Raw genomic sequence first — 57,515 nt, 5'->3', positions numbered from 1 at the left:
CCGTACCGTCCGGGCCGAGAACCGACTTGAAGATCTTGGCGACTCCGCGCGCCTCTTCGGCCGGCATGGCCTGCTTGCACGCGTTCGGCGCGAGCTTGACCGGGCGACCGTTCGCCTGCTTGATCGAGACGACCGGGCGCGGTGCGCAGTACTTGCCGTCGGCCGCGACAGTGGCGAAGGCGTTCGCCATCATGACCGGGCTCGACGAACCGGAGCCGAGCACGATCGACGAGGGGTCGGGGTTGATCTCGGACCAGCCGCCGCTCTTGAAGTCGGACGCATAGACGCCGAGACGCTTGTAGGCGTCGCGGACATTGCACGGGCCGAGCTGAGCGACGAGCACACCGAACGCCGTGTTCACCGACTCAGCCGTGGCCTTGGACAAGGACATCGGACCGGCGGGCACCTGGTGGTCGTTGCCGACCGACCACACGCCGCGGCCCTGACCGCACTTGCCCGGGAAGTTCTGCGAGGTGAAGTTGTAGACCGGACGCCCTTCCTTGCTGCTGTTCATGCGAGGAACGTTGACCGTCGAGTCGACCGCGCGGCCCTGGTGCATGGCCTCGACGATGGCGAAGATCTTCGCCGTCGATCCGATCGGGAACCCGGAGCGCGGATAGTTGACCGAGGTGTTGAACGAATCCGTACCCGCGACGGAGTACTTCGTGTTCTGCGCCATGGCCTCGACGTAGCCCGTGCCGGGTTCGATGATGACGCCGGCGGCCTGGACGTCGGCGCCGTTCTCGACGGGCACGCGCTTCTTGAGGTTCGCATCGAGCGCGGCCATCTTCTTCGGGTCGAGCGACGTCTGAATGACGAGGCCGCCGGTACGAAGCTTGCCGAGGCGCTCCTTGCGCGTCTTGCCGAGGGCAGGCTGCTGCGCAATCCACTGCGTCACGTAGTCGCAGTAGTAGGGGTACTTGCTCGTGGCGCAACCACCCGAGGAGTTCTCCTCGAGCTTGAGGTTGAGCGGCGAGTTGATCGCCTTGCGGCCCTGTGCCTCCGTGATGAAGCCCTGGTCGATCATCTTCTGGATACCGATGTTGCGACGCTTGACGGCCGCCTCGGGGTTCTTCACGGGGTTGGTGGCGTCCGGCAGGTTGACGACACCGGCGAGCGTGGCCGCTTCGGCGATCGTCAGGTCCTTGGCCGGGTGCCCGAAGTAGTGGCGCGATGCCGCTTCGACGCCGTACTGGAGCTGACCGAAGTAGACGAGGTTGAGGTAGCTCGTGAGGATCTGGTCCTTGGTGTGCGTCTTCTCGAGGTCGACGGCGTACTTGAGCTGCTTGAGCTTGCGGATGTAAGCCTTCGCACCGCTCTGGGCGACCGCCTCCTTGGCGGCCTCCTTGTCACCACTTTCCAGCGCCTGACGCTGGGCCGCCACCTTGACGTACTGCTGCGTCAGGGTCGAGGCGCCCTGGGTGCTCGAGGAGAACAGGTTCGACGCGATGGCTCGCGCGATACCTCTCTTGTCGAGGGCCCCGTGCTGGTAGAAGCGTTCGTCCTCGATGGCCACCTGGGCGTCTTTCATGACCTTCGGGATGGCACTGCTTGCGACGACGATGCGGTTCTCGTCGTACGGGGTCGCGATGACGCTGCCGTCCTTCGCCAGGATCTTGGACTGCTGGCTCAAAGCGTTCTCGGCGAACTCGGACGGGATGTTGTTGAACATCTTGACGCCGCTCTTGACGCCCGCGCCACCCATGCCGGTGACCGGCAGGAGAACGCCTGCCAGGAGCAGACCGAGGGCCACAGAGGTCGCGACGAAGGCGCCGAGCAGACTGAGGACGTTGCTCGTCGTCGAATTGCTCCGGCGCTTCTTCTTCGCAGCCGGACGGACCGCTGCGGCAGAGGGCTTTCCACGCATACCGGCCAGAGTATCGGGGTCACCTGAGAATCTCGGCGAGGCAGGTGCGGCGTGCCCGACCCGATCCTAGGGGGCCCGTCACGGATGTACTACTTCGATTTAGCACACCGAGAATATGGAAACTCGTCAGTAACTTTGCCTAGTCTGCGTATAGCTCAACAACGACGTGGTCTACGCCACAGCGTCATCCGCACCAACAGGGGAGGCACAGATGACGATCATGACCGAGGAAACCCAGACGCCCGTCTGGGACGAGAACTGGGCGGCTCGCGCCCAATGCGCGGCCACCGCGCCGGACGATCTCTTTGCCAAGGGGGCTGCTCAGCAGACGGCGAAGGTCATCTGCCAGCGTTGCCCGGTCGTCGCGGAATGCCTCGCGGACGCGCTCGACAACCGCACCGAGTACGGCGTCTGGGGCGGCATGACGGAACGTGAGCGTCGCGCGTTGCTGCGCCGTCGCCCTGACGTGAAGTCGTGGACCACGCTCTTCAAGATGGCTCGCGCCGACGAGGTCGCTGCCGGCATCAACCGCAGCGCCTGACCGGCCTAAACGACGAGGGCCCCGCACCGATCGGTGCGGGGCCCTCGCGCGTATCCAGGAGCGTGCGTCAGGCAAGAGCCTTCTTGACGGCGGCAGCGACGCGACCACCCTCGGCCTGGTCGCCGATCTTGGGCTTCACGACGCCCATGACCTTGCCCATGTCCTTCATACCGGACGCTCCGGTGGCGGCGACGGCCTCGGCCACGACGGCGTCGATCTCCTCGTCGGACAGCTGCTTGGGCAGGTAGCCCTCGAGGCAGGCGAGCTCGGCCTGCTCCTTCTCGGCGAGCTCGGTGCGCCCGGCGCCGATGAACGCGTCGGCGGCCTCGCGGCGCTTCTTCGCCTCCTTGACGACGACGGCCATGACCTCGTCGTCGGTGAGGTCGCGGTGCTCCTTGCCGGCCACCTCAGCGTTCGAGACGGCCGTGAGGACCATCCGCAGGGTGGAGCTGCGCACGCCGTCCCGCTCACGGATCGCGTCGGTGAGGTCGCTCTGCAGTCGGGCCTTGAAGGATTCGCTCATGGGGCCATTCTTTCACCCCGGTGAGAGAATCCCGGCATGAGTTTTCACTGCCCCTCGACCTCGAACGCCGCCCTCCGCACCGCCGCAGGCGCGGTGGCCGCAGGCGTCGGGGCACTCGCGTGGGGCACGCTCGTCGAGCGCAACTGGTACGCGTTGCGCCGGTTCGAGGTGCCGGTGCTCGCGCCCGGCAGTGCTCCGCTACGGGTGCTGCACGTGAGCGACCTTCACATCGTGCCGCGTCAGGAGCGACGTATTCAGTGGGTGCGCGAACTGGCCCGTCTGGAGCCCGACTTCGTCATCAACACCGGTGACAACCTCAGTGACGAGGACGCCATCCCATCGGCGCTGCGCGCGATGGAACCGCTCATGGCGTTCCCCGGCGCCTTCGTCTTCGGCTCGAACGACTACTTCTACCCGAAGCTGAAGAACCCGCTGCGCTACTTCGACGACTCGCATGCCAAGGGCGCGGCGATGCAGACGGGTGAGTTCGGCATCGCCCAGTTGCGTGACGGTTTCACCGCGGGCGGCTGGCTCGACCTCACGCATCGACGCGAACGGGTGCAGGTGGGGGCTGACGGCGTCGCGCTGGAGCTCGTCGGCGTCGACGACCCGCACCTCGAGTACGACGACTACGCGCAGGTCGCCGACGAGGCCGCGTCGCGCCGAGGTGAGGTGGCCGCGACGATCGGCGTCGTCCACGCGCCGTACACGCGCGTGCTCGACGCGATGACGGCCGACGGCGCGGACGCCGTCATCGCCGGTCACACGCACGGCGGGCAGCTGTGCGTGCCGTTCCACGGCGCGCTCGTGACGAACTGCGACCTCGACACCTCGCGCGTCAAGGGCGTCTCGCGCTGGTGGCCCGGCGCGTCCGGCGTCGACTCGACGCGGGCCGTGCCGATCGGGCCGGGTGCGCTCGCACCGGGCGGCTCGCCCCTCGACTCCGCCGCCGAGATCGGCGAGCGCTTCGACGTCCTCGACGCCCACCGCGTGCACAACGACTCGGTCTCGCGCTCGGAGGCTACGGCGCGCGAACGGCGCCGCACCGCGCTGCCGTCGTCCGCCGCGCCCGACGACGCGGCGTGGCTGCACGTCTCCGCCGGGCTCGGACACAACAAGTACACGCCCGTGCGCTTCGCCTGCCGTCCCGAGGCGACACTCATCACGCTGACGGCGAAGGCGCACTGACGAGCCCTGCGCGGCGCGTCAGCGCAGCACATAGCCGATGCCGGGTTCGGTGACGATCCAGCGCGGGCGGGACGGTTCGGGTTCGAGCTTGCGACGCAGCTGCCCGCAGTAGACGCGCAGGTAGTTCGACTCGCGCCCGTACTGCGGCCCCCACACGGCGCGCAGCAGTTGCTCGTGCGGCACGACGCGCCCGCGGTGGCGCGCGAGTTCGGCGAGCAGGCGCCATTCCGTCGGCGTGAGGTGGACGGCCCCCGTCGGCCCGCTCGCCTCGTACGTCGTGAAGTCGAGCGAGAAGTCCGCGGTGACGACGGGCGCCGGGCCGGACGGTTCGGCGCCGCCTCGCCGCAGCGCGGCCCGCACGCGCGCCATGAGCTCCTCGATGCCGAACGGTTTCGTCACGTAGTCGTCGGCACCCTCGTCGAGCGCCTCGACCTTGTCATCGGCTTCCTGACGAGCCGACAGCACGATGACAGGCACGCTCGAGCTCTGACGCAGTCGGCGCAGCACCTCGACGCCGTCGAGGTCGGGCAGGCCGAGGTCGAGGACGACGAGGTCGGGCATCGCGTCTGCGCACGTGCTGAGCGCATCGAGGCCGCACCCGACGGTCTCGACGTCCAAGCCGCGCGCCTTGAGGTTGATGCGCAGCGTCCGCGCGATCGTCGGGTCGTCGTCGACGACGAGCACTCGTTCATTCATGAGTCACCGCGCGTGGTTGCGTCTGCGAACCGGGTATCGACCGGCTGGTCGGCCTCAGCGTCCTGGGGCCGGGCCTCGGGCGCCGACTCGGGTTCCGATTCAGCGCCGGGCTCGGCCTCGCTCGTCGCACCCGCTGCGTTCGCCACGGCCGGCAGGACGATGACCATCGTGACACCTCCACCGGGAGTGGTCTCCGCCTCCAGCATGCCGCCCATTGCCTCCGTCAGGCCGCGCGCGACGGCGAGACCGAGCCCGATGCCGTCACCCGCGGGTGCGTCGCCGTAGCGCTGGAAAGGCCGGAATATCTCTTCGCGCGCCTCGTCGGGGATGCCGGGGCCGTGGTCGGCGACGCGTAGTTCGACGCGCGGGCCGAGCGCACTCGTCGTCACGACGACGCCGTCGCTGCCGCCGTGACGCAGGGCGTTCTCGAGGACGTTCGCGAGGACGCGGTCGAGCAGGCCGGGGTCGGCGACGACGTGGCGCGCGGCGTCGTCGAGGTGCCAGGTGACGCGATCGGGTGTCTCGAGGGCGCGCACCGCGGGTGTGACGACCTCGGCGAGGTCGATCTCGCGCGGGTTCGCGACGAGCGCGCCGGTCTGCAGCCGTGAGGCGTCGAGCAGGTTGCCGATGAGCGCATCGAGGCGATCGGCCGACGTCTCGACGGCTTCGAGCAGTTCCGCCTGGTCCTCCGGCGAGAACGTCACCTCGCCGCTGCGCAGGCTGCCGACGGCGGCCTTGATGCCGGCCAGGGGCGTGCGCAAATCGTGGGAGACGGCGGACAGCAGCGCGGTGCGCGCCTTGTTGTCGCGCGCGAGGGTGTCGGCCGACTCGGCGAGGTCGAGCAGCGCTCGACGGTGCAGCACGGCCGCCGCGTGCATCGCGTACGCCCCCAGCAGCCGCTGCCGCTCGGCGGGGACGGGGCGCCCCACGAGGACGAGGTCGTGCTCGTCGTCGATGCGCTCGACCGTCGTCTTCTCGCGCGGTAGCGCCTGCGCGGCGACGTCGCTGTAGCCGTCCGTCGAGGCGATGACGCTGCGACCCGGCCCGCGGGTGCGCACTACGGCCGCCGCGTCCTGGTCGAACATCTCGAGCGAGCGCGTGAGCAGCAGCGCGAACTGGTCGGCGGAGGACAGCATCGTGTGGCTGAGTTCGGCGAGCGCCGTCGCCTCCTGGTGCGAGGCGCTGACGTCGGCGGCCCGGCGGGCGCTCGCGTGGACGACGAGCGAGACGGCGGCGCCGATGACGACGAAGAGCACGAGCGCGACGACGTTCTGCGGGTCGGAGATCGTCAGCGTGCCGATGGGTGGGGTGAAGAACCAGTTGATGAGCAGGGACGACAGCACGCCGGCCGTGATCGCGGGCGCCATCCCGCCGATGAGCGCGACGACAACGGTGAGCAGCAGGTACAGCTGCACGATGAGCGGCAACCCGACGCCGGAGCGCAGCGGCACGAGCAGGGCGCTCAACAGCGCAGGGGCGGTCACCGAGGTGAGGAAGCCGAGCCGGACGCGGCGCGTCGACAACCCCTCACGTTCGGTCGGCGACGAGCCCACGTGCGCGAGCTCGTGCGTGACGACGTGGACGTCGATGTCCTCGCCCGAGCCGGCGATGATGCGCTCACCCGTGCCGGGTCGCAGCATCGCCTGGGCCCGCGAGCGCCGGCTGAGGCCGACGACGATCTGGTCGGCGTTGACGCCGCGCGCGTAGTGCAGGACGGCCTCGGCCGCGTCCGGCCCGCTGACGGTGTGGAACGTCCCGCCGAGTTCCTCGGTGAGGCGTCGCAGACCGCTGACGACGTCGGCCTCGGCGGTGCGCAGGCCGTCGTCGCGCACGACGAAGACGGCGTGCATCTCGCCGCCGCTGCCGCGCGCGGCCATGCGGGCGGCGCGGCGCAGCAGCGTCGCGCCCTCGCGCCCACCGGAGAGGGCGACGACGACGCGGTGACGTGTCGGCCACGTACCGACGATGTCGTGGTCGCTGCGGTAGGCCGTCAGGCTCTCCTCGACGCGGTCGGCGAGCCACAGCAGGGCCAGTTCACGCAGCGCCGTCAGGTTGCCCTGGCGGAAGTAGTTGGCGAGCGCCGCGTCGACCTTCTCCGGCTTGTAGACGTTGCCGTGCGCCATCCGTCGTCGCAGCGCCTCGGGCGCCATGTCGATGAGTTCGACCTGCTCGGCGCGCCGGACGACGACGTCCGGCACCGTCTCGCGCTGCAGCACGCCGGTGATGGCGAACGCCGCGTCGTTGAGCGATTCGAGGTGCTGGATGTTGACGGTGGAGACGACGTCGATGCCCGCCGCGAGCAGGTCCTCGACGTCCTGCCACCGCTTCTCGTGGCGCCCGCCCGGCACGTTGGTGTGCGCGAGTTCGTCGACGAGCGCGACCTGCGGCGCGCGCCGGAGCACGGCGTCGAGGTCCATCTCCTCGAGCATCGCGCCCCGGTATTCGCGCCGCAGTCGCGGCATGACCTCGAGGCCCTCGAGCGCGGCGGCCGTCGCGGTGCGCCCGTGGTTCTCGCAGAAACCGACGACGACGTCCGTCCCCCGCTCGGCCCGGCGTCGGCCCTCGGCGAGCATCGCCATGGTCTTGCCGACGCCGGGGGCCGCGCCGAGGTAGATGCGCAGCGTGCCTCGTGTCATGCGTCCATCTTCTTCTGCCGTCGCGGTTTCCGCCCGCTCAGCGAGCGGCGCGTTGCGCGAGTCCGACGTTCAGGTCGAGCACGTTCACCCGTTTGCCGCCGAGGTAGCCCAGGGCCGGCTTCTCGATGTGGGCGTCGATGATCTTCTCGACGTCGGCGACGCTCATCCCGCGGGCCTCGGCGATCCGTGGTGCCTGCCAGCGGGCGTAGACGACGCTGATGTCCGGGTCGACGCCGCTGCCGCTCGCGGTCAGCGCGTCGTCCGGGATCGGACCCTTCGCGTTCGGGTTGGCCTTCGTCAGCGCCGTGCGACGCTCGGCGATCGCCTTCTTCTGCTCGTCGGCGTTCTGGCCGAGGTTCGAGCCGCCGCTCTCGGCGCCGGGGGCGTCGACGGCGGACGGGCGCGCCGCGAACCACTTCGCGTCGCTCGTGGGCTGGCCGATGAGGCTGGAACCCACCTCGCGGCCCTCGGTGCGGACGATCGAGCCGTCCGCCCGGGCCGGCATCGCCCGCGCCGCGCCCGTGACGAGCAGCGGGTAGGCGATGCCGAGGACGACGGTGAGGACGAGGAGCGCACGCAGCGCGGCCCAACTCTGACGGAGAACGAACATGTCACTTCACTCCCGGGATGACGGACAGGACGAGGTCGATGAGCTTGATGCCGACGAAGGGCGCGATGACGCCGCCGACGCCGTAGACGAGCAGGTTGCGGCGCAGCATCGCGGCGGCACCGAGCGATCGGTACGCCACGCCCTTGAGCGAGAGCGGGATGAGCGCGACGATGACGAGGGCGTTGAAGATGACCGCCGACAGCATCGCCGACTCGGGGCTGTGCAGGTGCATGATGTTGAGCTTGCTGAGGCCCGGGAAGATGACGACGAACATCGCGGGGATGATCGCGAAGTACTTCGCGACGTCGTTGGCGATCGAGAACGTCGTCAGCGCTCCGCGGGTGATGAGCAGTTGCTTGCCGATGGCGACGACGTCGATGAGCTTCGTCGGGTCGGAGTCGAGGTCGACCATGTTGCCGGCCTCCTTCGCCGCCGATGTGCCCGTGTTCATCGCGACGCCGACGTCGGCCTGCGCGAGGGCGGGCGCGTCGTTCGTGCCGTCGCCGGTCATCGCGACGAGACGCCCGCCTTCCTGCTCGGCCTTGATGAGGCGCATCTTGTCCTCGGGCGTCGCCTCGGCGAGGAAGTCGTCGACCCCCGCCTCCTTCGCGATCGCGGCGGCCGTCAGCGGGTTGTCGCCCGTGATCATGACGGTGCGGATGCCCATCTCGCGCATCTGCGCGAAACGCTCGGCCATGCCGGGCTTGACGACGTCCTTGAGGTGGATGACGCCGAGCATGCGGGCGGTGCCGTCGGCGTCACGCTCGGCGACGACGAGCGGCGTGCCGCCGGCCTGGCTGATCGCCTCCACGCGTGCGTCGATGTCGTGCGCCATGTGGCCGCCCAGCTCGTGCACCCACGCGGCGACGGCCGAGCCGGCGCCCTTGCGGATGGCGCTGCCGTCGGGCAGGTCGATACCGGACATGCGGGTCTGCGCGGTGAACGGAACGGTGACGACGTCGGGGATCTCGGTCGCCGTGAACCCTTCTGCCGCAGCGTATTCGACGATCGAGCGACCCTCGGGCGTCTCGTCGGCGAGCGACGACAGGCACGCGGCGCGCACGAGGTCCTCGCGCGAGACACCCTCGACGGGGACGACGTCACCGGCGCGGCGGTTGCCGTAGGTGATCGTGCCGGTCTTGTCGAGCAGCAGCGTCGAGACGTCACCGGCGGCCTCGACGGCGCGTCCCGACATCGCGAGCACGTTGTGCTGCACGAGACGGTCCATGCCGGCGATGCCGATGGCGGACAGCAGGGCCCCGATCGTCGTCGGGATGAGGCAGACGAGCAGCGCGACGAGGACGACGAGCGACATGTCGTGGCCCGAGTAGCTCGCCATCGGCCAGATCGCCATGACGGCGAGGACGAAGATGATCGTCAGCGTCGTCAGCAGGATGCCGAGGGCGATCTCGTTCGGCGTCTTCTGCCGCTCGGCGCCCTCGACGAGCGCGATCATCCGGTCGATGAACGTCTCACCGGGCTTGCTCGTGATCTCGACGACAATGCGGTCCGACAGCACCGTCGTGCCACCGGTGACGGCGCAGCGATCGCCACCCGATTCGCGGATGACGGGCGCCGACTCACCGGTGATGGCCGACTCGTCGACCGTCGCGACGCCGTCGACGACGTCGCCGTCACCGGGGATGACCTCGCCGGCCTCGACGACGACACGGTCACCGACGCGCAGTTCGGTGCCGGGTACGCGCTCCTCGCCGCCGTGCGGCATGAGGCGGCGGGCGATCGAGTCGACGCGGGTCTGACGCAGCGTGTCGGCCTGTGCCTTGCCGCGCCCTTCGGCGATGGCCTCGGCGAGGTTGGCGAACAGGATCGTCAGCCACAGCCAGATCGTGACGGAGATCGAGAACACCGACGGGTGCATGATCGACAGCACCGTCGTGAGCACCGAGCCCACCCAGACGACGAAGATGACGGGGGTGCGCACGAGGTGGCGCGGGTCGAGCTTGCGCAGGGCGTCCGGCGCCGATTCGAGAGCCGTACGGGCGAGTGATGCGTTCACGAGAGGGCCTCCGCGATCGGGCCGAGAGCGAGTGAGGGGAAGAAGGTCAGCCCGGCGACGATGACGATGATGCCGACGAGCAGACTGGTGAAGACGGGCCCGTGGGTCGGCATCGTGCCGGCCGTGGCGGGGCGTCGCTGCTGCGAGACGAGCGCGCCGGCGACGGCGAGCACGAGCACGATCGGCAGGAAGCGTCCGAGGAACATGCACGCCGCGAGCGTGAGGTTGAGGTAAGGCTGGTCGGCCGACAGGCCCGCGAAGGCGGAACCGTTGTTGTTCGACGCCGACGTGTAGGCGTACATCATCTCGCTGAGGCCGTGCGGGCCGTGGTTGAGCAGGGCGTCCTTCGCGACGGGCAACACGACGCCGGCGGCGGTGAACACCAGCACGAGCGCGGGCATGACGACGACGGCGAGCGCCGCGTACGTGATCTCGCGGCGGCCGATGGCCTTGCCGAGCAGTTCGGGCGTGCGCCCGACCATGAGGCCGGCGATGAAGACGGTGAGCAGCGCGAAGATGATGATGTTGTACAGGCCGGTGCCGACGCCGCCGGGCGAGACCTCGCCGAGCATCATGTTGAGCATCATGAGGCCGCCGCCGAGGGGGCTCATCGAGTCGTGCATCATGTTGACGGCGCCGGTCGAGGTGCCCGTCGTCGCGGTGCCGAACAGTACCGATCCGACGATGCCGAAGCGTTGCTCCTTGCCTTCCATCGAGCCGAGCGCACCGCTCGTCTCGGCCCAGATGCCGAGGCCGGCGCTCAGGGTGAACAGGGCGCCCATGGCCGTCGTGAACACGGCGCCCTGACGCCGGTCGCCGACCATGAGGCCGTACATCCACGGCAGGGAGAAGGGGATCGCGAGCACGAGGAGGATCTCGAACAGGTTCGTCCACCCGTTCGGGTTCTCGAGCGGGTGCGCCGAGTTCGCGTTGAAGAATCCGCCGCCGTTCGTGCCGAGCAGCTTGATGACCTCCTGGGAGGCGACGGGGCCGCCCTGGATCGTCTGGCTGCCGCCGACGAGCGTCGTCACGTCGTGCGGGCTGCTGAGGTTCTGGATGACGCCGCCCGCGACGAGCACGAGCGCGCCGACGAACGCGATGGGCAGCAGGATGCGGGTGCAGCTGCGCACGAGGTCGACCCAGAAGTTGCCGATCGTCGCGGCGTTGCTGCGCGCGATCGCGCGGCACAGGGCGACGGCGACGGCGATGCCCGTCGCGGCGGAGACGAAGTTCTGCACGGTCAGGCCGGCCATCTGGACGGTGTACCCGGCGCCCGACTCACCGCCGTAGCTCTGCCAGTTCGTGTTCGTCGTGAACGACACGGCCGTGTTGAAGGCCGTGTGCCAGTCCTGGCTGCGCCCCAGGCCCCAGGGCAGGACGCCCTGCGCCATGATGAGCGCGAACAGCAGCACGACGGACGCGACGCCGAACATGACGCTGGCGATCGCGTACGTGCGCCAGCCCTGCTCGACGCGCGGGTCGACGCCGACGGCGCGGTAGATGAGGCGCTCCGGCGCCCAGTCACGCTCGTCCGTGAAGCAGCGGTACATCCAGGTGCCGAGCGGCACGTGGATGAACGCCAGCAGCAGCGCGATGGTGGCGATCATGCAGATCGCCTGAAGAGTGACGTTCATGTGCGCGGCCCTCAGAACTTCTCGGGCCGGATGAGGGCGTACAGCAGGTACCCCAGCAGTGCGAGGGCGATGATGCCCGCGATGACGATTTCGATCATGGATCGAGCGTGCAACCGCCCAGGCGGCGCACCGCTCGTCTTGAGGTCGCCTTGTCGCGTCTTGACGCGTTCTTTACGCGGGTTCTTTCCGCAGGTTGTCTCCGCAGGCGCGCTCGCGAGGGCGTGCTCAGCGCCGCCGGCCGTCCGGAGGCGTTCCGGGCGCCTGGCCCGGGTGAGCGGGCGTCCTCAGCTCGAGCCGTCGACGAGGCGGCTCTTGCCCTGTGGGTGGAACGTCGAGCTCGGCGCGAACCCGGGCTGCACCTGGGCGAGCCAGTCGAACGAGCGCGGGATCTTGCGCGTCCACACCGACAGGCGGTGGCCGCCGCCCTGCGCGATGCGCGCCGTGACGTCGGTGGGCCGCTTCACCACGGTGAGGAACTCCTTGACGGAGGGGTAGCTCACCTTGTCGGCGTCGGAGGCGAACAGCCACAGCGACACGGGCACGGGGTTGGCCTTCTCCAGGGCGATGAGGTCGTAGCTGCGCGCCTGCGGCGAGTTGGGGGGAAACGGCGGGTGGCCGTCGAACTGGGGACGGAAGTAGCCCTGGTAGGCGACGGCGGCGCCGAACGTCGCGGGGTGCTTCATCGTCAACATCGAGGCGCACCATCCGCCGCGGGAGTACCCCCACGTCGCCCACGACCCGCGCCCGGGCGCGACGGCGAAGGTGTGTTTCACCCACGTCGGCAGCGTCGAGGCGAGCCACGTCTCGGTCTGCAGGCCGTGCGGGTTGTCGATGCACTCGGTGTCGTCGTCGGGGGTGCGGTTGAGCTGCGGCACGACGACGATGGGCGCGGCGATGCGGCGGTCGCTGACGGCCTTGTCGAGGCGCGCGTAGAAGTGGTCGAGCTTGCTGTACGACTCGGGGCTGCCCGGCAGCCCGTGCATCGCGACGATGACGGGGTGACGCGTCGCGGAGTGCGGGTCGTACCCCACGGGCAGCTGGACGTACACCTTGCGCGACGCGGTCGGGCGCCCGTCCGCGTTCTTCGGGCCCGGGATCTCGTACTTCTGCAGGCGCTGACCCGGCTGCGGCAGCGCGGGCAGGGCCTGCGGCGTCGTCGGCGCCGTCGGGGTGGCGCTCGCCGAGGGGGCCTGCTGATCGAGGGCCGGCGCCGGCGTCGGCGCGCCGTAGTGACGCGGTGTGTCCTCGGGCGAGTCGCCGAGCAGGTCACCCCAACTCGTGTAGAACGCGTACTCGTTGTTGAACAGGGCACCGACGAGCGCGAGCACGAGCGTCGTGAACAGTGCCGTCAGGCCGAGGCGCGACAGCGCCTGCATCCACGGCTTGCGCCCCCACGAGCGTCCCCGGACGATGACGAGGAGAACGAGCGCCGCGGCACAGCCGAGCACGATCGGTAGCCACGTCCCGTTCAACCCCATGGAGGAAGGGTAAGGACTCATCCGGGGAATTGCCCGTGAGCCACGCTGGGAGAACGCTCCGAATCGTGGTGTGCGTCACCTCGAGGGCGTCGACGCTCGATCGGGTGGGACGTCGGTTTCGCCCTCGGAGGTGGGGGTCGCGTCGGCGCCGCCCTCGGACGTGGCGGGCGCCGCGGTGATCCACCACGGCGTCGTCGTGCCGGGGCCGTCGCCGTACTGGGCGTCGAGTTCGGCGTCGGCGCGGCGGGCGCTCGCGCGGTCGGCGCGCATCCACTCGATGAAGACGGCTGCGAGCAGGGGCAGCCCGACACTTTCGGCGACGGCGAGCAGCGCTCCGCCGGCGAACTTCTGATCGAGCGAGGCGGACATGTCGCCGCGGTAGGTGGCGGCGGACGCGGCGAAGCCGGGGAAGTGCGGCATGAGCAGGTCGTGATGCGTCATGACGAGGATGCCGGGGATCGCGTCGAACAGGCCGTCGACGCAGGCGAGCAGGACGCGCACGCCGGGGCCGGCCCACGAGGGCAGCAGATCACCGGCGAGCAGGGGCAGCACGACGGTGACCCCGACGACCAGCAGGTGCACGGTGAGCACGATGCGCATCGGCGTGGAGTCGAGCGCGGCCTGGCCGTAGGGCGTGAAGAAGACGACGATGACGCTCACCATCGCGAGGATCGAGCTGACGAACGGGTACATGAGCGCCCGTCCGAGGCGGCCGCCGAGCATCCGACGCAGCGCCGTCGACCCCGTCGCGCCCTCGATGACGTCGACGGGGCGCGCGAGCGCGAAGCCGGTCGGGATGACGGCGACGAGCAGCGCGACCTGCAGCGCGAACACCCACATGAGTCGCGTCGACCACACCTCAACGGGGCCGCACAGCGTGTAGGCGAGGCCGCCGGCACCGAACGTCAGGAACCACGCGAGCCACGAGACGTTCGCTCGTCCGCGTCGGCGTGCGCGGATCCAGGCGGCGACGTAGCCGATCGTCACGACTGCGACGAAGAGGGTGCCCCATGAGCCCGGTCGCCAGTCGGTCAGCCATGACGAGGCATGAAGTTCGTTCACAGCGGGCATTGTGCGCGCGTCGGCTGGGAGGGCGGTGAACTCGCCTCGGCGGCGGTTTCGAACGCGCTCGCGTCTCCTCGGGATCGGGCAACTGCGCACTGCGGCCACGACGCACACGGCTGGGCCCGCATTCGGACGGGTACGGCGAAGGCCCCCATCGGCGAACCGATGAGGGCCTTGCTGACGCTGGTCGGGGTGACAGGATTTGAACTGTTCACTCGACAGATTTGCGCTTAGCTCTGATCTGCACCGTAGGCGTCTGACCTGCGGCGCTGTACACGCTAACGCGTGAGAGTCATGGGCACAAGAGGACACGGCGAACCACAAATTATGCCCGGGTTATGTCCAAATGTGTCCGCGGGCGGCCGCTGATGGCACGGGCCAAGGGCGACTTCGGGACGATCCGCAAGCGGTCGAACGGCCACTTCCAGGCCTACTACATGTTTCCTGATCATGCTTTCCATCGTGCGCCGTCGACGTTCCAGACCAAGGCGGACGCCGAGGGCTGGCTGGCTGCCGAGCGGCGGCTCATCCAGAACGACGAGTGGTCGCCGGCGAAGTCTCGACGGGCGAAGGTGAAGCGCACGACCGAGGCGTTCGCGCCGTACGCCGAGACCTGGCTCGAGCAGCGCGACATCAAGACCCGCACTCGAGCGCTGTACCGCAGCCAGCTCGACCGCTTCCTCCTGCCCGCTTTCGGCGAGATGTCCCTTCGGGACATCTCGCCCGCTGTCGTCCGCACCTGGCACAGCGGACTGGACCCCAAACACCCGACCCAGCGCGCGCATGTGTACTCCCTGTTGCGCACGATCCTCAACGAAGCGGTGCGCGACGACATCCTCGCGCGGAACCCGTGCAACATCCGAAGCGCCGGCGTCACGAAACGGCAGATCACGATCGACCCCGCCACTCCTGCGGAGATCAAGGCGCTCATGGCTGAGATGCCGCAGCGGTATCACGCGTTCGTTCTCGTCGCCGCGTGGTGTGGACTTCGGTTCGGCGAACTGTCCGAGTTGCGGCGCAGAGATATCGACCTCGCGAGCGGCGTAATCCATGTGCGTCGCGCAGTCGTCTGGGACGGCGGGGAGCCGATCGTCGGGCCGCCGAAGAACGGCCTTGGACGGAGCGTGACGATGCCGCCGCACATGGTTGAGCTCGTCGCTGCGCACATCGAGCAGTTTGCTGCGCGAGGGCCGGACGGTCTGCTGTTCCACGCGATCAAGGACCCCAATCGTCAGGTGGGCTCGAACACCGTTCGCCGCCACTGGATCAAGGCACGCAACGCTGTGGGCCGGTCGACCATGCGAGTCCATGACCTTCGGCACACCGGAGCCGTCCTGGCTGCGATGGCGGGCGCGACGGGCAAGGAGACCCAAGACCGTCTTGGTCACCTCAGCGCGGATGCAGCCAGCCGGTACCAGCACGTGGCGCGCGGGCGGGACGCCGAAATCGCGAAGAAGCTGTCGGAACTGGCTGGATACTGAGCCAGTCGGCGAGGCCGTCTCACGTGGCTCGTCTCACACGCGGCGAAATGACGCGGCTTGTGATTCAGGCGCGCGGGTCGCTGTGCCGCTTCGCACCTCGGAGTCCGTCAACCGGGAAGAACCCGTACCTGCCGTGCTCCTTGGCCGTGAAGACGATCTCTACCGTCTGGTCGTCCAGCGGCTCGGTCGGGTCGGTGTTCTCCATGACGATGACCTGACCTGTCGCCTGCCGCTGGATATCGCGATAGAACCCATCGACCACGTGTCGAGGCGGCTCGCCGTCGGCCAAAGGGTCTTGGTCCGGTGGCCGGTAGGTCAGCACCGGCGTGTCAAGCACCACGAAACCTGGGTGCGGAATTTCCCGGTCGGTGCAGTACTTCGCCAGGCTCAGCGTGAACGCAGCGTGAAGGATGGCACGAACGCCCTTACCGTGTGACGATCTCAGCTGGTCTCCTGCCACGACATCCTGCGACGACGCGTCGTAGCGCACATCGTTCGGCGTGGGGAATCCCCACGCTGCGAGGCGCTTTGCCAACTCGGCCGAGAACTCGCGCTGGGCCCGCAGGCTCACGCTCGCCGCAACAGCAGCCGTCTCAGCGGTGGACTCGTCCACGACGATGCGCTTCATCTTCTCAAGCGCCTCCACCTGGTCATACAGGCTCAAGAACCGCTCGATGGATGCCCGCTTGCCGACGAGATCCTTGAGCTCGCTGTTGTCCGAGGCCAGCGACTCCTCGAGTTCGACCAGGCTCGCCTCGAGTTCCTTGCGCGACGCGTCCGACCGCCTGGCGAGTTGTCGGAGTTCCTGACGCCGGTCGTTAACATCGGCAATTGTGGCTTGAAGGTCGTCAGCAAGTACACGAGTGCGGCGGGCCTGCTCATCGACCGCGGCACCGAAGCTAGTCGTGTCTCCCTCACAAGCGGTGTTCTTATGTTGGTTCGCGGGCTCGGCACCGCAGAAGACGCAGGTACCGGCCGTGAAGTAGCCGAGCAGCATGCCGGTCTCTCGCACCGTGGCGAGGCGGGCGAGGTCAGAGGCGTACCGCTCACTCAGGATGTCGAATCGGTTCTTGAGCGCGTTCGCGTCGCCCCACTCTGCCTCGTATGCGGCAAACTGCCTCTGCTGGTCACCAAGCTGTTTCGTCACGGTGGCACGGCGCTCAACCAGTTGGCTAACGGAGCCGCTCTGCTGGTCAATCGAGACGTTGAGCCTGGCTAGCTGGTCGCGCAGGTCAGAGGCCACAGGCGTATCGGATAGTTGCGCCTCAAGCTCACGGAGTAGCCGGTCAACAACGTCGACTTTGGCGTTGCTGAGCTTCGCCAACTCAGACTTCGACTCAACCGGAATCAGACTTGAGTCATCCTCGTCCTGAAGGAATACCTTCAGGACGGACATCTCCTTCGTCTTCGTAACGTAACTGCCGGTCAGCGCTGGCGGCACTTCGGCTTGCATCTGAGTCTCATCAACTACGCACAGGTGGGCGACGTTGCGAAAACTCAGGCTGTCCGTCTCGTTCCGCGCATTCTTGCGAACCTTGCGCCCGTCCAGCCCGATAGCGTTCAGCAGGTACCGAGAGACGTTTCCTAGCGCAACCGGGTTGTGCTTCGCCGCCAACGTGTCGTCTGGAACACCGAGCGGACCCTCGCGCACATCTGAGTAATAAACGCCGAAGTTGCCGCCGTCGACCGACCGGCTCAGGGTGACTACGGTCGTGTCCGGCAACTCAAGCCCAAGCAGCACCGTCGAGTAGTCCTCGCGTTCGGGAATCTCCTTTAGCGCGTTCGCGCCCAGCATGAAGTCGATGGCGTCGACGATGAACGACTTGCCGGTGTCCGACGGGCCACGCACGAGCGTCACTGCCGGGCCGAACGCGACGCTCGCGGGCTCTACGTTCTTACCGATGAAGGTCAGGTGAAGGAGTCTCAGCTGGAGCATTGTCAGTACAACTCTTCCTCGGCAACCCGCGTGAACTCTTCCGACCAGTGCTTCGCGACCGACGACAGCGCCGATCGGAGCGACTGCTCGTCAAGCGTGGCGAAATGGGCGACGACCCAAGCGGCGCGGGAGTGCAGCTGGCTCGCGTACTCCGTCTCCAGCAGGTTGGTGAATCCGTCCGCTGACTCGCTGGCCCAGAACTCGATACCGCCGTCACCCACGCCAGCCTGCGCGAGCCCGGCCCGAACCATGACCTCCAAGCCCGCCTCGATCGCCTCACGCTTGATGCCGAGTTCGCCGGCACGAATTGGGACGGCCGGATGAAGGCTTTCCGGACCCCCAAGATCGGCACTGTGCAGCAAGGAGTGGTCGAGAAGAACAAGCTGATTCAGGTCCAAGTGCTGCGGGAAGGCCTCCTGTAGCAACATCAGCACCCGCAGGCCGACATCGAGAGGGCTGTTGAGCGGCTTCACGACTGCTCCTTTGGGGTCCAGGTCAGGCGTTCGTCGTTGGCTAACTGGTGGCAGATGCCTCTCCGGGCCTGCGGAGCAGCCCACGACACCAAGGGATGCGAGCTCAAGTCGACCACCGTCGAGTGCTCAAGCACCGCCGTCAGACGCTTCATGCGCGAGTCGTGCTGCGCCGCGGCAGTCTCAATCACGCCGTCATAAACGTCATCCTGAAGTCTCTCGAAGGTGCCGTCGGGCACCGCGTCGCGCGCGTCCATCCGAACGGACTCGGCGGCGTAGAACGAATACCTCTGCCGTTTGAAATGCTCGCCGAATGTCGGGTGCCCCCCGAAGTTGTTCGCGTTGGAGAGGTCATCCGCGCAGCCCTCGGCATAGACCTTGCGCAACTCCGAGATGTAGGTGACTTCATGCTCTCCGAACTCATCTGGCGGCTCAGGGAACGGCGAGGGCGCCGGCAGGTGGGCACCGCCAAAGCGCGCCACGTAGTGCGGGGTCTTCTTGTGCGTGTCAAGGGCCTCGTGCAGTTCCACCGACCTAAACATCGAGAAGTCGGTCTCCTGCGCCAGGCCACGCACTCGGCCCAACGTCTCCGCGTCGATGCCCTTCACCAAGGACCGGCCGTCCGCCACTGCTTCGAGAAACCTCTTTCGCAGTTTCGACGGCTTGCTTAGCAACCGGTTCAGCGTGGTGCTGCAACCCTTCGGCGCGAGAAACCTGTATGTGTCGGGCATGACGTAGTCGCTGGCGACCACATGCAGGAAGACCTTGAGGATTTCCGGCCACGCGTCTGAGGGCCCAATCGGACCGGCGTAGTGCTTGCCTTGGAAGCAGTCCCACGGCCCTTCCAACTGTTGGTCGGACTTGAACCCGGCGACATCAATGCCTTCGTCGCCACCGCCGCCGAGCCGCTTGACCTGGACGTAGGTCTCGTCTAGGCCGAGGGCCCATTCCTTGATGAACTCCTCCCACTCGCCGCTGGAGTAGAAGAAGATGCGATGAGCAGGCGGAACCGGCGGTCCAGCGAGAATGAGCGGTGGGCAGGCTGCGGGCTCGGGTAGATCTGAGAGGACCACCCCTGCAGGCGAAGCCGACACCCCGTAGCACCCTTTCGTGTCATCAACCGTTGTCGGTTCAGCACTTTAGAGGAACGCGTGCCGCCGCGCGGGATGTTCGCGCCGATCGCCGCGCCCGACCGCAAGCTCGCGATCCTTTGTGGTCGCGTTTATCTGGGCGGTAGGACGTGTCCTAGGCCGATTCACGGCGTCCGGCCGCCTCAGCTACGCGGTCGGAACCAGAACCATGAGGCGATCCACGTCGGCAGGGTCAACCCGCAGAACACGTGGCCCGCTGCGGTAGGCGGGCAACTCCCCGACAGCGATTCGCTTGCGGAGGGTGCGGATGCTGAGGCCGGTCCGCTCGGCAGCGTCGGCGAGGGATTCGAACTGGCGGCGGGGCTTGAGAGTGTTCGTCATACGTTCCCGAAGGTCAGATCGCGCCGCTGGCGGTCAGACACGGGAACGAAGATCATGGAGTGGACTTGGACCGCCAGGAGGACACATGACGGGCCGCGCAAAATTGAGCCCGGTGCTCACGCCATGGCGGGCAGCCGTATCCCGTGCGAACAAGGTCGCCGCAGCGCGCGTCTACATCGCCGCCAGCGCGAAGAGCGGGCAATCGGTGCCCGACTGGATCAGGCGGATTGCTGACGGTCAGGAGTACTAGCCGCGCAGCTGTTCCTCCAAAGCCGTTGCTACTGCTTCGAACTCGGCCAGCGCGGCCATGAGGTCTTCGACAATCTCGCGAGCGATGATGTCCGGCGACGGCAGGTTGTCGAGGTCTTCGAGTGAGTCGTCCTTCAGCCAGGTGATGTCGAGGTTGGCCTTGTCGCGGGCGACGATCTCGTCGTACGTGAATGGCTTCCAGCGCTCGGACTCGACGCGCTCAGCCGCCGTGTACGCCTCAACGAACTCCTCGAGGTCCGCACGGCGCAGCGGGTTCTGCTTCAGTGTGAAGTGCTTGTTGGTGCGCAGGTCGTAGACCCAGAGCCGCTCAGTCCACGGTTGCCCGGGGCGGGCGACCTTCTTGTCGAAGAAGAGCACGTTGGCCTTCACGCCCTGGGCGTAGAAGATCCCGGTCGGTAGCCGCAGCATCGTGTGCAGGTCGAAGTCGGCGAGCAGCTTGCGGCGGATCGTCTCGCCGGCGCCACCCTCGAAGAGCACGTTGTCAGGCAGCACCACCGCCGCGCGTCCGTTTGTGTCGAGGATCGTCGCGATGTGCTGGACGAAGTTGAGCTGCTTGTTGCTCGTGGTCGCGACGAAGTCCTGACGTTCGATCTCGCGATCCTCCCGGACCTCTCGGCCGTCGGCGCCGACCATCGTCACCGATGACTTGCGACCGAACGGCGGGTTGGAGAGCACGACCGACCAGCGTCGGCCCGGGTCGGCGATGAGTGAGTCGCGCACCTCGATCAGTGAGTCACCGTTCGAAGCGCCCATGCCATGGAGCAGGAGGTTCATCGCGGCCAATCGTGCTGTGCCGTCGACGAGTTCGTATCCCGAGGCGAACCCGTCGCGCAGGTGGTCGCGCTGCCTCGGTGTCATCGACTCGGCGCCGCGCGCAGCGTGGTCATGAGCCACCAGGAGGAAACCGCCGGTGCCGCACGCCGGGTCGACGACCGTGTCGGCGACGGTGGGCCGGATGACGTCGACGATCGCCTGGATCAGAGCCCGAGGGGTGAAGTACTGACCAGCCCCGGACCCCTTGTCCGACGCACCCTTGGACAGCAGTTCCTCGTACGCGTCGCCCTTGATGTCGGTGCCAGACTGCGACCAGTTCTCCTTGTCGATCAGGTCGACGACGAGCCTGCGCAGCTTCGCTGGGTCCTGGATGCGGTTCTGCGCCTTGCGGAAGATCGTGCCGATGACACCGTCCTCGCGGGCGAGGCCGACGAGGATGCGGGTGTACTCGAACTCGAGCTGGTCACCTTGGGCGTCGAGCAGCTTCTGCCACGAGTACTCCTCGGGCACGATCTGCTCCGGCCGCAGCTTCCGGGTGGCCCGCTCGTGCGCCATCTTTAGGAACAGAAGGTACGTCAGTTGCTCGGTGTATTCGATGACGCCGACGCCGTCGTCGCGCAGGACGTCGCAGTATGACCAGAGCTTGTCGACCAAGCGGCGCGAGTCAGTCATTGCTCTACTCCAGGAGGCGGACCTTCGGTGCGTCGGTGTAGATGCCGTCGCCGGCCAGCAGTGGCAGATCATATGAAATCGCCGTGGCTGCGACCCACGCATCGCCCATGTGTTGCTTGTCGGCGAGCGGATGGCCGCTGCACTTGCACGCGTCGCGCAAGGTCGCGAACGCGAGGACGGTTTCCGGCGTGACAGGCAGAGTCGGCGTCCTGCCGAAGTTGGCGTGGAGGTCGGCGATCTTGGCCGGACCCCAGCCTCGGGAGAGGGCGCCGAATCGTCTTTCCTGTCCGCAGCCGGTGCCGTTGTGCCCCACTTATGCCCGCGAGGGGCAAAGCAAAACCGGCCCTGACTGCGTTTCCGCAGGTCAGAGCCGGTTTTCTATCTGGTCGGGGTGACAGGATTTGAACCTGCGACCTCGTCGTCCCGAACGACGCGCGCTACCAAGCTGCGCCACACCCCGCGACTGTCGTCATTGTCGCCACCGAACACGTTCGGCAGCGACACCACACTGTACATGGGCGAATCGGAGCACGCGAATCCGCCATAGGCTACGGTGACGTAACCGGCATCACATCCAGATCGGCTCCCGCACCCGAGGTGATTCACGATGACCGCACAACTGCAGTCGCCGCACACGTCCCGCGTCGACACGGGCCCCACCGAAGTGGGTGAACGCCTCCTGCGCAGCGCCGAGATCAAGAGCTTCGACCCGCTCGTCGCCATCGACTGGGACGCGCCCCTGGACGCCGAAAAGCACGGCTTCTCGCCCGAGTGGAGCTCGCTGTTCGGCACCGACTACTGGAACGAGCTCACACCCGAACAACAGGTGCGCCTCACGCGTCACGAGGCCGCCTCCGTCATGAGCATGGGCATCTGGTTCGAGATGGTGCTCCAGCAAATGATGCTGCGCGACCAGTTCCTCGGCCGCTACCACGACGCCGAGTTCCAGTGGACCCTCACCGAGATCGCCGACGAGTGCCGACACTCGATCATGTTCGCGCGCGCCTCCGAGCGCATCACCGGCACCAGCTACTACCCACCCGCCCACGTGCAGCACCTCTCGCGCCTCCTCAGCCACGTCGCGGGCGGCGAGTGGGCGTACGGCTCGATCCTCGTCGCCGAGGAGATCCTCGACGTCCTGCAGCGCGGCGTCATGGCCGACGAGCGCGTGCTGCCGCTCGTGCGCAAGGTCAACGAGATCCACGTGCTCGAGGAATCACGCCACATGCACTTCGCACGCGAGGAGATGCGCGCCTCCCTGGCCAACGCGAGCGCCGCCCGACGTCGCGCGTCCGGCAACCTCATCGCCACCGTCGCGTACTTCATCGTCCGCTCCCTCATCAGCCCGCAGGCCTACGCCGACGCCGGCCTCGACCCGGCCCGCGCCGTCCGCGAAGCCAAGGCCAACACGCACTTCCACTCGATGCTGCGCTCGTCGTGCACCCACCTCGTCGACTTCCTCGACGAGTGCGGCCTCCTCACGCCGCGCGCCGTGCGCATCTACCAGCGCATCCACGTCATCTGAGGCGCCGTGCCCTTCGCCATCACGAACAGTTGCTGCACCGATGCCGCCTGCGTGCGCGTCTGCCCGGTCGGTTGCATCCACCCAGCGCCCGGTGAGCCGGGTTTCGGCACGAGCGAGATCCTTCACATCGACCCCGCCTCGTGCATCGACTGCGGGGCCTGCGCCGACGCCTGCCCGGTCGGTGCGATCTTCCCGGTCGACCGCCTCGGCGCGCACGACGCGATCTACGCCGACATCAATGCCGCCTATTACTCGGGTTCAAGCGGCTCAACCGGCTCCGACGAGGCGGGCCCCGACCCGAGCGGTGCCGCTGCTTCGCAGCGACGTCACGTCGCCGACGATCTCGACGTCGCCGTCGTCGGCACCGGCCCCGCCGGCATGTACACGGTCAACGAACTGCTCGCGCGCACCGAAGCGCGCATCACCCTCATCGACGAGCACCTCACGCCCGGCGGTCTCGTACGCAGCGGCGTCGCGCCGGACCACCCCCACACGAAGCAGATCGAGCGCGCCTTCGCCCTCGCGCTGCGCCACCCGCGCGTCGAGTTCCTCGGCGGCGTTCAACTCGGGCGCGACGTGACGCTCGCGGAACTCGGCGAGCAGTTCGCTGCCGTGTTCCTCGCCACCGGGGCGGACGCCGCGCGTCGACTCGGCATCGACGGAGAGGACGCGCCACGCGTCACGAGCGCGCTCGACGTCGTCCGCTGGAGTGGCGGCGTGCCGGGCTTCGACACCTCGCCGCTGCCGGAGGCGAACCTCGGCCGCGCGGTCGTCGTCGGCACCGGCAACGTCGCGCTCGACCTCGCGCGCCTGCTCACCCTCTCTCCCGACGAGCTGGGCCGCACCGACGTCGCCGACCGCACCCTCGACTGGCTGCGCGTCCACCGGCTCGACGACGTCGTCCTGCTCGGACGCGGCGACGCGGCCCACGCGGCGTACACCGAAGCCGAGTTCCGAGCCCTGGACCGCATCCCCGGCCTCACAGTGCGCCTGGTCGACGCCGAGGAACCGACTCCCTCGTTCGAACCACACGCCGGCGCACGGATCACCGTCGTGTTGGGCTCCCGTATCGAACAATTCGTCGACCACGGGGGGCACGTCGGCGTACGCGTGGAGCGCGTTGACGGTCCGGCGCAACTCGACGCGGACGTCGTCATCACGTCGCTCGGCTACGACGTGGACGCCGAGGGAGCGACGACGCTCGGGCTCCCCCACGACCCAGCCACCGGCGCCTACCGCCACGAGGGCGGGCGCGTGGTAACCACCGGTGCCGTGCGTGACGGCGCGGGCATCTACGTCACAGGCTGGGCGAAACGTGGAGCGCGCGGCGGCATCGGCGCGAACCGGCTGTGCGCCGCCGAAACCGTCCAGACGTTCGTCGACGACGTGGCGGGCGGCGTCATCGTCTCGCCGAAGCGCACCCGGGACACCCTGCGCGATGCGTTGCGCCTCAAGGGCATCTCGACGACCGACGCCCGCGGCGCCCGCGCCATCGACCGCGCCGAGCGCTCACGCGGTGAGGCCGCCCACCGTCCGCGCGTGAAGTTCGTGACGACCGACGAGCTCGCTCGCACGGCCGCCCGCGGGCGTCGCCTCAGCGTCCGCGGCCGTAGCGCTCGCGGGTGAACGACGCGAGGTCGCCCGCCAGACGCTCGAGCGTCGCTGCAGCGTGATGCCCGCGTTGCCACGCGGCGTGCAGACGCACCGTCAGGGCCCGCCCGTCGTCGTCATGGATGGCCAGTGGCACGAGCCCGAAGCGCGGGTCGTCGGTGAGCACGCAGACGCCGCGCGCGGATGCCGCGACGGCCTGCGCAACGACGGGTGAACCGAACTGCGCCGTCGGCTCCACGCCGAGCCCGGCTGCGTTCATCGAGGCGTCGAAGATGCGCCGCGCATGGAAGCTGCGCTCGAGGAGCAACAGGTCCGCGTCGGCCAACTCCGTGAGGTCGATGCCCTCGCGTGAGGCCCACGGATGCGTCGGCGCCACGTACGCCCACAACCCCAACTCGGCGACGATGCTCGAGGCGAAGTCCCGCGGCGGCGCGACAGGTGCGACGACGAGATCGGCCCCGCGTCGCAGTGTTTGGTAGATGCCGTCGACCTGCGCCTCGTCGATACGTGGCAACGGCGCGTCCGCGCCCCACGTCGCCACCCACGGCGCCAGGACGTCATCACGTGTCGTTCCCGGCGCGACGAGACGCACGTGCTGCAACCGACCGGCCGCCACTCCCCTGGCGGCAGTGCTGACGTCCTCCGCCTGCCGCAGGAGTCGGCGCGCCACGGGCAGCACGTCGCGCCCCGCGGAGGTGAGACGCAGACGCCCGTCCTCACGGTCGAAGAGCCGGATCTTCAACTGCCGTTCGAGTTGTTGGATCTGCCGCGTCACGGCGGGTTGGCCGACCCCCAGACGCTCCGCGCCGGCCGTCACCGTGCCGGCGTCGGCCACCTCGACGAAGCAACGCACCGCGCGCAGTTCCATGCCCTCACCTCACGCCGACGAACCCCTCGCAGGGTCATTCCAGATTGGAATGCCAATCATCGAAAACTGATATTGGACAGCATAGGTGCGAGCGGCGAAAGTTGGCCTCAGACCCTTGTGTCCACCACCGCGCACGACGGCGGTGGCACCAACCTTCGAGAGGAAACCGACGATGACCACGTCCTCGCAGATCCCCCAGGAGCGCAAGCTCGTCACCTCGATCCCCGGCCCGAAGAGCCAGGAGCTGCACCAGCGCACGAAGGCTGCAGTCTCCGCGGGCGTCGGCATCGGCCTGCCGGTGTACGTCGAGCGCGCGGGCGGTGGCATCCTCGTCGACGTCGACGGCAACCATCTCATCGACTTCGGCTCCGGCATCGCCGTCACGAGCGTCGGCAACTCGGCCCCGAAGGTCGTCGAGAAGGCCAAGAACCAGCTCGACGACTTCACGCACACCTGCTTCATGGTGACGCCGTACGAGGAGTACACGGCCGTCTGCGAGAAGCTCAACGAACTCACCCCCGGCGACCACGAGAAGCGTTCGGCGCTGTTCAACTCGGGCGCCGAGGCCGTCGAGAACGCCATCAAGATCGCACGCCACCACACCGGGCGCACCGCCGTCGTCGCGTTCGACCACGCCTACCACGGCCGCACCAACCTGACGATGGCGCTCACGGCCAAGAACATGCCGTACAAGCAGGGCTTCGGCCCGTTCGCCTCGGACGTCTACCGCATGCCGATGGCCTACCCCTTCCGTTGGCCCGGCAACCCCGAGACGATCGTCGAGGACGCCTTCGAGGCATTCACCTCGGCCGTCCACGCGCAGGTCGGCGAGCAGAACGTCGCCGCCGTCATCATCGAGCCCATCCAGGGTGAGGGTGGCTTCATCGTGCCGCCCACCGGCTGGCTCGCGAAGATCGCCGAATGGTGCCGCGAGAACGGCATCGTCTTCATCGCCGACGAGGTGCAGAGCGGCTTCTGCCGCACCGGCGACTGGTTCGCGTGCGAGGCCGAGGGCGTCGTCCCCGACCTCATCACGACGGCCAAGGGCATCGCGGGCGGTCTGCCGCTCGCTGCCGTGACGGGCCGCGCCGAGATCATGGACGCCGTCCACGCCAGCGGCCTCGGTGGTACGTACGGCGGTAACCCCGTCGCCTGCGCCGGTGCGCTCGGCGCCATCGAGACGATGCAGAGCGAGAACCTGCCGGCGCGCGCCAAGGAGATCGAGAAGATCTTCCGCGAGCGCCTCGGCGAGATCGCGAAGAAGCACGACGTCATCGGCGACATCCGTGGCCGCGGCGCCATGATGGCCGTCGAGATCGTCAAGCCGGGCACGAAGGAGCCCGACGCCGACCTCACGAAGAAGGTCGCAGGCCTGTCGAACAGCGAGGGCGTCGTCACCCTGACAGCCGGCACGTACGGCAACGTCCTGCGCTTCCTTCCGCCGCTCGTCATCGACGACGCGCTGCTCGGCGAGGGCCTCGACATCATCGCGGCCTCGTTCGACTCCGCTCTCTCCTGACCCTTTTGTCGGACCTGCCCACTAGCGTGAAGGGCACGTCCGACCTCGTTCTTCGCTCCAGACAAGGAGATTCGTTCCATGGTTGATGTCAAGAAGCTCATCGGCTCGGTTCCCACCGGCCTGTTCATCGGTGGCGAGTGGCGTGACGCCGAGGGTGGCAAGACCCTCGAGGTCACGAACCCCGCCACGGGCGAGGTGCTCGCGAAGGTGGCCGACGCGTCGCCCGCCGACGGTGACGCCGCCCTCACCGCGGCCGCCGAGGCGCAGCCCGAGTGGGCCGCCACCCCGGCCCGCGACCGTTCGGAGTTGCTGCGCAAGGCGTTCGAGCTCATCACCGAGCGCGCCGACGACTTCGCCGCGCTCATGACCCTCGAGATGGGCAAGCCTTTCGCCGAGGCCAAGGGTGAGGTGACGTACGGCTCCGAGTTCTTCCGCTGGTTCGCCGAGGAGGCGGTGCGCATCTCGGGCACGTACATGCCCGCGCCGAACGGTGCCTCGCGCCTGCTCACGATGAAGCAGCCCGTCGGCCCGTGCCTCATGGTGACGCCGTGGAACTTCCCGCTCGCCATGGGTACGCGCAAGATCGGCCCGGCCCTCGCGGCCGGCTGCACCATGGTCATCAAGCCCGCGTCGGAGACGCCCCTGACGATGCTCGCGCTCGCTGCGCTGCTCGAGGAGGTCGGTGTGCCGAAGGGCGTCGTCAACGTCATCACGACCACCGACTCCGGTGGCGTCATGGAGCCGCTCATCCGTGACCCGCGTGCCCGCAAGCTGACGTTCACCGGCTCCACCGGTGTCGGCCGCAAGCTCGTCGAGCAGAGCGCCGAGCAGCTGCTGCGCGTTTCGATGGAGCTGGGTGGCAACGCGCCGTTCATCGTCTTCGACGACGCCGACCTCGACGCCGCCGTCGAAGGCGCCATGGCCGCGAAGATGCGCAACATCGGTGAGGCCTGCACCGCGGCCAACCGCATCTACGTGCACGCCGATGTGGCCGAGGAGTTCGGCGACAAGTTCTCCGCCAAGATGAAGGCGATGACGGTCGGCAACGGCATGGACGAGGGCGTCACCGTCGGTCCGCTCATCACCGAGAAGGCCGTCAAGAACGTCAAGCGCCTCATCGAGTCGGCCGTCGGCGACGGCGCGACGAAGGTGTGCGGCGACGACGAGGTGCCCGCCGGCGGTCACTTCGTCGCCCCGACGGTGCTCACGGACGTCTCGCCGACGTCGGACATCGTGCGTGAGGAGATCTTCGGCCCGGTGGCCGCGATCCAGACGTTCACCGACGAGGACGACGTCATCAAGCGCGCCAACGACACCGAGTACGGCCTCGCGGCGTACTTCTTCACCACCGACTTCTCTCGCGCCATGCGCGTGTCCGAGAAGCTCGAGTACGGCTTGGTCGGCGTCAACGCGGGCGTCATCTCCAACGCGGCCGCGCCGTTCGGCGGCGTCAAGGCATCCGGCTTCGGTCGCGAGGGGGGCTTCGACGGTATCGACGAGTACCTCGAGACGAAGTACGTGGGAATGACGATCTGATGTCGGACGCCATCTACAAGGTCACGAACCCGCTGACGGGTGAGGTCGAGGAGACCTTCCCGACGGCGAGTGACGAGCAGGTCAAGGCCGCGCTCGAGGCTGCGTACGAGGCGCGTGCGTCCTGGCGTGCCACCCCGCTCGAGGAGAAGGTCGCGGTGATGAACCGCGTCGTGGACCTCTACGACGCACGCCAGGACGAGCTGGCCCGCATCATCGGCGTCGAGATGGGCAAGCCCTCCTCGCACGCGACGGGTGAGGTGTGGCTGGCCGGTGACATCCACCGGTTCAACGCGAAGCACGCTGCCGAGGCCTTGGCCGACGTCGAGCTCGACCTGGGCGAGCGGGACGGGCGCGCGTTCATGCGCAAGGAGCCGATCGGCGTCATCGTCGGCGTCATGCCGTGGAACTACCCGTACTACCAGGTGGCTCGCTTCGCGGCGCCGAACCTGTTGTTGGGCAACACGATTCTGCTCAAGCACGCGCCGCAGTGCCCGCGCTCGGCGCAGGTGATCGAACAGATCTATCGCGACGCCGGTGTGCCGGAAGGTGTCTACACCAACCTGTACGCCACCAACGAGCAGATCGCCTCGCTCATCGAGGACCCGCGTGTGCAGGGTGTTTCGCTCACCGGTTCCGAGCGGGCCGGTTCGGCCGTCGGCGAGAACGCCGGGCGCAACCTCAAGAAGGCCGTGCTCGAACTCGGCGGCTCCGACCCGTTCATCGTGCTACCGGACGCCGACCTGGAGAAGGCCGTCGCCGACGGCGTTTCCGGACGCTTCGAGAACTCGGGGCAGGCGTGCAACGCGGCGAAGCGGTTCATCGTCATCGGCGACGAGGCGTACGACTCGTTCGTGTCGCGTTTCTCGGAGGCCGTCGAGGCGCTCGTCATGGGCGACCCGGCGGACGAGAAGACCGACGTGGGCCCGCTCGTCAACGAGGACGCGGCGCAGGGCATCCAGTCGCAGATCGACGACGCCGTGCAGGCGGGCGCTCGTGTCATCACCGGTGGCACGCGGCCCGACCATGCGGGTTCGTTCGTCACGCCGACGGTCCTCACGGACGTCACGCCCGAGATGCGCGCGTGGTCGGAGGAGATCTTCGGCCCGGTCGCCGTCGTCTACAAGGCGAAGGACGAGGCCGACGCTGTACGCATCGCGAACGACACGCTCTTCGGGTTGGGGGCCTCGGTGCACTCGGGGTCGGTCGACGCCGCGATGCGCGTGGCCGACCAGCTCGAGTCGGGCATGGTGTCGATCAACGAGCCGCCCGGCTCGTCGTCCGAGCTGCCCTTCGGCGGAGTGAAGCGCTCCGGCTTCGGGCGTGAGCTAGGCACGTACGGGTTCGAGGAGTTCAGCAACCACCGGATGATCCGCATCGCCGGCGACAAGGCGGCTGCCTCGTCCGAGTGACGCCGGTTTCCCCGCTTGCGCGAGATGTCGCGCGATGGGGGAAAGTCGACAACGAAGCGTCCCCACGTGCGCGATTTCTCGCGCACGTGGGGACGTTTCGTTTCGGTGGGGCGGTCCCCGTCGCAGTGCCAGCAACCGTTGGGCAGAGTTTCCTACGGTTGGGCCGAGGCAACCACTACCCAACCGCAGGGAAGTCTGCCCAGCGACGACGAGCGACTCCCGTCAGCGGGCGCCGACCGTCGCCAGCTCGGCCGGCTCGTCGGCCGTCACACTCGGCTGGGCCGAGGCGGCCCCTACCCAATCGCAGGAAAGCCTGCCCAGCGCCAAACGTCCGCACCAACGACGAACCGCCCGCCGCCCGCTGATCAGCGAGGCGACGGGCGGCACGACCCGAGACGGATCGTCAGCTCATGGCAAACATCTCGAGGTGCGTCTTGACGACGATGACGCGCGGGCCGGTGACCGACGCGTCGAACGTCGCACGCAGAGCGTCGGTGAGCTCCGAGTAACCCGCGTCGTCACCGACCGAGACCTCCTGCGCCTCGACGCCGAACGCCTTGGCAAGCGTGATGAAGTCCGGGCGGGCGAGCCCGGTGTGGGTGGCCTGCCCGAAGGTGGCCACCATGTACTCGCGCAGGATGCCGTAGCCGCCGTCGTCGACGATGAGCCACGTCACCGGGATGCCGTGCTGCACAGCGGTGGCCAGCTCCGAGATCGAGTACATCGCCGAACCGTCACCCGCGACGGCGACGACGCGCTCGCTGCCGCCGACCGAGAACTCCGCGTCGACGTCGGAGAGCTTCAGCCCGCGCTTCTCCGCGAGCGCCACGGCGCCGCCGAGGGCTGCGGGGAACGCGAAGCCGAGGCCGCCGGCGCCCTGGCCGGAGTGGAAGCCGCCGGTGCGGCCGTCCCAGCAGTTCCAGCCCCAGTAGGCGGCGATCGTCATGTCCCAGAACGTCGGCACATTGTCGGGGATGCCGGCACGGATGGCGTCCATGAACGCGCGCTCGTGCGCGAGGTCCTGCCCGTCGAGGCGCTCGACGATGGCCTTGCGCGCCTCCGCGGCCCGCTCGGCGCCCGACTCGCGACCTTCCGTCGGCTGCGAGGGGTAAGCCGAAACGAACGCCTCGAGCGCGGCCTTCGCGTCACACGCGATACCGAGTGCGGGGTGGTTCGACTCGAGCACGCGCGGCTCGGCGTCGACGTGGATGAGCTTGCCGGACGGCTCGAGCGTGAAGTAGTTCGACGTCACCTCACCGAGCGACGTGCCGACGGCGAGCAGGACGTCGGCGTCGGCGAGCAGGTCGGTGACCGCACGGTCCTCGACCCACGACCCCATCGACAGCGGGTGCTCGACGGGGAAGCCCGAGTTGCCGCCCGGCGAGCAGACGACGGGGGCGTCGAGCTTCTCGGCGAGGGTGAGCAGCGCCTTCTCCGCACCGGCGCGGCGCACACCACCACCGGAGACGATGGCGGGACGCTTCGCCGAAGCGAGCAACTGCACTGCGGCCCACACGAGTTCGGGGCGCGGCCCCTCGGGCGTCGGGGAGGCGTTGGCCGTGCGGATCGGCGGGATCTCCGTCTTGGCGAGCAGGACGTCCTGCGGCACCTCCACCCAGACCGGCCCACGCGGGTGGGTCATCGCTTCCAGCCACGCCGACTCGATGGCCGTCGGGATGGCGGCGTGGTGCGTCACCGTGCGCTGAGACTTCGTGACGTCGATGGCGGCGCGACGCTGCTCGTCGAGCTGGTGAAGCATGCCGCGACGCGCACCGCCGAGGCCGGAGACCGGCACCTGCGACGCGACGACGACCATCGGAACCGAGGTGGCGTACGCCTCCTGCAGACCCGGAAGCGCCGTCAACGCGCCGGGGCCGGTGGAGAGGAAGAGCGCCGCCGGCTTGCCCGAGACGCGCGAGTACCCGTCGGCCGCGAAAGCAGCGTTGTTCTCGACGCGGCTGCTCATGAAGTGCAGCCCCGAACGGCGCAGCGCGTCGAACAGGCCCAGCGCGTGCTGGCCCGGGATGCCGAACACGGTCGTCGTGCCGAGCGCCTCGAGCGTCTCGACGACGAGGTCGCCACCGTTGCGGATCTTCGGAGCGGCTTCCCCTGCCGCCGTCGAACGGATCTGTTCGCTCACTTGCTCTCCCCGTAGGTCGTGTTGGACTCGCCGTAGGCCGGGCCGCCCGCGGGGGCGTCCTTGCCGAGTGCGAGCAGCGACATGTACTCGTACACGACGTTCGCCGCGGCGAGACCCGTGAGCTCGGCGTGGTCGTACGGCGGGGCGACCTCGACGACGTCGGCGCCGATGAGGTTCGTGCCGCGCAGGCCGCGCAGAATCTCGAGCAGCTCGCGCGACGTCAGACCGCCCGGCTCGGGCGTTCCGGTGCCGGGCGCGTGGGCCGGGTCGAGAACATCGATGTCGAGCGAGACGTACAGCGGACGGTCGCCCACGCGCTCACGCAGGAAGCCGACGACCTCGTCGACACCCATGCACATGACGTCGTTGCTCGTCACGACACCGAAGCCGAAGCGCGCGTCGTCCTCGAGGTCCTGCGTGCCGTAGAGCGGGCCACGGGTGCCGACGTGGCAGACGCCCGAGGAGTCGATGATGCCTTCCTCGAACGCGCGACGGAACGGCGTGCCGTGCGTGTACTCGGCGCCGAAGTAGGTGTCCCACGTGTCGAGGTGGGCGTCGAAGTGCAACAGCGCGACGGGGCCGTGCTTCTTGGCGTGCGCGCGCAGCAGCGGCAGGGCGAGGGTGTGATCGCCGCCGATCGTGATGAGAGAGGTGCCGTCGCTGACGAACTGCGCCGCGGCCTCCTCGGCCGTCTTGAGCGCCTCGTCGATGTTGAACGGGTTGAGTGCCACGTCACCGGCGTCGGCGACCTGCAGCTCCGCGAACGGCGAGACCGACTGCGCGGGGTTGAACGGACGCAGGAGGCGCGAGCTCTCACGCACGTGCGTCGCACCGAAGCGCGCACCGGGGCGGTAGGAGACGCCCGAGTCCCAGGGCATGCCGACGACGGCGACGTCCGCCTTGGACACGTCCTCGATGCGCGGCAGGCGCGCGAAGGTGCCCAGGCCCGCGTAGCGCGGGGTGAGGGCGGCGTTGACCGGGCCGATGCGGCCGTTCGTCTCGACGCGGGGGTGGTCCATGTCGTGAGCTCCTTGGGTCGGCCCGGGTTGTCGTGCGACGCCCAGGTCACGTGCGTTCGATCACAATCAGGTTAACGGACGTGTTTACCCAGGGGAATCCGTTGTTTGTTAAGAGTCGATCTCTTACATTGGTCGAATCCCCACTCCATGTGACGCAGACGACACACCGTGCCGTGCCACCCATCCAGCGAAGGAGGCCCTTTCCGTGGACCTCAACCTCGCGATCGTCGTCCTGTATCTCGTCGCCATGCTGGCGTTCGGGTTCTGGGGTCGCTCGCGCACCAAGAACAGTTCGGAATACCTCGTCGCCGGGCGTCGCCTCGGTTACTTCCTCTACACCGGAACGATGGCGGCCGTCGTGCTCGGTGGCGCCTCCACCGTCGGCGGTGTCGGCCTGGGTTACAAGATGGGCCTGTCGGGCATGTGGCTCGTCGTCGCCATCGGCGTCGGTGTTCTGCTGCTCTCGCTCCTGTTCGCCGGCACGATCCAGAAGCTGCGCGTCTACTCCGTCAGCGAGATGCTCGCCTGCGCTACGGCCACAAGGCCATCGGCGCGTCCAGCATCGTCATGCTGGCCTACACGATCTTCGTCTCGGTGACGTCGACGGGCGCCTACGCAACCGTCCTCCACGTTCTCCTGGGCTGGGACCGCTGGCTGTGCATCGTCGTCGGCGGTGGCGTCGTGCTCGTCTACTCCGGCATCGGCGGCATGTGGTCGATCACGCTGGCCGACCAGGTGCAGTTCATCATCAAGACGATCGGCATCTTCGCACTCATGCTGCCGTTCACGCTGAGCAAGGCCGGCGGCTTCGACGGCATCCGCGAGCGCATGGGTGACCAGGCGTTCAACCTCATCAGCGACAAGAACTTCGGCGCCGACCCGCAGCCGATCCTCACCTGGTTCGTCGTCTTCACCCTCGGCCTCCTCATCGGCCAGGACATCTGGCAGCGCGTGTTCACGGCCCGCTCCCCCGAGGTTGCTCACTGGGGCGGCGCTGCCGCCGGTATCTACTGCATCTTCTACGGTGCTGCCGGCGCCGTCATCGGCATGGCGGCCCACGCCTCGCTGGGCGACAAGATCAAGGTGAAGGACGACGTCTACGCCGAGGTGGCCGACAAGATCCTGCCCGTCGGCATCGGCGGTCTCGTGCTCGCCGCCGCCGTCGCCGTCGCCGCCATGATGTCGACCGCGTCCGGCGCGCTCATCGCCGCCGCGACCGTGGCCCGCAACGACGTCGTGCCGATGATCACCGGCAAGGCCAAGGCCACCGGTGAGTCGGCCGAGGACCCGCACAGCGACAAGAACATCCGCGAGAACCGCACCTGGGTGCTCGGCCTGGGCATCGTCATCATCGCCATTGCGGCGTGGATGAGCTCCCTCAAGGCCGGCGGGGACATCGTCGTCGCATCCCTGACGATCGCGTACGACATCCTCGTAGGTGGTCTGCTCATCGCGATCCTCGGTGGCTTCGTGTGCAAGCGTGGCAACGGCCAGGGCGCTGCGGCGTCGATGATCGTCGGCACCGTGGTCACGCGCGGCACGATGGCCGTTCTCGCTGTTCAGCTGGGCGACCCGCTGCTCGGCATCCTCGACAACTAGCCGATCTACTTCGGCCTGCTCGCCTCCCTCGTCACGTTCGTCGCGGTCTCGCTCGCGACGAAGCCCGTGCGCCCCGAGGTGCGCGAGGAGTGGGACGCTCGCGTCAGCGGTCGCATCGAGACGGAAGGTGTTCGCACCTCCTGATCGAGGCGAACGCGTCGAGCGGCGCCCGACGGTGACTTGCATCTCACCGCCGGGCGCCGTTTGCTTGATGCATGACCCAGAATCCGAACCCTTACGGCGACCCGCAGCAGGGTCAGAACCCTCAGCAGTACGGCGGGCAGACCGGCGCCTACGGTGCGCAGAACCTCCAGCAGCCTGGCGGGTACGGCCAGCAGGGCTACGGCGCGCCGCAGCAGCCTCCGTACGGCGGCTACCAGCAGCCGCAGCAGTTCGGCCAGCAGTACGGCCAGCAGCCGTACGGCCAGATGGCGCCGAAGCGCAGTGGCGTCGCGACGACGTTCGGCATCATCCTCGCCATCGTCGCCGGCATCATCGCACTGGGTGCGTTGGGCTCGACGGCCCAGAACCCGCCCTACGGAAGCGGCGCGGCCTACACGATCGGCTGGTTCATCGGCATGGCCATCTTCGTCGGCGTCCCGGCCCTCGGTGCCTACCTGTTGCTGACGTCGCACAAGCGCAAGGCCAAGCGCCAGAACTGGTAATAGACGCCAAGAAGGCCCCATGAGTGCGACATGTCGCGCCCATGGGGCCTTCTCGTCCGCAGATTTCCCCACAAGCGCGGCATGCCGCGCATGTGGGGACGATCAGCGGCTGTTGGGCACGAGCGTCATGAGGACGAGCGTCTCCTCGTCGTGGAGGTTGCGCCACGTGTGCGGCTCGCGGCCGGGGAAGGTGAGCGTGTCGCCCTCGCCCACTTCGAAGGTCTCGTCGTGCATACGCACCTCGAGCCGGCCAGTGACGACGTGCCACACCTCGACGTCGCAGTCGATGGCGTAGAGCTCGTTCTCTCCCGCGCCTCCCGGCGCGATGACCGCGCGCAGCACCTGCACGGCACGTTCCTCGCGGCTCGTCACGAGGCGCTCGTCGATGCCGTTTCCGCCCAGGTCGACGGGAGAGGCCTCCTCGAGCCGCACCAGCGACGTGCGCGGCGCCGTGAACAGCGAGCCGACGTCGATCTGCAGCACCTGGCACAGGGTGACGAGCGACGCCACGGACGGCGACGTCAGGTCTCGCTCCACCCGGGAGAGGAAACCCTTCGTCATGCCGGCGAGCTGAGCCGTCTGCTCCAGCGTGTAGCGGCGGGCCAGGCGGGCGTTGCGCAGGCGCGCGCCGACGGCCACGCTCTCGCGCAGGCCTTGAACCGGTAGCGACTTCATGCGCGCCTCTCGTCCCGAGTTGAGTTGCGCGAAACCCTACCCGCTCGCTGTTCCACCTCGGGGAATCGTTCGAATTCGTTTTCAGTCCAGGCTGATCGGGCCGTACTCGCCGAGCAGTTCACCCGGTCCGGGGTTTTCTGGGCTGCACTCGCCACCGAGGTGCTTCATGACACCCCAGACAGCGTTGAGGCCCGTCTGCACGGCGCCCTCGGCCCAGCCGGCCGTCCACGAGATGTCGTCACCCGCGAGGAAGATGCCGCGCTGGTGCTCGGGCAGGTCCTCCTTCGCGAAGTGCGTGAACAGGCGCTGCTGGTAGCGGTAGTGCCCCGGCAGGTTCGCCTTGAAGGCGCCCATGAAGTTCGGGTCCGACTCCCACGACACCGTGATCGGCTGCCCGACGACGTGACTCGCGATGTCGACGCCGGGGTAGATCTGCGCGAGCGAGTGCAGCATGAGCTCCATGCGCTGCGTCGCGTCGAGCGACAGCCACTTCATCGCGTCGTCGTTCCACGTGTACGACAGCAGGATGACGCCGGGCTTGTCCGGGCCGTCGTCGAGCAGGTACGTGGCGCGGTTGAGGCGGTCGGTCAGCGTCATCGACATGACGTCCTGGCCGGTCTTCGGGTCCTTGTCCTTCCAGAAGGGCCGGTCGACCATGACGAACGTCTTCGAGCTCTGCATGTAGTGCGAGCGTTCGAGCGCCATCCACATTTCCGGGGAGAACAGGGCCTCCTCGGTGTCGATGCGCGTCGACAGCAGCCACGACTGGCAGCTCGTGATGGCCGCCTTGTACGTCGCCTTGCGGCCCCAGCGTTCGGAGATCTCGAGGTCGCCGTTCTCCGCGCGGCGGATGCGGCGCACCTCCCCCGCGGGAGCTCCGTTGTGCAGCGACCGCAGCGACGTGCCGACCGGCCAGTGCTTCATCTCGGCCGGCTCGTACGCCCACAGCCCCTCCGGCAGACGCTGGGCGCCACCGAGGATGCGGCGGTGACGGTCGTCGGCGTCGGTGTAGACGACCCGCAGGATCTCGAGGATGGAGTTGGGGAAGTCGGTGTCCCAACCGCCAGTGCCGAACCCGACCTGGCCGAACGCCTCGCGCGCCGCGAAACCCGCCTTTCTGAACGCGTCACTCGCCGCGATGAAGCCGTAGAACGTCTGCTCGTCCATGCGCGGCACGAGCTCGTTCCAGATGCGCTTGATCGTGGGCACGTCGCGCTCACGGATGGCGGTCTGCATCTCGAGGAACTGCGCGTCGTCCTCGACCGCGGCGCGCCAGGCGTCGGCCACGTGGGTGAAGAACTCGGGCAGGTCGGCGGGTGTCTCGGCGTAGTGCTTCACGCCGCCCAGCTCGACGACGGTGCTCGGCGTGACCTCCGAGAGCGGGTTGGGGAACGCCTCCGTCTCGAGGCCGACCATGTCGATGTAGTGGTAGAGCGCTTTGCTCGACTCGGGGAAGCGCATGCCGCCGAGGTCGACCGTGACGTCCTTCGCGGCGGCGAAGCTCTCCGAGCGCAGGCGCCCGCCGATGCGGTCGGCTTCGTAGACGACGGGCTTGAGGCCCATCTTCATGAGTTCGAGGGCCGCGACGAGGCCCGAGACACCGCCACCGACGACGGCAACCTCGGTGCCGTACATCTCCTCGGGCACGCTGCCGAGGCCGGCAGGGTGTGCGAGGAAGTGGTCGTAGCTGAAGGGGAAATCAGGGTTCAGCATCGTGATCGGAGGCTGCTTCGCGGCCCCGTCACTCGGAAACTCGGTCACTGCTGTCATGTCACCTTCACCCCTTCGGCGGTCGACTGCCGATCCGCGCGAACCCACGATGCCACAATGAGGCGACGGACGTTGCTCCGAGAGCAACCATCGTCTTCAACCTGTTCAAATGTGAGGTCCGAGAAGCTCAGCCACCGCGCTCCCAGGCGGCGTACGTCGTCGGGCGGCGACGGCCGAGGTAGTCCACCTCACGGCGAGCGGCGTCGATGTCGTCGCGCGTCACGTCGCCGAGGATGATGCGGGATGCGTCGTCGCCCGCCGCGAGCAGACCGCCGTTGGGCCCGACGATGACGCTGCCGCCACCAAGCACGAGCCCGTCCTCCTCCCCCGTGTGGTTGGCGTACGCCAGCGCGACGCCGTTCTCGAGGGCACGGGCGCGCAGGAGAACCTGCGGTACGTCGTCGAAACCGGCCGCGAGCGCCGTCGGTGCGAGCACCACGTCGGCCCCGGCCACGGCGGCGGCGCGCACGGCCTCGGGGAACTCGACGTCGAAGCAGATGAGCAGTGACACCCGCAGACCCGCGAGCTCCACCGTCGTCGGCGGGGCCTCGGAGCAGGCGAAGGCCCGCGGTTCGTCGTCGCCGAACAGGTGCACCTTGCGGTACGTCAGCGCGAGTTCACCGTTCGCGTCGAAGAGCACGGCGCCGATGTACTGACGCCGCTTCTCCTCGCCGAGTTCCTCGACCTGCGGGTAGCTCGCGACGAGTGCCACTTTGCGATGCTTCGCGATGCGTCCCAGCTCCGCGAGGATGCCGCGCTCGGCGGCGGGATCGACGGTGCGCAGCAGCAGCGGCGCGTACCCACTGACGAACAGTTCCGGCGTGACGAGGACGTCGGCGCCGTCACCGGCCGCCCGCGCAGCGGCCTCGTCGATCGCCCGCAGATTGGCCGCCTGATCCCCGACGGTCGCGTTCCCCTGCATCACCGCAATTCGCATGGTGTGAGCCTAAGCGTCAGACCTTCGGCGTCGCCCGCTCGATGATCGCCGCGGTGTCGACGCCGCGTCCGAGGGTGCCGAACGCGTTGCCTGCTACGCCGGCGAGGCGCGAGCCGGTGAAGCCGTCGGCCACTGCCGGGTGACCGAAACGCACGAGCAGCGAGCCCTGCAGCGCGAGGGCGAGGCGTTCGACGACGGTGCGTGCCCGGTACTCGAGGTCGCCGGTGTCGGCGAACTCGTTCTTGAGCTCGGTGACGTAGGCGTCGAAGTGGGCGTCGGCTCCGGCCGCGGCGTCGAGTTCGTCGAAGAGAACTTCGAGCGACTCGGGCTGACGGGCGGTGGCGCGCAACGTGTCGAGCGCGGCGACGTTGCCGCTTCCCTCCCAGATCGACAGCAGCGGCGACTCACGGAACAGGCGCGGCATCCGCGAGTCCTCTGCGTAGCCGTTGCCACCGAAGCACTCGAGCGCCTCGACGGCGTGCGACGGCCCGCGCTTGCACACGTAGTACTTGCTCACGGCGAGACCGATGCGGCGCAGCATGGCGGCGCGCTCGTCGCCGGCGTGGGCCTTGTCGGTGAGGCCTGCGAGCCACAGCGCCACCGTCAGGGAGGCCTCGGCCTCGATCTCGAGATCGGCGATGACGTTGCGCATGAGCGGTTGATCGATGAGCGACTTGCCGAACGCCGCACGGTGCGTGACGTGGTGGGCGGCGCGCTGGATGCCCTGCGTCATGATCGTCGCGCTGCCGATCACGCAGTCGAGGCGCGTCACGTTGACCATCTCGATGATGGTGCGGACGCCGCGGCCCTCGTCGCCGAGGCGGTAGGCGACGGCGTTCTCGTACTCGATCTCGCTGCTCGCGTTGGAGTGGTTGCCGAGCTTGTCCTTGAGGCGCTGGATGCGGATCGGGTTGCGCGATCCGTCCTCGAGCACGCGCGGCACGACGAAGCAGGTCATGCCGCCGGGTGCCTGGGCGAGCGTGAGGAAGATGTCCGACATCGGGGCCGACGTGAACCACTTGTGGCCCACGAGGCGGTAGGTGCCGTCGGGCTGCGGTGTGGCGCTCGTCGTGTTGGCGCGCACGTCGGAGCCGCCCTGCTTCTCCGTCATCGACATTCCGGCGATGATTCCGGGCTTCGTCGGCGCGTAGGCGAGGTTCGGGTCGTAGCCGCGGGCCGTGAGCAGCGGCCTGTAGCGCGCGGCCAGTTCCTCGTCGGCGCGCAGTGCGGGGACGGCGGCGTACGTCATCGTGATCGGGCAGCCGTGCCCGGCGTCGGCGGTGATCCAGGCCGAGTACTTCGCCGCGCGCACGAGGTGCGCGTTCGGGTCGTCGCTGGCCCACGGCGCCCCGTGGAGGCCGAAGCGCGTCGCGTGCTCCATGAGCGAGTGGTAGGCCGCGTCGTACTCGACCTCGTCGATTCGGTTGCCGAACCGGTCGTGCGTGTGCAGCCGCGGCACGTTGCGCTCGGCGAGGTCGCCCCAGCGCAGTGCCTCACTCGAACCGGCGAGCACACCGACCTCGTCGAGTTCGGCGAGCGACTCGCCCGCATCCGCCTGTTCGAGCGCTTCGCGCAGCACGGGGTAGGCCGCCGGGTTGTAGTCCTCGAGCGGCGTGGACTGGTTGAGCACCTCGTGGGTCTGCATGGTCTCTCCTCGTTCGGATCAGGCGGCGGCGTAGGGGTGGGGGCTGAGGCCGACGGTGCGGCGAAGTTCGGCGCGGTAGGCGTCGTACGTGCGACGCAGACGCTGCGCCGGCCAGTTCTTCGGGGCCAGGCTCTCGGGCAGCATCGGGTCACTGCGCAGATGGCGGACGGTGGCCGCAGCCACGGCGAGACGCGTGGCCTCGTCGACGTCGGGGTTCTCGAAGGCGCGGACGAGTGCCTCGGCGCGAGCGGCCCACTCGTCGAGGTTCCACAAGCGGGCGACGAGGGCCTTCGCGGCCACTTCACCGCCATCGGGAATGGCAGTGAGGTGGACGAGTTCGTCGCGCTCGACGCGGGCCCCGGTCAGGTTGTCCGGGCGCATCCACACGCCCTCACGCAGTTCACCGAAGCGCGCCGCGCTCATGGCCCGACGCAGCTCTCCCCGATCGCTCGCGCTTCGACTGCCGGCCCCGACGACCACGGCCGTCACCCATCCGCCGTCGAATGGTTCTGTCGCCGGGGCGAGTTGCGCGAGCGTCGCCTTCTGGCGCGCGGCGAGCGGGTCGGTGAGTGCGTAGACGCCGTCGGCCGTCGTGAGTTCACCGGCGGCGACGAGCCGCGACAGCGCGACGCGCATCGTCGGGCCACTGATGCCGAAGGTCTCCCCGAGACGCACGAGGTCGGCGCCGCGAAGCTCGGGCGGCTCCGCGCCGAGCAGCAGGCTGAGGGCAGCGGAGCGCGCGCTGAGAGGACGGAGGTCGCGCACCCAGGCCTCGGCACTCGCGGTCTCACTCACGGTCCAAGTATTACGTTGCACCAACGCTCGTGACAAGGGTGTAACACCAATCGGGCGAAGAAGTCCGCCGCGGCGTCGAGGTGAGGTGAGGCACGATGGATTCATGAGTGACTTCTCGCGCAACCCCCAGCTCAACCGCCTCCTCGGCATCGACGGTCTGCTCACCGAGGACGAGCGTGAGGTGCAGGCCCTCGTGCGTCGCTTCTGCGACGACCAGGTGCGCCCGCACCTGCCGACCTGGTACGACGAGGCCACCGTGCCTGCGCGTGAACTGGCGAAGGGCCTCGGCGATCTCGGTCTGCTCGGCATGCACCTCGAGGGCTACGGCTGTGCGGGTTCGACGGCGACGACGTACGGCATCGCCTGCCACGAGCTCGAAGCGGCCGACTCCGGCATCCGCTCGCTCGTGTCGGTGCAGGGCAGCCTCGCGATGTTCGCGATCTGGCGTTGGGGCAGCGAGGAGCAGAAGAACGAGTGGCTGCCCCGCATGGCCGCGGGCGAGGCCATCGGGTGCTTCGGCCTGACCGAGCCGGACTTCGGTTCCGACCCCGGCGGCATGCGCACCTTCGCCAAGCGCGACGGCGACGACTGGGTGCTCAACGGCACGAAGATGTGGATCACGAACGGCAGCGTCGCCGACGTCGCCGTCGTCTGGGCGCAGACGGACGACAAGATCCGCGGTTTCGTCGTGCCCACCAACACTCCCGGCTTCACGGCCACCGAGGTGACGAAGAAGATGTCGCTGCGTGCCTCGGTGACCGCCGAGCTGTCGCTCGTCGACGTCCGCCTGCCCGCCGACGCGGTCTTCCCCGAGGTGCGCGGTCTCAAGGGCCCGCTCTCCTGCCTGTCGGAGGCGCGTTTCGGCATCGTCTTCGGATCGATCGGCGCGGCCCGCGACAGCCTCGAGACCGCCATCGACTACGCCGAGTCGCGCAAGGTCTTCGGCAAGCCGCTCGGCGGCTACCAGCTGACGCAGGGCAAGCTCGCCGACATGACGCTCGAGGTGAGCAAGGGCATGCTTCTCGCACTGCACCTCGGCCGCCTCAAGGACGGCGACGGTGTCACGCCCGAGCAGATCAGCCTCGGCAAGCTCAACAACTGCCGCGAGGCCATTGCCGTGGCGCGCGAGTGCCGCACGATCCTCGGTGCGAACGGCATCTCCACCGAGTACTCGCCGATCCGTCACGCCGGCAACCTCGAGTCCGTCATGACGTACGAGGGCACGAGCGAGGTGCACCAGCTCGTCATCGGCAACGCACTGACGGGCGAGCCGGCCTTCCGCTGACAGTGGCTCACCTCGACATGTGAGTTGCGGTCCGGTGTGTGAGCTGCGCAGCTCACAGATCGGGCCAAAGCTCACAGGCTTAGAGCGGTCGGCACGTTCAGCCGGCGTTGCTAGTCTCACGAGCATGCAGCGCATCGACTTCTACTTCGACCCTTCGTGCCCCTTCTGCTGGATCACGAGCCGTTGGCTCCTCCAGGTCGAGAAGCAGCGCGACCTCGAGATCACGTGGCGCCCGTTCAGCCTCGCGATCAAGAACGACGAACTCGCGAACGACGGTTCCGACGCGAGCCCCCACGGTCAGCTCCACCGCGACGGCCACCGCATCCACCGCGTCATCGCTGCCGCTGCGAAGCAGGACGCATCGGCCATCGACCTGTACTCGGCCTTCGGTCGCGCCTTCCATGTCGACGGTCGCGACTACGACGACACGCTCATCCGCGAGGTACTCGGCGGCGCCGGTCTGCCCGCCGACCTGGCGAAGGCCGCGGAGGACACGTCGTGGGACGCCCACCTCGAGAGCGAGATGCAGTCCGCGCTCGACGCCGTCGGCGACGACACCGGCGTTCCGGTCATCGTCTTCACCGACGACGACGGCGAGCGCCGCGGCTACTTCGGCCCCGTCCTCAACGCGATGCCGAACGAGGAGGAGGGCCTCGCCATCTGGGACGGCCTTTCCACGCTCGCCCCGGTGACGTCGTTCTACGAGCTCAAGCGCACGCGTCCGGGCGGCGGCCCGGACACGGCCAGCACCGAGGGCCTCTGATCCTCTGGCACCGGCGAACGCCCCGACTCCGCTCGTTCGAGCAGGGTCGGGGCGTTCGCGTACCAGCGCAGCGTCAGCTGAGTGGGTCGAGGATGCGCTTGAGGAACGTCTGCGTGCGCTCCATCCGCGGGGCGTCGATGACCTCGGCCGGCGTTCCGAGCTCGACGACGACGCCGCCATCCATGAAGAGCACCTGGTCGGCCACGTCGCGGGCGAAGCGGATCTCGTGCGTGACGACGAACATCGTGCGCCCTTCGTCGGCGAGTTCGCGCATGACGGAGAGCACTCCCCCGACGAGCTCGGGGTCGAGGGCCGAGGTCGGCTCGTCGAATAGGAGCAGTTCGGGTCGCAGGGCGAGCGCTCGGGCGATGCCGACGCGCTGCTGCTGACCGCCCGAGAGCTGGTACGGGTACTTGTCCGCCTGGTCGGCCAGGCCGACCTTGGCGAGCAGTTCCCGACCGCGTTCCTCGGCTTCGCGCACCGGCTCACCCTGCACGACGACCGGGCCCTCGATGACGTTCTCGAGCGCGCTCTTGTGCGGGAAGAGGTTGTGCTGCTGGAAGACCATTCCGCTCTGACGGCGCAGTGCGGCGACGCTCTTGGCCGACTCGCCGCGGGCGCGGCCGTCACGTCCGCGCGTCACCGTCGAGAAGTCGACGCTCGCGTCGCCGATGCGCACGACGCCGGCGTCCGGCAGGTCGAGCACGTTGAGCGAGCGCAGCACCGTCGTCTTGCCCGAACCGGACGGTCCGAGGAGCACCGTCACCGAGCCTTTGGGCACCGTGAAGTCGATGTCGCGCAGCACCGTGGTGCCGCCAAAGGCCTTGCGCAGACCGGTGATCTCGACGAGGGGGCCGGTCGCTTGGGTGGTCGTGTGATCGGTCATCGGGCCACGTGCCTTCCGAGTCGGTCTTCGAGTCGGGTCTGAACGATGCTGAGGACGAAGCAGAGAACCCAGTAGATGAGTGCAGCCGTGATGTAGAGACCGAGGAACTTGCCCGTCGGAGCGGCCGCAATCTGCGACTGGTGGAACACCTCGGTCACGCCGATCGTCGCGGCGAGCGACGTGTCCTTGACGAGCGAGATGAGCGTGTTCGACAGCGGCGGAACAGCAACGCGTGACGCCTGCGGCAGGACGATGCGCTTGAGTGCCGTGGAGCGGCTCATGCCGATCGTCTCCGCGGCCTCCCACTGCCCCTTGGGCACCGACAGGATCGCCGAGCGGATGATCTCGGCGGCGTAGGCAGCCACGTTGAGAGACAGGGCGATCCCGGCCGAGATCCACGGGTTGAGCTTGAGGCCGAGCTCCGGCAGGCCGAAGAAGATGATGAACAACTGCACGAGCAGCGGCGTCCCGCGGAAGATCGAGATGAACGCGCGGGCCAGCCAGGAGATGGCAGCGTTTGAACTGAGACGTGCGAGGGCGACGCCAAGCGCGAGCACGAGGCCGACGACGAACGCGACGGCGGTGAGCGGGATCGTCACCTTGACCGTTGCCAGGAGCATCGAGCCGAAGTTCTCCTTGATGACGTCCCACGTCGACTGACCGGTGGCCTTCGTCGTGAAGTACTTGTCGTAGAGCTTCTTCGACGTGCCGTCAGCTTCCATCTGGTCGATGACCTTGCTGACGGCCGGAGTGATGTTCGTGTCCTTGCGGGCAGTGAAGACCGACTCGCTCTTGTCCTCGGTCGTCAGGGCGATCTTCAGATCCGAGTTCGGGTGCGTGGCGAGGTAGTACTTCACGGCCAGTTCGTCGTTGACGAAGGCGTCCGCCCGCCCCTGTTCGACGAGGGCGGCGGCCTTGTCCATGCCCTCGACCGACACGATGTTCGCGCCGGCGCCCTTCGCCGTGTTGGCCCAGTCCGAGGTGATGTTCTGGGCCGACTTCTTGCCCTTGAGGTCCGCCAGCTTCTTGACGCTGTTGTCGCTCTTCTTGGTCACGACGACACCCGTGGTCGTGACGTAGGGCGACGACAGGTCGTACTGGGCGATGCGCTCTTCGTTCTTCGTCACCTGGTTGGCGATGATGTCGATGCGGCCCGAGTTGAGGCCGGCGAACATCGAATCCCAGGGCGTCTCGACGAACTGCACCTTCACGCCGAGGCGCTTACCGACCTCGCGGAAGTAATCGACGTCGTAGCCCGTCAGTTCGCCACCCTTGTGAAAGCTGAACGGCGGGTAGACACCCTCGGTGCCGACGCGCAGCGTCTTCGGCAGCTGGTCGTTCTCCGCGGCGTGGGCTGCGGGAGCAGCCGCTCCGGCGAACAGGATCGCTGCGACGAAACTCAGAAGCGCGACGAAGATGCCTCGGGCTCGCAGCGCCCCGAGGCCGTCACGATCGGCCATTCTCACCCGTCGAGAGTACGCTCGCACGCCCATATCTCCTATTTGAGATCCGAGAACGTGACGTTATGGGACGGCGTGGAGTGAACCCGCGCGCTCCGGACGAGGCGTCGCGGTTGCTCGGTGAACGCGACGCGATGCCCACGGCTCAACGGCGTCGCTTCGCCAAGGCCAGGTGGAACGGACGCATGCTCGACGACGCTCGTGAACGCGACATTCAGCGCGCCGCCCTCCTGGAAGGGCGCCGCTCACGACAAGGGTTCGGTCTCGTTATGACGCGGTGTCTCGTCGGCTGCCTCATGTCGATCCTGGGCTACGGCGAGCGCAGTGGCCCGGGCATCATCTCTGCGGTTTATGTCCTGATTCTTACGCCGTACTTCCTGTGGCAAATTTGGCGTCAGCGTGAGCTCGGGCGCCAACTCGGCACTACGCCTGAAAGTGTCCTGACCTCATGCCCCACCCCAGGTGGAGCTGGACGCGATCAGCGGGTGGTCGCTGCGCCGTCGTCCTCACGCACGGCGTACGGGCCCACGCCGATGAGCATTTCGGCCAGCTGCAGCGCGTTGAGCGCAGCGCCCTTGCGGATGTTGTCGCCGCAGACGATGAAGTCGAGCGTGTGCGGGTTGTTCTCCACCTGACGCACGCGCCCCACCCACACCGGGTCGGTACCGATCGCGTCGACGGGCGTGGGCCAGTCGACGCCCTCCTCGTCGGGCATGACGATGGCGCCGTTCGCGCCCTCGGTAATGGCACGACGAGCGTCACTCGGCGTCACCTTCTTGTCGAAACTGACGTGCAGCGTCGACATGTGGGTCGTGACGATCGGGATCTGCACGCACGTCACCGCCACCTTGAGGTTCGGCAGCTGCAGCACATGACGCAGCTCGTGCTTGATGTCGGTTTCCTCGCTGGCCCACCCGCGGCCGGAGTGTCGCCCGATCCACGGCACGACGTTGCTCACGATGGGCGCCGGGAACGGCGAGTCGTCCGGTAGGTCGGCGACGTACCGGCGCACGTCACCGGGCATCTGTCCGACGCGCGGGTTGCCGGTGAGGGCGCCCACCTCCGCGAAGAGCCGCTCGGCGCCCGCGCGGCCGGCACCCGTGACGGCCTGCAGCGACGTCGCCGTCACGTGCGTGAGATTCCAGTGCTCGTGCAGCGTGGCGAGCACGGGCAGCATGATGATGGCCGGGCCGCAGGGCATCGCGACGATGCCGCGCGGCCGGTTGTCGATGGCGCGCGCGTTGACCTCGGGCACGACGAGCGGCACTTCGGGGTCGTCACGGAAGGCCTCGGACGTGTCGACGACGAGCGAGCCCGCCGCCGTCGCGAACGGCACCCACTTGGCCGAGACCTCGGGCGGCGTGGCGAAGATGACGACGTCGACGCCGTAGAAGCTCTCGCTGTCGAGCGCCTCGACCTCGACCTCCTCGGCACCCACGAGCAGGCGACGCCCGGCGTCCTTGTCCGAGCCGAGCAGACGCACGTCCTCCCAGGCGTCGACGCGGGTCGACAGGATCTCGAGCACGGCCTGACCGACCAGCCCCGTGGGGCCGACGACGGCCAGGGTGGGACGTTGCGGCTGAGTCGAGTTCACGCCTTCGAGCATAGGCGCGCAGCCTGGGAAACTACTCCCCGGCAGCGATGAGTTCTGCGATCTGCACCGTGTTGAGCGCGGCACCCTTGCGCAGGTTGTCGTTGCTGATGAACAGCACCAGGCCCTTGTTGCCGTCGACCGAACCGTCCTGACGGATGCGCCCGACGTAGCTCGCGTCCTTGCCGGCGGCGACGAGCGGCATCGGCACCTCGGTGAGCTCGACGCCGGGGGCGTCGGCGAGAAGTTCGCGCGCCTGCTCGGGCGTGATGTCGCGCTCGAACTCGGCGTTGACCGACAGCGAGTGGCCGCTGAACACGGGCACACGCACGCAGGTGCCGGCGACCGCGAGGTCGGGCAGCCCGAGGATCTTGCGCGACTCGTTGCGCAGCTTCTGCTCCTCGTCCGTCTCGTTCGTGCCGTCGTCGACGACCGAGCCGGCCATCGCGAGAACGTTGTAGGCGATGTTGGCGACGTACTTGTTCGGCGCGCCGAGGTCGACGGCCTCACCGTCGAGAGCTAGCCTCTCGAGGTCGGCCTCCGCGCCCTTGCGGATCTGCTCGGCGAGCTCGCGCACGCCCGCGACACCGGAGCCGGAGACGGCCTGGTAGGTCGAGACGACGAGGCGCTTGAGGCCGGCGGCGTCGGCCAGCGGCTTGAGCACGGGCATCGCGGCCATCGTCGTGCAGTTCGGGTTGGCGATGATGCCCTTCGTCGCGTTCGCGATCTCCTCGCCGTTGACTTCGGAGACGACGAGCGGAACGTCGGGGTCAGGGCGCCACGCCGAGCTGTTGTCGATGACGGTGACGCCCGCTGCCGCGAACTTCGGCGCGAGTTCCTTCGACGTACCGCCACCTGCGGAGAAGATAGCGATGTCGAGGCCGCTCGGGTCGGCCGTAGCGGCGTCCTCGATCGTCACGACCTCGCCGCGGAAGGTGACGTGCTTGCCCGCACTGCGCGCCGACGCGAACAGGCGCAGGCTCTTGATCGGGAAGTTTCGTTCCTCGAGCAGTTCGAGCACGACGCCGCCCACCTGGCCGGTGGCACCCACGACGCCGACGTTGAGTTCCTTCGCCATTTCGTTCTCCTCCGGGCGCGACGCGCCCTCACACAAGTCTTGGGGTGGGCGCCTCAGCGGCCGGTGCCGCCGTAGACGACCGCTTCGCCGTCGGCGTCGAGGCCGAAGGCGCTGTGGACGACGCGCACGGCCTCGTCCAGTTCATCGTCACTCGTGACGACGGAGACGCGGATCTCGGACGTGGAGATCATCTCGATGTTGATGCCGGCGTCGGCGAGCGACTGGAACAGCGTGGCCGAGACGCCCGGGTTGCTGCGCATGCCGGAGCCGACGAGCGAGAGCTTGCCGACCTGGTCGTCGTACTGCAGCTGCTCGAAACCGAGCTCGTCCTGCATCGCCTTGAGCACCTCGACGCCGCGCCCGGCGTCCTCCTTGGGCACCGTGAAGGAGATGTCGGTCTTCTTCTCCGTGCCCGCAGAGACGTTCTGAACGATCATGTCGACGTTGATGCCGGCACCGGCGATCGCCTTGAACACGGCGGCGGCGCGGCCGGGGCTGTCCGGGATGCCGACGATCGTGATCTTGCCTTCGCTGCGATCGTGAGCCACACCGGCGATGATCGGGTCTTCCACGGAGTCTCCTTCTTTCTGGTTCACGACCCACGTGCCCTCGTGATGACTGAACGAGCTGCGCACGTGGATGGGAAGGTCGAAGCGGCGGGCGTACTCGACGCAGCGGAGCATGAGCACCTTCGCGCCGGACGCGGCGAGTTCCTGCATCTCCTCGTTGGTGATGCGGTCGATCTTGTGGGCCGTCGGCACGATGCGCGGGTCGGCGGTGAAGATGCCGTCGACGTCCGTGTAGATCTCGCACACGTCGGCCTTGATGCCGGCGGCGAGCGCGACGGCGGTGGTGTCGGAGCCGCCACGGCCGAGGGTGGTGATCTCGTTCGTGGCCTGGCTGACGCCCTGGAAGCCCGCGACGATGACGATGTGGCCCTCGCCGATGGCCTCGGTGATGCGGCCCGGCGTGACGTCGATGATGCGGGCCTTGCCGTGCTGCGCGTCGGTGATGACGCCGGCCTGGCTACCGGTGTAGCTGCGTGCGCTGTGGCCGAGGTTGGAAATGGCCATCGACACGAGCGCCATCGACATCCGCTCGCCGGCGGTGAGGAGCATGTCCATCTCGCGGCTCGGCGGGGCCGGGCTGACCTCGGCGGCGAGGTCGAGCAGTTCGTCCGTCGTGTCACCCATGGCCGAGACGACCACGACGACGTCGTTGCCGGCCTTCTTCGTGTCGACGATGCGGCGGGCGACGCGCTTGATGCTCTCGGCGTCCGCCAAAGACGAACCGCCGTACTTCTGGACGACGAGGCTCACAGTGCTGCTCCGGGGGTCGACTGCTTCGGGCGCTTTCGAGTGTAGTGATGGCGCCCCGCGCGTTTTTTCGACGCTCAGATGCTGGTTGGTACGGAACGCGCCAGGTCGACGGCACGGCCGACCGGGCCGCGCCACACGTCGCCGTGGCCCGGGACGATGACGTCCGCGTCGACGGCTGCGAGGGCGTCCAGCGCGGCCAGAGCTCCGGCGTCGGAGGCGTTGAAGACCGACGGCAGGAGGTGCGGGGTGTGCGCCGCGGTGAGCGGGTGCGCCGTGACGAGGGCGTCACCCGTCGCGAGGACGCCGTGCTCGGGGAAGAAGTACGCCGTGTGACCAGGCGTGTGCCCGGGTGACGCGACGGGTACCGGCCGTCCGGGCAGGTCGAGCGGGCCGCCGTCACTCCACGTCTGCGCGCCCCGCAGGGGTTCGTCGTGCAGCGCGCCGCTTCGGATGACACGCCGCAGCCACATGGCGACGTTGGGGCGCCACGCCATCCGCACGAGCTCCGAGCCCGAGCCGGGTTTCTCCTGCTCGCCGGTGGCCAGCGGTAGCTCCTGCGCGGCCATGAGGACGGGAACGTCGTGTCGGCTCAGCAAGCCCTGGAGCCCACCGATGTGGTCGATGTGCGCGTGCGTGACGAGGACGGCACCGATGTCGCCGAGGTCGTGGCCGATGCTGCGGAGGTCCGCTTCGAGGCGCGCGATGTCTGCGGGGTACCCGGCGTCGACGAGGGTGAGATCGGAGCCGTCGCGCACGAGCATCCAGTTGACATCGGTACCGCGCCCCAGCCACATACCGTCGGCAAGTTGTTCCACGACGACCCCCGGGGTGCGCGATGCGTCACTCCGATCGGACGCGCCTGACCTCAACCTACGAGTTCGCGGTGCCTCGAAGGGGCGTAAGCGATCGGTCGCCCGAGAACGCGGATGCCAACACCGGCGGAAGTCCGCGAACGGAAGGGTTCAGGGAACGTCAGGCGAAGACGCGTCGGCCCTCGAAAGCGCGGCCGAGCGTCACCTCGTCGGCGTACTCGAGGTCGCCGCCGACCGGCAGGCCGGACGCGAGCCTGCTCACCTTGATGCCCATGGGCCCGATCTGGCGCGCGAGGTAGCTCGCCGTCGCTTCGCCGGTGTGGTTCGGGTTGGTCGCGATGATGATCTCGGTGAGCGTGCTGTCGCCGAGTCGCGCCATGAGTTCGGTGACGTGGAGGTCGCCCGGCCCGATGCCTTCGATCGGGTTCAGTGCGCCGCCGAGCACGTGGTAGCGCCCACGGAACTCTCGGGTGCGCTCGATGGCGACGACGTCCTTGCTCTCCTCGACGACGCAGATCATCGTCGTGTCGCGCTGCGGATCAGCGCACACGCGGCACAGGTTGCTCTCGGCCACGTTGAAGCAGATCTCGCAGAAGTGCACCGTCTCCTTGACGCGTAGCAGCACCTCGGCGAGGCGCCGCACGTCGTCCTCGTCGGCCTCGAGCAGGTGGAACGCGATGCGCTGAGCCGACTTCGGGCCGACGCCGGGCAGACGACCGAGCTCGTCGATGAGGTCTTGAACAACGCCTTCGTACACAAGGAGAAAGGTTACGCGCCGCCACCGACACCCGTGAGCACCCGCGCGACGACGCGCTCGTAACCCCGCCGTGCGAGAGGGGAAGCCAGGGTGGCCGCGAACGTGCCGAGTGGGGTGAGCGGACCTCGCAGCCACGGCACAGCGATCGTCTGCCGCCACTCGACGCGGGTGAGCTCGTTCCCGCCGTCAGCGCTCGGAGCGTCCGGGCGAACACCGCCCGTGGAAACCGGACGGGTCATGTCGCGGGCATCGGTGAGGGCGGGAAGCGGCGTGAAGCGGACGTCGACCACTCCCCCGATGACTCGGCCGACCTTCTCGAACACGAGCAGGCGCCCGGGTTCGGCGGCGCGCACGATCATGACGTCGTCGAAGCCGCACGGACCGAGCGCCGTTCGTGCCACGAGCCGCGAACCGACGCGCAGGTTCTCAGGTTTCGGGCCGCTCACGTTCGTGAACGGCACCGCCACACCGTGACGTTCGCTGTCGGCCACACGGCTCCACGCCTCCGGCGCGGGGAGGTCGCACTCGAGCGTGAACGTGAAAGCCGCTTTGGGAAAACACGCGTGCGGGCCGCTGCCGTCATCCCGGTCGCGCAGCAGAGCATCGGTTCTGCCCCTCACAGGGTCAGTTCGGCGCGAACGATTGCGCCGACTTCCGATCAACCGCGTGCCGAGCCGCCCGGACATCATCATCACGAGCCCTGGTCGGGGCCTTCCTCCTTGATGACCGTGCCGCCGAGCACCGACTTGATGACGGGCAGGCCGACCGCATCGGAGTTCTCGATGTCCTCGTCGTCGATGCTCGCCGACGTGTCGTCGTACGCCGAGCCGCCGTTGACGCGACGCGCATCCTCCTGCTTCTGCGCTGCCTCCCGGGCTGCCTTCTCAGCGCGCTGACGCGGCGTGAGAGTTCGTCCGTCGTCGACCGCGCCCTGCGTGGGCTGGGGTGTGGGAGGCGCGAGGTGCACGGTGGCCTGAGGGTCGGCTGCGGCAGCCGCCTGACCGTCGGGGGTCGCCTCGTCGGACGCCGAGTCACCGGAGGGTTCGCCGCCGGCAGTCTCCTGCGCGGCTCCGGCCCCGAGCTCCGACTTGGGCGGCAGCGGGTCGTAGACCGCCTCGACGTCGGTTTCGGGCTCCTCCTCCATCCAGTCAGGAGTCGGCTCGTCGGCGTCAGCGGGGCCCGCGTCGACCTCGGGCGCCGGTGAGGACGTGGCAGAGGCAGTCGATGACGGCTGCGCCGGCCCGTCGTTACCGGTTGCCCATTCCGGTGCGGGCGCGGCCTGCGACGACCAGTCGCCGTCGGAGTCGGAGCCCCACGCGCTGCTGCGCGCGGCCGCCGTGGCGAGACCGGCGTCCTGTGACGGCGTGGCCGCCTCACGCGGTGTGCCGTGCGCGGGCGGGTCACCGGCCTGCGCGGGATCGACAGGAACGTGACCTGTCGTGCCCGAACCCTGGTAGCCCGTCCGTTCGCGCCAACCGCCGGGTTTGCCCTGCGACTGCGCCGGGGCGCTCAAGGGCGGCTCGGCCGGAGCAGGCTGCTGCCCACGTGCCTGAGCGCCGTCGCTCGGCGAAATCCAATGCTCGCCCTGCGAAGGGGAGTTCCACTGGCCGCCCTGGTCGGAGCCCGCCGACGGCGAGTTCCACTGGGCGGCCCCCCGCTGTGCCTGCGAGCCCCCGCCCTGTGACGGCGACTGCCACGGCTCGGCGGGCTGCTCACCCTGCGGTTGCGCCTGTGGCGCACCGCCGTTCATCGCGCGCGCTTCGACCGTGACGTCGACACCGATGGCCTCGATGAGGGCCTGACGCACGACCTCGGGGTGCTGCCCGCGCGACATGGTGGCCGCAAGGCCACTGCTCGACGCTCCGAGCACGAGGCGAGCGCCGTCGAACTCGAGCACCTGCGCGTTCTGGCTCAGCAGTGTCCACGTGACGCGCTTGATGCGGAAGATGCGATCGAGTACGTCCGGCCATGCGCGACGGATGTCGTCGGTGGACATGCCACCGCGCCCGCCGCCGGATGCCGACGTCGGCTGCTGCGGCGCCTGCGACTGCTGGGACTGCGATGCCTGCTGCGCCTGTTCGCCCTGCCACCCCGGGCCACCGGCCCGCTGGGACTGCTCGAACTGACGCTGCACCTGCTCGCGCTCGGTCTCGTCGACACCGCCGCTCGTGCCCGACGGAGCACCCGCGGCCTCGTCGTCGCGCGCAGCGGCCTGGGCCCGCTGGCCCTGACGCTCGGCCTCACCCCCGCGTTCGTCGCCCGAACCGCGCATGGCTTCGTCACGCGCCGCAGCGCCCCGATCGGCCTGGTCGGCTCGGGTGCGTGGCTCTTCGCTCGGCGCAGCCGACGGGGCCTGGGACACCGCACCACTCGGCGGACGCACAGGAGCCGGGCCACCGGGCGAAACAGCCGGCGCGTGCTGCACCGGGCCGGCCGGCGAGCGCGGCGGCAGTTCGCCCATGTCGAGGCGTCGTTCCATGCGGTCGAGGCGCGCCGCGTAACCGTCGAGCCCCGCGATGCCCGGCAACAGAACGCGCGCACACATGAGTTCGAGCTGCAGACGCGGCGAGGTGGCACCCGTCATCTCGCTCAGCCCCGCGTTGATGACGTCGGCCGCCCGCGAGAGCGCGCCGTCGCCGAAGGACGCCGCCTGGCTGCGCATCCGCTCGAGTTGGTCCTCCGGGACGGCACGCAGAACGGCGCCCGCCCCCTCGGCCACGGCCCGCACGACGATGAGGTCACGCAGGCGCTCGAGGAGATCCTCGACGAACCGACGCGGGTCGGCACCCGACTCGATGACGCGGTCGATCTGACGGAACACGGCCGCGGAATCGCCCGCCGCGAAGGCTTCGATGATGCCGTCGAGCAGCTCGTCGTCGGTGAAACCCAGCAGGCCCGCAGCACCCGAGTACGTGAGGCCCTCGGGCCCGGAGCCCGCGATGAGCTGGTCGAGCACCGACAGCGAGTCACGCACCGAACCGCCGCCCGCGCGCGTGACGAACGACAGCACGCCCGGCTCCGTAGCCACGCCCTCGGCGTCGAGAAGCTGCTCCATGTAATCGGCGAGCTTCTTCGGCGGCACGAGCCGGAACGGGTAGTGGTGCGTGCGCGAACGGATGGTGCCGATGACCTTCTCCGGCTCCGTGGTCGCGAAGACGAACTTCACGTGCTCCGGCGGCTCCTCGACGATCTTGAGCAGGGCGTTGAAGCCCTGCGGCGTCACCATGTGCGCCTCGTCGATGATGTAGATCTTGAAACGGCTGCTCGCCGGACCGAACGACGCGCGCTCACGCAGGTCACGGGCGTCGTCGACACCACCGTGCGACGCGGCGTCGATCTCGATGACGTCGACCGAACCCGCACCTCCGCGCGCCAGCGCCTTACACGAATCGCACACCCCGCACGGCGTGGGCGTGGGGCCCTGCTCGCAGTTGAGGCAGCGCGCGAGGATGCGCGCGGACGTCGTCTTTCCGCACCCGCGCGGGCCGGAGAACAGGTAGGCGTGATTGACCCGCCCGGTGCGCAGTGCCTGCATCAGCGGTTCGGTGACGTGCTCCTGGCCGATGACGTCGGCGAACGTCTCGGGGCGGTAGCGGCGGTAGAGGGCCGTTGTCATGGCGTCAGCCTAGTAGTGGCCACCGACAACCCGATGTTTCCTGGACATGCGGGCACAGGGGCCGCGGCGACCGCTCATCATCGGGGCGGGGAATGCGATTCGCGGACGCCGCCGGGTGCCCGGTAGAGTACGAGCAAGCCCCCCACGTGGTGGTACCTCTCCGAACTCCCCCAGGGCAGGAATGCAGCAAGGGTAGGAGAGCTCTTCCAGGTACGTGGGGGGCGCTTACATGCCCCGGCAGATTCCGCGCGCGAGCGCACACCGCCGCCCGGGCCATCGCACTACGGCAACGCCGAGCGTCACTCCGTCGAGAGCTTCGCGCGCTGCACCTCGAGCCCCATCTCGCCCTCGACGTCGATCTCTTCCGGCGCGCTCACGCCGACGCCGTTGACCTTCGGCGACAGCTGTCGCTCGACGACGATCGTCACCCACGCAGCCACGGCGCATCCCGCGACGAGCGCGACGGCGTACCACCCGGCGAGTGCGTGCCCGATGAGCAGGCCGGCGAACGGCGGACCGACGATCTCCGCGATGTGGAAGGCACCGGCAGAGGCCGAGTTGTAGCGGCCGCGCAGGTGGTCGGGGGCGAGGTCGTTGACCATCGCGGGAAGCGTCGGCTGCAGGAAGGTCTCACCGACGCCGAAGATCGCGGCCGACGCGCACACGAGCACCGAGGCGAGCACGACGTTCGACTCCCCCGCCAGGCCGGCAACGCCGAGCACGCTCCACGAGATCGCCCACAGCACACACATGACGAGCAGCGCGCGGGTGCGTCGGCGTCCGGCGACGAACTTCAGCACGAACAGCTGCGCCACGACGATGACGGCCGTGTTGGCGGCGTACGCCCACCCGAGCACCTGGGTGGAGATGTGCGCGACCGTCCGCGAGAACGCCTGGAACCCGACGCCGAACTGGGCGTAACCGATGAACGCCGTGACGAACCCGAGCACGACGAGCAGCCGCATCGCCGGGTCGCGCAGCACGAGTCGGTACCCGCCGCTGACCGGCATCGCGCCGTCGTCGCCCGACGAAGCGCCGTGCGCCACCGGGCCGCCGTAGCGCCGCAGCGGGCCGAGGTAGAGCATCAGCGGAATGAGGAACGTGACCGCGTCGATGTAGTAGATGCGCTCGAACGTCCCGGGGCGCTCCACGTCGACGACGGCGCCGCCCAGCATCCCGCCGATGCCGAGGCCGAGGTTGAGCAGCGTGAAGCTGAGCCCGAAGTAGTGCTGATGTTGGTGGGTGGGCATGACGGTGGCGACCATCGCCTGCACCGCCGGGAAGATGACGCCTGTAGCCAAACCGGAGCAGACGAGCGACGTCGCGGCCACGGGCACGGTGAGCGCGTTGGCCATGAGCACCTGCGCCACGATCTCGAGCGACACCGCGGCGATGACGACGCGGCGCGCACCGAAGCGGTCGATGAGCACACCGCCCGGTCCGACAGCGAGCAACCCGACGATGGCGGGTAGCGCGAGGAGAACACCGGCCGTCTGGAGTGAGAAGTCGCGCACCTCGTGGAGGTAGACGACGGCGAACGGCATGATGAGGCCGGTGCCGACGAAGTCGAACACGAGACTGGTGAGCATCCACTTCGCGGGGCGTGGCAAGTCGCGGAACATCGAAGCGGAGGGCACCGACCAATGGTGCCAGCCCCGCGACCTCTGGCGACACCCGGCTCCCACGTCGCCCCAAGACACGCGAAGGCCCCGAGACTCTGAAGTCTCGGGGCCCATCGCTGTGTGGCGGAGGATATGGGATTTGAACCCATGAGGGGTTTCATCCCCAACACGATTTCCAATCGTGCGCACTAGGCCACTATGCGAATCCTCCGCCGGAGACCTTACTGCAAACCTGCGTTCAACTCCCAATCGTGCCGCCGTGGCGCACCCGGGGAAGCGCTCCTGGGGCCGGTAGACTGACGACGCATCGCGCGTGCGATGACACCCGCCCCTCCAAGGTCGAACAGGAGCCTGCCGATGCCTCGTTACCGCACTGCGGGCGCCGCCTGCCTCGCCATGGCGCTCACGGTGACGTTGGGGGCCTGCAGCAGCAAGGAAGAGCCGAAGAAGAAGGCTGCGCCCACCTGCCCGGCCGGCAATCCGAAGCCGTCTCGCACCGTCGCCTGGCCGACGATGTACGCCAACGTCTACAACGCGAGCGACTCCAAGGGTGAGGCGGCCACAGTCGCCAGGCGCCTCGGATGGCGAGGACTCAATCTGCTCGAGGTGGCGAACGACCCGCTCGCCGACGACCGGCCGACACCGAAGTACGCGGAGATCCGGTACGGCAAGTCCGGGCGCACGATCGCCCTCAACCTGGCCACTCAGATCCCGCACGCCAACCTGTACCAGGACGAACGGGCCGACCCGACGGTTGACGTCGTCATCGGCAACGACTTCACGCTGACGCCGCAGCCGCCGCGCCCCATCAAGGACGTCAAGGTGGCCGTGTTCAACACGACCTTCCAGAGCGGACTCGCTGCGACGGTGAGCAACCAGCTGGCCAAGCAGGGCTTCCACAGCGAGGCCAAGGCCAACGATCGCGCCTACTACCCAGACGACACGGCCGTCATCGTCTACGACGAGGAGGGCCTGCCCGACGCCCAGCGCGTCCAGATGAGCATCCCCGGCTCGCGACTTCTGCAGGACGAGAAGGCGAACGTCAGCATGACGGGTCGCGACGTGCGCCTCTACCTCGGGTCGAAGTGGCTCAAGGGCGGCAAGGTGGCCCCGCTCTCGCAGGCGACGAAGGCCCCGGGCTCCTCACCGACACCGAGCTGCTGACGTCGCCGTTCACGCCTCACCTCGGCGGTTCAACGAACGAAGCGGGGGGCGCCCCCCCCCGGGGGGGGCCGCGGGGGGGGGGGGGCGGGTGGGGGGGGGCGCCCCCCCCCCCCCCCCCC

Annotated in this window: 47 protein-coding genes, 2 tRNA genes, 1 other RNA gene and 2 pseudogenes (1 of these 52 running past the window's edge); 15 read left to right on the top strand and 37 right to left on the bottom strand. The window is 68.6% G+C overall.

What is annotated here, in order from left to right; genetic code table 11:
• Positions 1-1,867: the 5' portion of a transglycosylase domain-containing protein gene (locus tag K9D12_RS05250; protein ID WP_223059657.1), read on the bottom strand. It extends 497 nt beyond the left edge of the window; the window shows 1,867 of its 2,364 coding nt (coding positions 1-1,867); its start codon is at positions 1,865-1,867; its stop codon lies beyond the left edge, outside the window.
• Between the two features lie 211 nt (positions 1,868-2,078).
• Here K9D12_RS05250 and K9D12_RS05245 point away from each other — a divergent pair, with 211 nt between their 5' ends.
• Positions 2,079-2,408 (top strand): WhiB family transcriptional regulator, encoded by a 330-nt coding sequence (locus K9D12_RS05245; RefSeq protein WP_047312494.1) that lies wholly within the window; start codon positions 2,079-2,081, stop codon positions 2,406-2,408.
• Positions 2,409-2,475: 67 nt separating this feature from the next.
• Here K9D12_RS05245 and K9D12_RS05240 read toward each other — a convergent pair whose 3' ends face one another.
• Complete coding sequence (locus K9D12_RS05240) at positions 2,476-2,931, bottom strand: GatB/YqeY domain-containing protein (RefSeq protein WP_047312495.1); 456 nt, start codon at positions 2,929-2,931, stop codon at positions 2,476-2,478.
• A 36-nt stretch (positions 2,932-2,967) separates the two neighbouring features.
• Here K9D12_RS05240 and K9D12_RS05235 point away from each other — a divergent pair, with 36 nt between their 5' ends.
• Positions 2,968-4,119 carry a metallophosphoesterase gene (locus K9D12_RS05235; RefSeq protein WP_225910953.1) on the top strand — a complete coding sequence of 384 codons (1,152 nt, stop codon included), beginning with the start codon at positions 2,968-2,970 and terminating at the stop codon, positions 4,117-4,119.
• A gap of 18 nt (positions 4,120-4,137) precedes the next feature.
• On the opposite strand, the gene K9D12_RS05225 is transcribed toward K9D12_RS05235, so the two are convergent.
• The 8 genes from K9D12_RS05225 to K9D12_RS05190 all read right to left on the bottom strand — a co-directional run bounded on the left by K9D12_RS05225 (position 4,138) and on the right by K9D12_RS05190 (position 14,252).
• Positions 4,138-4,815 carry a response regulator gene (locus K9D12_RS05225; RefSeq protein ID WP_193643517.1) on the bottom strand — a complete coding sequence of 226 codons (678 nt, stop codon included), beginning with the start codon at positions 4,813-4,815 and terminating at the stop codon, positions 4,138-4,140.
• Positions 4,812-7,451, bottom strand: coding sequence for an ATP-binding protein (locus tag K9D12_RS05220; RefSeq protein ID WP_223059656.1), 2,640 nt, complete (start codon positions 7,449-7,451; stop codon positions 4,812-4,814). Before K9D12_RS05220 ends, K9D12_RS05225 begins: the two co-directional genes overlap by 4 nt.
• A gap of 37 nt (positions 7,452-7,488) precedes the next feature.
• Positions 7,489-8,061: a potassium-transporting ATPase subunit KdpC gene (gene kdpC, locus K9D12_RS05215; protein WP_144694304.1), complete on the bottom strand. Its 573-nt coding sequence runs from the start codon at positions 8,059-8,061 to the stop codon at positions 7,489-7,491.
• A gap of 1 nt (position 8,062) precedes the next feature.
• A complete protein-coding gene (gene kdpB, locus K9D12_RS05210) occupies positions 8,063-10,078 on the bottom strand; it encodes a potassium-transporting ATPase subunit KdpB (RefSeq protein WP_038569586.1) in 2,016 nt (671 codons plus the stop codon).
• Entirely contained in the window at positions 10,075-11,712 is a 1,638-nt protein-coding gene (gene kdpA, locus K9D12_RS05205) for a potassium-transporting ATPase subunit KdpA (protein WP_129664863.1), read from the bottom strand. The genes kdpB and kdpA overlap by 4 nt, the downstream gene beginning before the upstream one ends.
• 11 nt (positions 11,713-11,723) lie before the next feature.
• The gene (kdpF, locus tag K9D12_RS05200; RefSeq protein WP_197079011.1) at positions 11,724-11,825 is read right to left on the bottom strand and encodes a K(+)-transporting ATPase subunit F; all 102 of its coding nucleotides are present in this window, start codon (positions 11,823-11,825) and stop codon (positions 11,724-11,726) included.
• A 171-nt stretch (positions 11,826-11,996) separates the two neighbouring features.
• A complete protein-coding gene (locus K9D12_RS05195) occupies positions 11,997-13,190 on the bottom strand; it encodes an esterase family protein (RefSeq protein ID WP_165357917.1) in 1,194 nt (397 codons plus the stop codon).
• A 75-nt stretch (positions 13,191-13,265) separates the two neighbouring features.
• The gene (locus K9D12_RS05190) at positions 13,266-14,252 is read right to left on the bottom strand and encodes a cytochrome c oxidase assembly protein (protein ID WP_165357916.1); all 987 of its coding nucleotides are present in this window, start codon (positions 14,250-14,252) and stop codon (positions 13,266-13,268) included.
• Between the two features lie 371 nt (positions 14,253-14,623).
• Between K9D12_RS05190 and K9D12_RS05185 the strand changes: the two genes are divergently transcribed.
• The gene (locus K9D12_RS05185; RefSeq protein ID WP_129664857.1) at positions 14,624-15,736 is read left to right on the top strand and encodes a site-specific integrase; all 1,113 of its coding nucleotides are present in this window, start codon (positions 14,624-14,626) and stop codon (positions 15,734-15,736) included.
• Between the two features lie 64 nt (positions 15,737-15,800).
• Here the strand turns inward: K9D12_RS05185 and K9D12_RS05180 are convergent, their stop codons facing one another.
• The 4 genes from K9D12_RS05180 to K9D12_RS05165 form a co-directional block, all read right to left on the bottom strand.
• Positions 15,801-17,672 carry a hypothetical protein gene (locus tag K9D12_RS05180; RefSeq protein WP_129664855.1) on the bottom strand — a complete coding sequence of 624 codons (1,872 nt, stop codon included), beginning with the start codon at positions 17,670-17,672 and terminating at the stop codon, positions 15,801-15,803.
• A 2-nt stretch (positions 17,673-17,674) separates the two neighbouring features.
• Positions 17,675-18,145: an ABC-three component system middle component 2 gene (locus tag K9D12_RS05175; RefSeq protein ID WP_129664853.1), complete on the bottom strand. Its 471-nt coding sequence runs from the start codon at positions 18,143-18,145 to the stop codon at positions 17,675-17,677.
• Entirely contained in the window at positions 18,142-19,215 is a 1,074-nt protein-coding gene (locus tag K9D12_RS05170) for an ABC-three component system protein (protein WP_129664851.1), read from the bottom strand. Before K9D12_RS05170 ends, K9D12_RS05175 begins: the two co-directional genes overlap by 4 nt.
• A gap of 204 nt (positions 19,216-19,419) precedes the next feature.
• Complete coding sequence (locus K9D12_RS05165) at positions 19,420-19,614, bottom strand: AlpA family transcriptional regulator (RefSeq protein ID WP_129664849.1); 195 nt, start codon at positions 19,612-19,614, stop codon at positions 19,420-19,422.
• An 85-nt stretch (positions 19,615-19,699) separates the two neighbouring features.
• On the opposite strand from K9D12_RS05165, the gene K9D12_RS05160 reads away from it, so the two are divergent.
• Positions 19,700-19,864 (top strand): hypothetical protein, encoded by a 165-nt coding sequence (locus K9D12_RS05160; protein ID WP_165357915.1) that lies wholly within the window; start codon positions 19,700-19,702, stop codon positions 19,862-19,864.
• Here K9D12_RS05160 and K9D12_RS05155 read toward each other — a convergent pair.
• The 3 genes from K9D12_RS05155 to K9D12_RS05145 form a co-directional block, all read right to left on the bottom strand.
• Complete coding sequence (locus tag K9D12_RS05155; RefSeq protein WP_129664847.1) at positions 19,861-21,330, bottom strand: class I SAM-dependent DNA methyltransferase; 1,470 nt, start codon at positions 21,328-21,330, stop codon at positions 19,861-19,863. The two genes, K9D12_RS05160 and K9D12_RS05155, sit on opposite strands and share 4 nt — an antisense overlap.
• 4 nt (positions 21,331-21,334) lie before the next feature.
• Positions 21,335-21,643, bottom strand: coding sequence for a hypothetical protein (locus tag K9D12_RS05150; protein WP_129664845.1), 309 nt, complete (start codon positions 21,641-21,643; stop codon positions 21,335-21,337).
• Positions 21,644-21,713: 70 nt separating this feature from the next.
• Positions 21,714-21,790: transfer RNA gene (locus tag K9D12_RS05145), tRNA-Pro, on the bottom strand.
• A 147-nt stretch (positions 21,791-21,937) separates the two neighbouring features.
• Between K9D12_RS05145 and K9D12_RS05140 the strand changes: the two genes are divergently transcribed.
• Together K9D12_RS05140 and K9D12_RS05135 are read left to right on the top strand one after the other, a co-directional pair.
• Complete coding sequence (locus tag K9D12_RS05140; RefSeq protein ID WP_223059655.1) at positions 21,938-22,855, top strand: diiron oxygenase; 918 nt, start codon at positions 21,938-21,940, stop codon at positions 22,853-22,855.
• A gap of 6 nt (positions 22,856-22,861) precedes the next feature.
• Positions 22,862-24,481 (top strand): FAD-dependent oxidoreductase, encoded by a 1,620-nt coding sequence (locus tag K9D12_RS05135; RefSeq protein ID WP_223059654.1) that lies wholly within the window; start codon positions 22,862-22,864, stop codon positions 24,479-24,481.
• Here K9D12_RS05135 and K9D12_RS05130 read toward each other — a convergent pair.
• Positions 24,450-25,334: a LysR family transcriptional regulator gene (locus K9D12_RS05130; protein ID WP_223059653.1), complete on the bottom strand. Its 885-nt coding sequence runs from the start codon at positions 25,332-25,334 to the stop codon at positions 24,450-24,452. The genes K9D12_RS05135 and K9D12_RS05130 overlap by 32 nt on opposite strands.
• Before the next feature lie 172 nt (positions 25,335-25,506).
• Between K9D12_RS05130 and gabT the strand changes: the two genes are divergently transcribed.
• From gabT to K9D12_RS05115, 3 genes are all read left to right on the top strand, one after another.
• On the top strand, positions 25,507-26,853 hold the full coding sequence (gabT, locus tag K9D12_RS05125) for a 4-aminobutyrate--2-oxoglutarate transaminase (RefSeq protein WP_223059652.1): 1,347 nt from the start codon (positions 25,507-25,509) through the stop codon (positions 26,851-26,853).
• A gap of 78 nt (positions 26,854-26,931) precedes the next feature.
• Positions 26,932-28,389 (top strand): NAD-dependent succinate-semialdehyde dehydrogenase, encoded by a 1,458-nt coding sequence (locus tag K9D12_RS05120; protein WP_223059651.1) that lies wholly within the window; start codon positions 26,932-26,934, stop codon positions 28,387-28,389.
• The gene (locus tag K9D12_RS05115; RefSeq protein ID WP_223059650.1) at positions 28,389-29,798 is read left to right on the top strand and encodes an NAD-dependent succinate-semialdehyde dehydrogenase; all 1,410 of its coding nucleotides are present in this window, start codon (positions 28,389-28,391) and stop codon (positions 29,796-29,798) included. Before K9D12_RS05120 ends, K9D12_RS05115 begins: the two co-directional genes overlap by 1 nt.
• A 403-nt stretch (positions 29,799-30,201) precedes the next feature.
• On the opposite strand, the gene K9D12_RS05110 is transcribed toward K9D12_RS05115, so the two are convergent.
• On the bottom strand, positions 30,202-31,938 hold the full coding sequence (locus K9D12_RS05110) for a thiamine pyrophosphate-binding protein (protein WP_223059649.1): 1,737 nt from the start codon (positions 31,936-31,938) through the stop codon (positions 30,202-30,204).
• The gene (gene speB / locus K9D12_RS05105; RefSeq protein WP_223059648.1) at positions 31,935-32,957 is read right to left on the bottom strand and encodes an agmatinase; all 1,023 of its coding nucleotides are present in this window, start codon (positions 32,955-32,957) and stop codon (positions 31,935-31,937) included. The genes K9D12_RS05110 and speB overlap by 4 nt, the downstream gene beginning before the upstream one ends.
• Before the next feature lie 247 nt (positions 32,958-33,204).
• Here speB and K9D12_RS05100 point away from each other — a divergent pair.
• Together K9D12_RS05100 and K9D12_RS05095 are read left to right on the top strand one after the other, a co-directional pair.
• A pseudogene (locus K9D12_RS05100) lies at positions 33,205-34,700 on the top strand (sodium:solute symporter).
• 71 nt (positions 34,701-34,771) lie between these two features.
• The gene (locus K9D12_RS05095) at positions 34,772-35,221 is read left to right on the top strand and encodes a hypothetical protein (RefSeq protein WP_052947111.1); all 450 of its coding nucleotides are present in this window, start codon (positions 34,772-34,774) and stop codon (positions 35,219-35,221) included.
• Positions 35,222-35,323: 102 nt separating this feature from the next.
• On the opposite strand, the gene K9D12_RS05090 is transcribed toward K9D12_RS05095, so the two are convergent.
• From K9D12_RS05090 to K9D12_RS05070, 5 genes are all read right to left on the bottom strand, one after another.
• Positions 35,324-35,896: a helix-turn-helix domain-containing protein gene (locus K9D12_RS05090; RefSeq protein ID WP_223059647.1), complete on the bottom strand. Its 573-nt coding sequence runs from the start codon at positions 35,894-35,896 to the stop codon at positions 35,324-35,326.
• Between the two features lie 81 nt (positions 35,897-35,977).
• On the bottom strand, positions 35,978-37,666 hold the full coding sequence (locus K9D12_RS05085; RefSeq protein WP_223059646.1) for an NAD(P)/FAD-dependent oxidoreductase: 1,689 nt from the start codon (positions 37,664-37,666) through the stop codon (positions 35,978-35,980).
• Between the two features lie 127 nt (positions 37,667-37,793).
• Positions 37,794-38,603: a nitrilase-related carbon-nitrogen hydrolase gene (locus K9D12_RS05080; RefSeq protein ID WP_223059645.1), complete on the bottom strand. Its 810-nt coding sequence runs from the start codon at positions 38,601-38,603 to the stop codon at positions 37,794-37,796.
• Between the two features lie 16 nt (positions 38,604-38,619).
• Positions 38,620-40,248 (bottom strand): acyl-CoA dehydrogenase family protein, encoded by a 1,629-nt coding sequence (locus tag K9D12_RS05075; RefSeq protein ID WP_223059644.1) that lies wholly within the window; start codon positions 40,246-40,248, stop codon positions 38,620-38,622.
• 18 nt (positions 40,249-40,266) lie between these two features.
• The gene (locus K9D12_RS05070) at positions 40,267-41,043 is read right to left on the bottom strand and encodes a PaaX family transcriptional regulator C-terminal domain-containing protein (RefSeq protein ID WP_047312517.1); all 777 of its coding nucleotides are present in this window, start codon (positions 41,041-41,043) and stop codon (positions 40,267-40,269) included.
• A gap of 103 nt (positions 41,044-41,146) precedes the next feature.
• On the opposite strand from K9D12_RS05070, the gene K9D12_RS05065 reads away from it, so the two are divergent.
• Entirely contained in the window at positions 41,147-42,328 is a 1,182-nt protein-coding gene (locus K9D12_RS05065; protein ID WP_047312518.1) for an acyl-CoA dehydrogenase family protein, read from the top strand.
• A gap of 124 nt (positions 42,329-42,452) precedes the next feature.
• Complete coding sequence (locus K9D12_RS05060; RefSeq protein WP_223059643.1) at positions 42,453-43,091, top strand: DsbA family protein; 639 nt, start codon at positions 42,453-42,455, stop codon at positions 43,089-43,091.
• 73 nt (positions 43,092-43,164) lie between these two features.
• Here K9D12_RS05060 and K9D12_RS05055 read toward each other — a convergent pair whose 3' ends face one another.
• The 10 genes and pseudogenes from K9D12_RS05055 to K9D12_RS05015 all read right to left on the bottom strand — a co-directional run bounded on the left by K9D12_RS05055 (position 43,165) and on the right by K9D12_RS05015 (position 54,610).
• Positions 43,165-43,977, bottom strand: coding sequence for an amino acid ABC transporter ATP-binding protein (locus tag K9D12_RS05055; protein WP_223059642.1), 813 nt, complete (start codon positions 43,975-43,977; stop codon positions 43,165-43,167).
• Positions 43,974-44,597 (bottom strand): amino acid ABC transporter permease, encoded by a 624-nt coding sequence (locus tag K9D12_RS14820; RefSeq protein WP_047312645.1) that lies wholly within the window; start codon positions 44,595-44,597, stop codon positions 43,974-43,976. The genes K9D12_RS05055 and K9D12_RS14820 overlap by 4 nt, the downstream gene beginning before the upstream one ends.
• Before the next feature lie 66 nt (positions 44,598-44,663).
• Positions 44,664-45,437: pseudogene (locus K9D12_RS14815) on the bottom strand (transporter substrate-binding domain-containing protein); the annotation flags it as partial.
• A gap of 478 nt (positions 45,438-45,915) precedes the next feature.
• Complete coding sequence (locus tag K9D12_RS05045; RefSeq protein ID WP_223059641.1) at positions 45,916-47,031, bottom strand: aspartate-semialdehyde dehydrogenase; 1,116 nt, start codon at positions 47,029-47,031, stop codon at positions 45,916-45,918.
• Positions 47,032-47,062: 31 nt separating this feature from the next.
• Entirely contained in the window at positions 47,063-48,106 is a 1,044-nt protein-coding gene (locus K9D12_RS05040; protein WP_223059640.1) for an aspartate-semialdehyde dehydrogenase, read from the bottom strand.
• 53 nt (positions 48,107-48,159) lie between these two features.
• Complete coding sequence (locus K9D12_RS05035) at positions 48,160-49,425, bottom strand: aspartate kinase (protein ID WP_047312525.1); 1,266 nt, start codon at positions 49,423-49,425, stop codon at positions 48,160-48,162.
• Positions 49,426-49,499: 74 nt separating this feature from the next.
• Positions 49,500-50,240: an MBL fold metallo-hydrolase gene (locus K9D12_RS05030; protein WP_223059639.1), complete on the bottom strand. Its 741-nt coding sequence runs from the start codon at positions 50,238-50,240 to the stop codon at positions 49,500-49,502.
• Between the two features lie 157 nt (positions 50,241-50,397).
• Positions 50,398-50,994 carry a recombination mediator RecR gene (gene recR, locus K9D12_RS05025; protein WP_047312527.1) on the bottom strand — a complete coding sequence of 199 codons (597 nt, stop codon included), beginning with the start codon at positions 50,992-50,994 and terminating at the stop codon, positions 50,398-50,400.
• Between the two features lie 11 nt (positions 50,995-51,005).
• Complete coding sequence (locus tag K9D12_RS05020; RefSeq protein WP_223059638.1) at positions 51,006-51,485, bottom strand: hypothetical protein; 480 nt, start codon at positions 51,483-51,485, stop codon at positions 51,006-51,008.
• 200 nt (positions 51,486-51,685) lie between these two features.
• The gene (locus tag K9D12_RS05015; RefSeq protein WP_223059637.1) at positions 51,686-54,610 is read right to left on the bottom strand and encodes a DNA polymerase III subunit gamma and tau; all 2,925 of its coding nucleotides are present in this window, start codon (positions 54,608-54,610) and stop codon (positions 51,686-51,688) included.
• A gap of 133 nt (positions 54,611-54,743) precedes the next feature.
• Here K9D12_RS05015 and ffs point away from each other — a divergent pair.
• Positions 54,744-54,842: signal recognition particle sRNA small type (ffs, locus tag K9D12_RS05010), an RNA gene on the top strand.
• Between the two features lie 67 nt (positions 54,843-54,909).
• Here ffs and K9D12_RS05005 read toward each other — a convergent pair.
• Both K9D12_RS05005 and K9D12_RS05000 read right to left on the bottom strand, forming a co-directional pair.
• Positions 54,910-56,247 carry an MFS transporter gene (locus tag K9D12_RS05005; RefSeq protein WP_223059636.1) on the bottom strand — a complete coding sequence of 446 codons (1,338 nt, stop codon included), beginning with the start codon at positions 56,245-56,247 and terminating at the stop codon, positions 54,910-54,912.
• Positions 56,248-56,353: 106 nt separating this feature from the next.
• Positions 56,354-56,443, bottom strand: a tRNA-Ser gene (locus tag K9D12_RS05000).
• Between the two features lie 146 nt (positions 56,444-56,589).
• Between K9D12_RS05000 and K9D12_RS04995 the strand changes: the two genes are divergently transcribed.
• Positions 56,590-57,396, top strand: coding sequence for a LytR C-terminal domain-containing protein (locus K9D12_RS04995; RefSeq protein ID WP_223059635.1), 807 nt, complete (start codon positions 56,590-56,592; stop codon positions 57,394-57,396).
• Positions 57,397-57,515 lie beyond the last annotated feature (119 nt).

The sequence above is a fragment of the Dermacoccus sp. Tok2021 genome, assembly GCF_019895135.1.
Lineage (GTDB): Bacteria > Actinomycetota > Actinomycetes > Actinomycetales > Dermatophilaceae > Dermacoccus > Dermacoccus abyssi.
This window is presented reverse-complemented; position numbering and strand designations above follow the sequence as displayed.

Bases quoted from the DNA above. Each gene is read 5' to 3' on its own strand.
- K9D12_RS05015 (WP_223059637.1), bottom strand. From the start codon at position 54,610: ATGACAACGGCCCTCTACCGCCGCTACCGCCCCGAGACGTTCGCCGAC.
- K9D12_RS05240 (WP_047312495.1), bottom strand. From the start codon at position 2,931: ATGAGCGAATCCTTCAAGGCCCGACTGCAGAGCGACCTCACCGACGCG.
- gabT (WP_223059652.1), top strand. From the start codon at position 25,507: ATGACCACGTCCTCGCAGATCCCCCAGGAGCGCAAGCTCGTCACCTCG.
- K9D12_RS05115 (WP_223059650.1), top strand. From the start codon at position 28,389: ATGTCGGACGCCATCTACAAGGTCACGAACCCGCTGACGGGTGAGGTC.
- K9D12_RS05245 (WP_047312494.1), top strand. From the start codon at position 2,079: ATGACGATCATGACCGAGGAAACCCAGACGCCCGTCTGGGACGAGAAC.
- K9D12_RS05225 (WP_193643517.1), bottom strand. From the start codon at position 4,815: ATGAATGAACGAGTGCTCGTCGTCGACGACGACCCGACGATCGCGCGG.
- speB (WP_223059648.1), bottom strand. From the start codon at position 32,957: ATGGACCACCCCCGCGTCGAGACGAACGGCCGCATCGGCCCGGTCAAC.
- K9D12_RS05065 (WP_047312518.1), top strand. From the start codon at position 41,147: ATGAGTGACTTCTCGCGCAACCCCCAGCTCAACCGCCTCCTCGGCATC.
- kdpA (WP_129664863.1), bottom strand. From the start codon at position 11,712: ATGAACGTCACTCTTCAGGCGATCTGCATGATCGCCACCATCGCGCTG.
- K9D12_RS05080 (WP_223059645.1), bottom strand. From the start codon at position 38,603: ATGCGAATTGCGGTGATGCAGGGGAACGCGACCGTCGGGGATCAGGCG.
- K9D12_RS05155 (WP_129664847.1), bottom strand. From the start codon at position 21,330: ATGACTGACTCGCGCCGCTTGGTCGACAAGCTCTGGTCATACTGCGAC.
- K9D12_RS05185 (WP_129664857.1), top strand. From the start codon at position 14,624: ATGGCACGGGCCAAGGGCGACTTCGGGACGATCCGCAAGCGGTCGAAC.
- K9D12_RS05165 (WP_129664849.1), bottom strand. From the start codon at position 19,614: ATGACGAACACTCTCAAGCCCCGCCGCCAGTTCGAATCCCTCGCCGAC.
- K9D12_RS05140 (WP_223059655.1), top strand. From the start codon at position 21,938: ATGACCGCACAACTGCAGTCGCCGCACACGTCCCGCGTCGACACGGGC.
- K9D12_RS05060 (WP_223059643.1), top strand. From the start codon at position 42,453: ATGCAGCGCATCGACTTCTACTTCGACCCTTCGTGCCCCTTCTGCTGG.
- K9D12_RS05195 (WP_165357917.1), bottom strand. From the start codon at position 13,190: ATGGGGTTGAACGGGACGTGGCTACCGATCGTGCTCGGCTGTGCCGCG.
- K9D12_RS05090 (WP_223059647.1), bottom strand. From the start codon at position 35,896: ATGAAGTCGCTACCGGTTCAAGGCCTGCGCGAGAGCGTGGCCGTCGGC.
- K9D12_RS05095 (WP_052947111.1), top strand. From the start codon at position 34,772: ATGACCCAGAATCCGAACCCTTACGGCGACCCGCAGCAGGGTCAGAAC.
- K9D12_RS05160 (WP_165357915.1), top strand. From the start codon at position 19,700: ATGACGGGCCGCGCAAAATTGAGCCCGGTGCTCACGCCATGGCGGGCA.
- K9D12_RS14820 (WP_047312645.1), bottom strand. From the start codon at position 44,597: ATGCTCCTGGCAACGGTCAAGGTGACGATCCCGCTCACCGCCGTCGCG.
- kdpC (WP_144694304.1), bottom strand. From the start codon at position 8,061: ATGTTCGTTCTCCGTCAGAGTTGGGCCGCGCTGCGTGCGCTCCTCGTC.
- K9D12_RS05180 (WP_129664855.1), bottom strand. From the start codon at position 17,672: ATGCTCCAGCTGAGACTCCTTCACCTGACCTTCATCGGTAAGAACGTA.
- K9D12_RS05130 (WP_223059653.1), bottom strand. From the start codon at position 25,334: ATGGAACTGCGCGCGGTGCGTTGCTTCGTCGAGGTGGCCGACGCCGGC.
- K9D12_RS05055 (WP_223059642.1), bottom strand. From the start codon at position 43,977: ATGACCGATCACACGACCACCCAAGCGACCGGCCCCCTCGTCGAGATC.
- K9D12_RS04995 (WP_223059635.1), top strand. From the start codon at position 56,590: ATGCCTCGTTACCGCACTGCGGGCGCCGCCTGCCTCGCCATGGCGCTC.
- K9D12_RS05085 (WP_223059646.1), bottom strand. From the start codon at position 37,666: ATGACAGCAGTGACCGAGTTTCCGAGTGACGGGGCCGCGAAGCAGCCT.
- K9D12_RS05120 (WP_223059651.1), top strand. From the start codon at position 26,932: ATGGTTGATGTCAAGAAGCTCATCGGCTCGGTTCCCACCGGCCTGTTC.
- K9D12_RS05040 (WP_223059640.1), bottom strand. From the start codon at position 48,106: ATGGCGAAGGAACTCAACGTCGGCGTCGTGGGTGCCACCGGCCAGGTG.
- K9D12_RS05235 (WP_225910953.1), top strand. From the start codon at position 2,968: ATGAGTTTTCACTGCCCCTCGACCTCGAACGCCGCCCTCCGCACCGCC.
- K9D12_RS05075 (WP_223059644.1), bottom strand. From the start codon at position 40,248: ATGCAGACCCACGAGGTGCTCAACCAGTCCACGCCGCTCGAGGACTAC.
- K9D12_RS05220 (WP_223059656.1), bottom strand. From the start codon at position 7,451: ATGACACGAGGCACGCTGCGCATCTACCTCGGCGCGGCCCCCGGCGTC.